We start from the raw sequence: 57,671 nt of genomic DNA on the forward strand, positions 1-57,671 counted from the left end.
GCTGCCTTCAGCTGCTCCGCCGCTTTCGCTTCAAGCTGCTGGCGTTCCGAAGCTGCGCGAGCTTCCGCTTCTTTCAGGCGTGCTTCCGCCTGCGCCTGCTGCTCCTTCGCTGCCTTCAGCTGCTCCGCCGCTTTCGCTTCAAGCTGCTGGCGTTCCGAAGCTGCGCGAGCTTCCGCTTCTTTCAGACGCGTTTCCGCCTGCGCCTGCTGCTCCTTCGCTGCCTTCAGCTGCTCCGCCGCCTTCGCTTGAGCCTGTTGAAGTTCTGCGGCAGCACGGCTCTGCATTTCCTTTTGCTGCGCCGCTGCTTGAGCTTGCGCTTCTTTTAGCTGATTGGCTGCTTTCGCTTCTGCTTCCCTCAACCTTGCCCGCTGCTTCTCGGCCTCTTGCTTAAGTTGGGCAGCATGCTGGGCCTGCATCGATTTCTCGCGTTCAGCAAACCGGGTCCTTTCCTGCTCCAACATCGCATTCAATCGTGCAATCTCCGCCTTGTTGTCCGCCGCCATTTTGGCTTGGGCCTGCTCGGCTTCCTGCTTTTGTTTGATGGCTTCCGCAATGGCCTGATCACGCTGTTCCAGTTCCTTGCGGTGTTCACTCTGAATCGCGTTCAAGCGATTAAGCTCGTTTCTCAATTCCGTCCGTTCGCCGGTCAACATCTTCAGCTCATTCCGGATCTCCTGAGCCTGGAGCGACTGCTCGGCCATATGTACAGCCGCGAGGACCGCGATGCGCGGCGTGTCCAAGCGGGAGTGGTTTTTGGAGATGGTATTCATTCGTTCATCCACCAAGCTGGCCACTTGTTTCATGTATTCGGCACTGCTGCCGACCAATTTATAAGAAGTCCCGTATATCTCTACGGTGACGCGAGTACGATCAGGTGTAGTCACAGTTGTGCCCTCCTTCAAGTCTGTATGTTGATTCTTGGCTGTCAGCAAAAAAAAGTCACATCAATCCTCTAATGCTAAGGATTCGATGTGACTTTAAGCAATTCCTGCTAATTCTTTTTCATAATATCAGAAAGTAAAAGCGCCAAGGAATCGGCTTCCTGATATTTCAAGAGGGACTTCATTTAAAGCACGTTCCGTCTTCCTTGCAAATCCATCTTATTTTAGCGGCCACAATCAGCTTATTTGCAATCCATTCAGCCGAAGGTGAGAGGCGAGGCTGAACCGAAAGCCCCCTCTGTCCGGTCTTCATGGCGCTTGGGCAGCACGGCTTCGTTTGTTAACTCAGTGAGAAGATGCTTCGTCCCTATTTGCGCAGCTCCGCGCCGAACTGTTCTTCCAGGCGCGAAACGACGCGGGAATGAACCTCGGTAATTTCCTCATCGGTCAGCGTGCGCTCGCGATGACGGTACACGAGAGCCATTGCTACGCTCTTCTTGTCGTCTCCCAATTTGCTTCCGGTGAACACGTCGAATACCTGTACGGTTTGCATCAATTCCCCAGCTGCTTCACGAATGGCATGGAGCATGGCTCCCGCTTCGACGTCTTTGCCGACAACGACCGCAATATCCCGTTCAACCGCAGGGAAACGCGGAAGCTCGCGGTAACGGATATCCGCATCCGCATCGCTGTAAATCGCTTCAAGACCGATCTCTGCCAAATACACATCATTAAGATCATACTGCAATTGCAGTTCCGGATGCAATTGGCCCATCGTTCCGATCAGCTTATCCTCGCCGCCATGCAGATCGCTCAAATATACGGATGCGGAACGTCCCGGATGGTATCCTTCCGGCTGGTTGGCCACGAAACGAATACGGCTCTCCAGACCCAGATAAGCAAACAGTTCCTCCAAAGCCCCCTTCAAATCGAAGAAATCGACTTTTTCCGCACCGGCATTCCATTGTTGAGGAGCACGATGGCCCGTAAGCAGCATGCTCAAAACCGGAATTTCATGCGGTTGTTTGGTCAACTGCTCCTCTTCCGTGAAGAACACGCTGCCCACTTCGAATACCGCCAGGGAGTCCTGTTTCCGATTCATGTTATACACCGCGGCATCCAGCATTTGCGGAAGTACGCTTGTACGGAGCACGCTGCGGTCTTCGCTCATCGGCATGGCCAATTTTACCGTTTTGCTGCCTGCCGTCAGGGACGGGAACAAGGATGCCTTATCCGGATGTACGAAGGAGTAGCTGATCATTTCCTGCCAGCCGCTGTTTGCAAGCAAACCGCGGATCGTGCGGCGCATTGCTTGAGCGCGCGTGTATGCCCCAGGCGTCGTAGGCCCTTCGATCGGCGTAGTCGGAATGTTGTCGTACCCGTACAGGCGTGCTACTTCTTCGAACAAGTCCACATCCAGTGTGATATCCCCTCTGCGCGTCGGAACTTCCACGTCCAGGATGCCTTGTTCGGCATCGCCGCAGGCGAAGTGCAGACGGGCGAAGATCGTTTTAACCTCAAGCAGCGACAGATCTGTTCCAAGATAACGGTTGAGTTTGTCCAGCGACAATTTCACGACGCGTTTCTCTGCGGATTCCGTTCCTGCCTGAACGATCCCCTGATGAACTTCGCCGCCCGCATAACGTTGGATCAATTCCGCAGCCCGATTCAATGCAGCAATGACTGCTCCAGGATCCACTTCCTTCTCAAAACGCAGGCTCGCTTCGGAACGCAGCCCCAGTTGGCGCGACGTTTTCCGTACAGTTCCGCCATCGAACTTGGCAGATTCAAGCAACAGATTGACAGTGCCTTCCGCAACCTCGGAATTCTCGCCGCCCATGACCCCGGCGATCGCCACAGGTTTCACGCCATCCGTAATCAAGAGCATATGCGGCTCCAGTTTGCGCTCTTGGCCATCCAGCGTCACGATGGTTTCGCCTTCCTGCGCCATACGCACGTCAATGTGCCCTTTTTCCAATTTATCCGCATCAAATGCGTGCAGCGGCTGACCGTATTCCAGCATGACATAGTTGGTTACGTCGACGACGTTGTTGATCGGGCGAATGCCCGCTGCCATCAGGCGATTTTGCATCCAGAGGGGGGACGCTCCCAATTTGATGCCCGTAACATAGCGAGCTGCATAGTGAGCACACTGCTCCGCAGCCGAAATTTGCACCGAAATGTGGTTTGCCGCCGCATCCGAAATCTCCACCAGATGCTGCTGCGGATCAGGCAGCTTCACGTCGCGTCCCAGGATGGCACCGACTTCGTAAGCCGCACCCAGCATGCTGAGGCAATCCGAACGGTTCGGCGTCAGGTCCAGTTCCAGGACATGATCGTCCAGACCGAGAACCTGGGCAATCGGCGTTCCGATTTCGGTATTTTCAGGCAGCACCAGAATGCCTTCCTGTTGTTCCTTCGGCAGCAATTTGTCGTTCATACCCAATTCTTTCGCCGAACAGATCATGCCCATCGATACAACGCCGCGCAGCTTGGCTTTTTTGATGTCCAGCCCGCCAGGCAATTTGGCACCCACAAGGGCAACCGCGATTTTTTGGCCTGCATCCACGTTTTTCGCGCCGCAGACGATCTGCAAATCCTCTTCCTGCCCAGCATCCACGATGCAAACGTTCAGTTTGTCGGCATCCGGATGTTTTTCCTTGCTTTTCACATAACCTACAACAACCTTGTTCACGCCTTGGTTGCGGTTCTCCACCACGTCAATCTCGATGCCGGAACGGGTGATTTTCTCCGCCAGCTCCTGTGGCGCCACGCCTTCCAGGGAAATATAATCAGACAGCCAATCCGTCGATACTCGCATGCACGTTCACTTCCTTAATCTATATTTGATGTTTCGATCCTGGGCGCGATCATGCCAAATCATGCTGACACGCGCAGAAGAATGTATGGTTCTATCGCTTACAACCGCCCGAACTGCTTAAGGAATGCCAGGTCGCTGTTGTAGAAATGACGAATATCGTCGATGCCGTACTTCAGAATGGCAATACGCTCAACGCCCATGCCGAAGGCAAAGCCGCTGTATTTTTCCGGGTCGTAACCGCCCATTTCAAGCACTTTAGGATGAACCATGCCGCAACCGAGAATTTCAAGCCAGCCTGTTTGTTTACACATCCGGCAGCCGCTGCCTCCGCATTGCACGCAAGTGACATCCACTTCAGCGCTTGGCTCGGTGAACGGGAAGAAGCTTGGACGAAGGCGAATCTCCGTATGAGGCCCGAACATTTCGCGTACGAATTGCAGCAATGTGCCTTTCAGGTCGCTCATGCGAATGTTTTCGCCGATCACGATGCCTTCAATCTGGTTGAACTGGAACGAGTGCGTTGCATCGTCATCATCGCGACGGTACACTTTGCCTGGGCAGATGACCTTCAGCGGCACTTCACCCTGCATCGCTTGCATGGAGCGAACCTGAACCGGAGAAGTATGGGTACGCATCAGCAGTTCTTCAGTGACATAGAACGAATCCTGCATGTCGCGGGCCGGGTGGTTTTTAGGCAGATTCAATGCCTCGAAGTTGAAATAATCGGTTTCGACTTCCGGACCTTCCGCTACGCGGTAACCCATACCGATGAAAATATCTTCGATTTCCTGCACCACTTTGGTTAGCGGGTGCAATCCGCCTTGGCGCCCACGGCGGCCAGGCAATGTAACGTCGATCGTTTCGGATTGGAGACGTTTTGCGGTCTCTTCTTTCGTGAACTGCTCCTGTTTGCTCTCGATCACGGCTTCGATGGCGCCGCGAACGTCGTTGGCCACTTGGCCGATGACCGGGCGCTCCTCCGCGCTCAGCGCGCCCATACCGCGCAAAATCTCGGTCAACGCGCCCTTTTTACCCAAATACTTTACGCGCAGATCACCAAGCGTCTGCGGATCGTTAACACTGGACAATTGATCCAGCGCTTCGATCTTTAATGCCTCCAAACGTTCTTTCATGTGAACAGCCCCCTCATGTGGTTTTATTGCAACAAAAAAGGCCTTTTCTCCCCATAAAGGGACGAAAAGACCGTGGTACCACCCTTGTTAGACATCCGGTTCTGCCACGCCGCTTACCGCGCAGCCCGTATGTCTCACTCTAAACGGAATAACGACCGTTAGCCGTTTGCCCCTACTGATGGCAGCAATGAACGCAGCCATGTTCAAGGAACCGCTCCGGAGTGAATTTCGACAGCCCTTTTCTACAGAAACGCTCTCAATCCGCGGCGCTTCCTCCCTGTCCAGAGGCACTGCTTACTTATCTCCATCATCACGTTTGCATAAGTTGGTTTAGGTTAACTCAAGCGTTGAATGTTCATAATTATAAGCAAAAGTTAGCCCTTTTGCAACTGTTTGAGCCGGAATTGAATTTCCCGAATCTCGGCTGTCTCCGCCGCACGCCCGGCCTCCTGTTCCGGATCGGCAACCGTTCCCTTTCCAGGCTGAAGGGACGGCGACAGCAGCTCGGATAACCGCAGTTCAAGTCGCAGTCTTTCGTCGTCGGCATCCCGGATGGTCAACGCGCTATCCCGCAGCTTCAACGATTCCTCCAATTCCTCCACGCTTCCTTCAAATCGGCGTACCTTGCCTCCCGGCTCCAGATCAAGCAGCCGATTGGCAAGCGCCTTCGTCAACATTCGGTCATGGGAGACAAGAACCAACGCGCCGGAAGCCCGTTTCAGCACATCCTCCATGACTTCCTGCGTATCGATGTCCAAATAATTGGTCGGTTCATCCAGAACGAGCAGATTGGCCCCGCCAAAGTACAACCGCAGGAACGCCGCCCGGCATTTCTCTCCCATACTCAGATCTCCGATTCGCTTGAACACATCATCCCGCGAGAACAGGAAACATCCCAGAAGCGTGCGCGCTGCGCTTTGCGTCATGGACGGCAGGGTCAGCAGACTGTCCAGCAGCGTAACATCCTCGGGCAATCCTTCCAGCTCCTGCGAAAAATAACCGATCTTCAATTGCGGATGGCGCGCTACATGGCCCTGCACCGGATCCAGTTCGCCGATCAGCAGTTTGAGCAGTGTTGTTTTACCCGTACCATTCGGCCCGCGCACGGCCAACCGGTCGCCGCGTTCCACGGCAAACCGTAAATCGCTGAACAGCGGCGGCCCGCCCGGATAGGCAAAATCGACCCCTTCCATCGCAAGCAATTGCCGGGCGTGAAGCGTATTCACTTGCAATTCCATGTTCAGCTTGGGCGCCTCGCGCGGCTTTTCCACCCGATCTCGTTCCAAACGATCCAACTGTTTCTGCTTGGCATGGTAACGGGATATGTTTTTGTTGGCTTTCGCTTTGTAAAAGCTTTGGGTAATCTTCACCTCAACATCGGTTGCCGAGTTGTGCGCCTTATGGAACCACTGCTGATAATTGCGGATCGCCTCCTGCAATGCCTTTCGCTCCAGTTCCTGGTTGCGATAAAGCGTTTCTTGCTTGCGCAGCTCCTGCTCCTTGTACGTTTTGTAATCCAAATATCCGCCTTTATATTTCGTAAGTTCTTTATTCGTAAACTCAACGACACTCGTGGCGACCTGATCGATGAACGTCCGGTCATGCGATACAAACAGCAGCGTCCCTTCATAGGAAACCAGCCATTCTTCCAGCCAGCGCATGCTCTCCTCATCCAGATGGTTCGTCGGTTCGTCCAGGATGAGGAACCGGGGACGGCTGACCAGCAGGCCGGCTAGACGCGCTTTAGTTTTTTGCCCGCCGCTCAGGGAATCATATGTCCGATTCCAGTGTTCCTGAGTCAACCCCAACTTGCCCAATGTTTTTTCCACGTCGGTCTCCCACATGTACCCGTTCAACCGCTCGTAATGCTCCAACGCCGCAGCATAGTCGGCAAGCAGCTGCTCATTATCTCCTTCCCCGCTGCTCATGCGTTTTTCCAAACGTTCCAGCTTACATTTCACTTCATGAAGCGCCCCGCTTTCCTGCCGCACCGCATCCAGTACAAGCGTCCCGGGAGCAATGCTGGAGCGCTGCCTCATATAACTCCATTCCCGCTGGGGAAGGTGCCGTTCAATACGCCCCCCGCCGTCTTCTTCACCAAGAATCATCCGCAGCAGCGTCGTTTTGCCGCATCCATTTCGGCCTAGAATCGCCAGCCGTTCTCCTTCATTGATTTCCAGGCTCAACCCTGAAAACAACTCCATCCCGTTCCAATCCTTCGATACTTCATGCAGGCGTACCAATGTCGTCATGAGCTCTCATCCTTCCTGAATTCGAATTAAAAAGCAAAAAAACCACCGGCAGCAGCCGGCGGTCTGGCAATTCGAAAATACATGAAATCTCAAACGGACATATGGATACGCCAAGACATGAACAGAGCAACCCTAAAAACAGGGTGCTGCGTACAAACATGCATATGCACACTGTACTCCCATATCTGATCCCAAATGCCGAATTGGACACACGAATCCCTCATTGCTCAGCCGCTGCGACTGACTGCGTCAATAACACTGTGCAGTTCATAAGGTTCGATTTCATGTGTCTTACTTCATGGGACGTATGGTTACCTCTCATTCATGCGTAGTATCGTTACTCCGCCATTGTATCAGAAACTCCTCCAAAAGCAAAGCCCATTCCCGCGAAGCTTCTTAAGCCCCTTCCCCTCCATCTCGTGAAACCACGAAAAAACCCTTGCTGTCGCAAGGGCTGGAGTGCTGCCTCATCATAAAGCGGGTGATGGGAATCGAACCCACGCTACCAGCTTGGAAGGCTGGAGTTCTACCATTGAACTACACCCGCATGAAAAAGATCGGGACGACACGATTTGAACATGCGACCCCCTGGTCCCAAACCAGGTGCTCTACCAAGCTGAGCTACGTCCCGACAACGCGCTTAACATCGTTTTTACATAATTCAATATATCATGTCCACCTTTCCCGTGCAACGGTTTTTAGCTCGATGAATGGTCGATCATGCCAAAATGGGCAGAAGCGTCATCACGCCGCTGCCCCATGCTTATCCTGCCGCATCGCGCAAAAACAAATGTTCGAAATCGGCAGCCTCGATCGGCTTGCTGAAAAAATAACCCTGTGCTTCATGGCAATGCTGGTCACGCAAAAAGGACAGCTGCTCCTCATTTTCCACGCCCTCCGCCGTCACTTTCAACTGCAGGTGATGGGCCATGGAAGTAATGGTCGAAACAATTGCCGCATTGTTGCGATCCACCATCACCTCGTTGACGAAAGAACGGTCGATTTTGAGCCGGTCAATTGGCAGATCCTTTAGATAGTGCAAGGAGCTATAGCCCGTTCCGAAGTCATCGATGCTGATGTGAACACCGATCTCTTTAATATTGCGCAGTTGTTCAAAAGCACGGTCTTTATCAAACGTCATGCTTTCCGTGATCTCCAATTCCAGCCATGCCGGATCAAGTCCCGTTTCCTCCAAAATGCTGCGGATATTGTCCAACAGATGTGAGTGCCTGAATTGCCTCATGGACAAATTCACCGATACGCATAACTTGCGATAACCGGCCTCCTGCCAGAGCTTGTTCTGTTTGCACGCCTCCCTGAGCACCCATTCTCCAAGGGGAACGATCAACCCGCTCTCTTCGGCCAATGGAATAAAATCCGCTGGCGATACCGAGCCTCTCTCCGGATGCTGCCATCGTACCAATGCCTCCATGCCTACGATCAGGCCGCTCGCCAAATTAACCTGAGGTTGATACACCAGATAAAATTGCCCCCGATCAAGCGCCTTGCGCAGATCATTCTCGAGCTGCATCCGTTCCAGCGCTTTCATCTGCATCGAATGGGCATAGCGGTTCAGCTCTATGCCCTGCTCCTTCGCATAATGCAGCGCGGTATCCGCATTTTGAATGATCTCTTCGGGCGAATCGCCGTCATGAGGGTACAGGGCGAGTCCTGCGCCAAGCGTCAAATGGTATTCGTTTCCGTCCACTTGAACAGGTTTCTCGAACAATTGCATGACCGTTCTCGCCCGCCTTAATGCCGTTTCGGCTTCCGGAAATCCGGTTATGGTCACGACAAACTCATCCCGCCCCAACCCGAATACTTCTTCGTCGGGGAGAGCCGAGTTTTTCAGCAATTGCCCTACTTGGCGCAAAACGTCATTGGCCGCCTTCTGCCCAAGCGAATCGTTAATGTTTTTGAAACGATTAATATTCAAGACCAAAACCCCGACAAGCTGCTCTTTCTCCACCGCTTCGTCCATCATGCTTCTCAGACGCTGCGTCAGGCGACGCCTGTTCGGCAGCCCGGTTACATCGTCATGATGAGCGATATAATTCATCTTGGCTTCGGCGACCTGCTGTTTGAGAAATGGCGTATCCACAACGGACACATAAAGTCCTTTTTGAATCAGAAAGTAACCGAGGCAATTGCTGACCAGACCAAACCACAAGTTCAGATCATCAAAACGTACTGCAGCAACGTAATAACATTCCGCATAGAAAAAAAACATGACCCCGCACAAAAGGGAGGCTAGTTCAGCTTCTTTATTTTGTTTCCACTTAACGAACAAAATAATGGCCGCAACGCCGTACAGCAATCCAATCGCAAAATGGATTTGCATAAACGTTGGGCTAAGGACGCTGCCTTGCATCAGCTTAGGGAACCCGTTCCACTCCTGAATGCCCAACGTATACAAAACGACAAAAGTCACCAACGTTCCGCCAAAAAGCAAAATTTTGCGCGGAGACGCAACTTCCTTGTCTCCCATCGCATAAATCAGTAACAAACCCAATGCGCATAACAGCGATCCCCATGTCATCATTCTGAGCGAAAATTCCGATTCCAGCATCGCTCCGTTCGGAATTCCCTCTGCAAACGACACAATGTGAACAAGTTCAAACAGTCCGATCAGCAAAAACAATGTCGTTAACGAAATTCGGCGTAAGGTCAGCTTCTGGGTCTGGAACAGCCAGCTCTGATTATATATGCCGATACACGCCGCAGCTGCTGCAAACCCTCCCAATAACATAAGAACCGGATATGCCGATACGATCAGATCAGAGCTTTCGGAGGAACGAAACCATTGAGCTGCGATGAAACATATCAGACCGCCAATGGCGACCCAGCCTACCATTCTCTGATCCTGTAGATTAGCCTTCATGCCTTGTTTTGTCCTTCCCTGGATTACCTATCCTGAAATAAGCTGAACCCTAACATACGTCGGAATCTCCGTTAGTGAGATCATCGCGGAAAGAATGACCGTAATTTTCTACATCATTCGACAATTTCTCTTCTACTAACGTTCAATTCCCATGTTTAACATGCTATCTGGTACATAATAACATTTTATTTTGCGGACGTGAACTAAAAAAAATGAGCCTATAGGAACAATTATTCATATAAATATTAAAAACCAAGGAAATAAGAACTAAAAAAAACACGAACCCCCTGAGGAAGTTCGTGTTTTCAAATTCTACAACAGCAAATGGACCTATTTTATTTGTCAAAATTCACTTCTGGCGTTGTAAGCTTGTCATAGAAATCGACAACCTTATCCTTGTTCTCGGACGAACGAAGCGCCATGGCCGAACGAGGGTGCTCATCCAACGTTCCAGTGATCATATAAGGCAAGATGTAACCCCACTCTTCTTTTTCACGGAGCGGAACCATCAATTCCTCCAGTACGCCAAGCACCGGACGCAAGTTGTACTTGGTCCCTTTCAGATGCGCAACGAGCAATTCGGTCGGGCAATTGCCCGCTGCACGCCCCATGCCGTAGACGGAGGCGTCGAGCAGTTCTACGCCGAGCTCGGCAGCCACCAGCGTGTTGGAGAAGGCAAGCTGCATGTTGTTGTGCGTATGCACGCCCAGACGTTTGTTCGGCAGATGCGTTTTGAATTTCTCCACCAGGTATTTCATGTCATTGTGATCCAAGCTGCCGTAGGAATCCACGATGTAGACTACATCCACCGAGCTTTCTTTGATCAGTTCAAACGATTCCAACAATTCATTTTCCATCACGTTGGACAATGCCATGATGTTCAGCGTTGTCTCATATCCGCGATCATGGAACGTTTGTACCAGATCAAGCGCCTTGTCCACATCTTTGCTGTAGCATGCCACGCGAATCAAATCCAGCATGCTTTCACTGCGGGGCAAAATGTCGCTCTCGTCCACGCGGCCGACATCAACCAGAGCAGACAGCTTTGTGTTGCCTTTGTTCGGGATGACTTTGCGCAGGAAATCATCGTTCAGGAAACGCCATGGACCCGCGTTTTCTGCGCCTTTGAGCAGTTTGGGAGAATTTTTGTAGCCAATTTCCATATAATCAACGCCGGCTTCGTTCAATCCGGCATACAACCGCTGAACGAAATCCACGCTAAAGTCCCAGTTATTGACCAATCCGCCGTCACGGATCGTACAATCCACAATTTTGCTATGATTTGTCTTCATTTATTTGCTCCTTTTCTCACCATCTTGTGTATTCCTCTCATGATACTTGAACGACACAAGAAAAGTAAAGGGATTACGGGTTTATTTTGCTCTTTCGGACTTCCAGATCCGGTCGATTTCCTTCAGCGCCTCATGGTCCGGAACTTTATTTCCATATCGCACTTCATTATAAGCATGCGGCAAAACCTCGGTCAGCCTGCTTTCCTCCCGTTTATGGGTGCCCCGCTCACGACCGATGACCTCAGCCGCCTCCAAAGGGGTTGAGGAATCCGGTAAGCGCACACCCAACCGCTTGGCATTTCTGATCCAGCGCCCGTAATAATAACGCACACGTTCAGCATCTTCCGACGGCAGCGAATCCTTTTTCCGAAACCATGGTTTTCGTTTCTTCGCAGGCACTTGCAGCGATTCGCTGACATCCATATAAGCGGTAATCGGCTCTTTCTTGGATTCGGCAGGTTCCAGCCAACGTTTAAAACGCTCAACCCATTTGATGAACACTCTTTTGCCCAAGCGCACAACCAGCCAGACGATAACCACTGCGACGAGTCCCAAGACTGCCCAACCGAGAATATTCCACAGCATGGACGGCTCTCCCGGCGAACCCTCGGCTTCACCAGGAAACATCAACGGCTCATTGGCAGCGGAAGGAGGCGGAGGCGGTTCAGAGGAAGAAGACGAACCCAATAGCGATCGGATCCAAGACAGCAAACGGTCTCGCAGCGGAACCAGCCAGGCGGCCAAGCTTGGAAAAGCTCCAATGGCGCCAATCACGACCAACAGGACAAGCAAACGAACATGATTGGCCCTGACAAATTCCTTCAGCACCATTCTCCGATTGCCGTCGTTCAGCATGGCCCGGTCCAGTTGGGCGAAATAAATGCCAAGCAACCAGGCAACAAAGCTGATCCCCCCCGATACATAGAGCGTGTTGTTATACGGCTGCAAAACACGGAAAGGTTCCAGACTGGAGACGGCACTTGCCACAATTGCTCCAGCGACGCCAAACATTTGCAGCCTCCAGCTCAACGTGGATCTCAGTTCAGGCACGGGAGTCAATCCCATATATGCGGCGAATGCTCCCCATACCGCCACTGAAACCAGATCCAACAAGGGTAATGAGAATGGCAAGGCAACAACCATGGCCAACATGCCCATGACGAATGACGCGCCCAAGCGCAACCATGCCTTTCTCCGTGTCCCCCTATATCTTCTCCCTACGATTACGCCCAGCAGTCCTGCCCCGCCATGAACCATCAAGAGAATGAAAGGCAGACGCGTGCCTGAGTATAGCCCGGTGACAACAAGCAGCGGGTACATATAAATGCCTTGCAGCCATACTGCCCACAATGAACGCCAGAACCAACGATCGTCGGAAAAAAATTCAACCTTTGTCACGCACTCACCGCCCTGCTGTCAGTCTGTACCTCGACGACAGGAAGAATAGTCACCTTGTGTCCCTGTTCCTGCAAACGTGCAATCTCCCGCTCCATCGCTTCGGAAACATAAGATGTGATCAGGAGATAGCTGTACGCCTGCTCGGCAAGTTCACCATATTCTGCTTCGGTCCGCAGAAACTGTTCCATTGGGGTAATGCATTTGAGCTCTACCTCAGCCATGGCCTCCAGCAGCAGTTCCAGGTGCGGCGTTCCATAGTCCGGTTCAATGCGCAGCGGATCCTGTCCCCCTTTGGCCCGATAGCCGTTGTGCGCGAAACCGACAGGAAGCCCCCTGCGGACAGCATCTCCTGCAACCGTGGCTGCATAACTTAGCGCGCGTTCGATTACGTCCGGGCGGGTCACCACGCTCCACATTTCTGCCGATTCCTGAACGTTCACGATAATCCATGACTGCGGATCAGCCGACCATCCCTGTTTATACACTTGCAGCTCGCCGGTTCGCGCGCTTGCCTTCCAATGAATCCGATTCATCGGATCCGTCGGGCCATATGGCCTCACCCCTAAAATAAGGAACGGGTCCTCCACGATCCAGCGCGAGACCTCCACCTCGCCTTGCCATATCTGATATATGGCCGGCATATCCTCTTCAGCGACCAAAGCAGGATATACCACCATAGAGAGTTCCACGGGCAGCGGTTTGGAGAAACTCCATAACCCAAACAAGTCTCCTCCCGTCATCGTGACCGTATTCATGGTGTAAATCCCGCGACGGGCGCATGTAAAAGGATGCCTCCGGGTAATGCGGGTAAATGGTTTTAACGTAAATATGCTTTTATGGTTCTGATAGATGTCTCCCTGGCTAATATCCACACCCGAGCCGCTTCGAAATATAAACGAGCCTGGCATCATGGCCTCCAATCTGAGCCAAGGAACCGAGAAACGCTTCTCGTTAGCGATCGTTTCAATCATTTCAACCTGTTCCCCGGCATAACAACGCCTTTTGCTGAATTCCCTGGCATATGCCATCCTTCGCAGAGCCGGGCGCCCAAACACCAGACCATGCAGTCCGATGACAACCCCTCCAACAACGATTAGCCATAGCAGTGCCATCTTATCGCCCACTGCCTAGAGCGGCATTTTCAGTAGGTACGTCGATTCGTCCAAGCAGATCGTCAATGATGCGTTCCGCCATGCCTTCCTGTTGGCGCACTCTGTTCCGCAGCACCAATCTGTGGGCCAGCACGGGCTTGGCCAGCAGCTTGATATCATCAGGAAGCACATAATCCCTGCCATGCAGCGCTGCCCAAGCCTGGCTAGCTTTTAGCAGCGCCTGTGCTCCACGGGGGCTGACTCCGAGAGACAGTTCGGGATGGCTGCGGGTCTCTTCCGCCAAACGGGTAATGTATCGCAGCAGATCTTCCTCGATTCGCACGGAACGATATGCTTCTTGAGCCTGCAGTAACCGCTCCCTCGTGACGATTGCGGTTAAGGCAGCTGCAGATCTCCCCGCCACGGTACGTCTCAAAATCTCGACGCTTTCATCCAAACTGGGATATCCCATACGGATTTTCATCATGAAACGGTCCATCTGCGCCTCAGGCAACGGGAACGTTCCTTGATTGTCGACTGGATTTTGGGTCGCGATCACGACAAACGGCTTTTCAAGCCGTTTGGTTATGCCGTCAATGCTGATTTGGCCCTCCTCCATGCATTCCAGCAGACTGGACTGGGTACGCGGTGTGGCTCGGTTGATTTCATCGGCAAGGACGAAATTCGCGAACAAAGGGCCTTTCCGGAATTCGAAATCCCCTTGCTTTTGATTGAAAAAGTGAATGCCCGTCAGATCGGATGGCAACAAATCCGGCGTAAACTGAATGCGCTGAAAGGAGCAATCCACCGAAGCAGCGATCGATTTGGCCAGCATCGTTTTCCCCGTGCCGGGCACATCCTCAAGCAGCACATGCCCTGACGCAACCATCGCCGTCAACACCAGCTCCACCGTAAAATCTTTGCCTACAATCACTTGCCCGACATGCTCCAACACATGATTTTTCAACTGTTCCATTTCCCGAATATCCAAGACGCACCTACCTTCCTTTCTCCAAAAACGCTATTTATGTAAACGTATTCCTTATAACGATAACTCATTTCATCCAATAAAAAAACAACAGGCATCCGCCAAATTCGCCGGACTCCTGTTGTTTGGCATGGGTTACACCAGTGGCAGCTTGATGATAAAAAGGGTCCCCTCGCCCTTTTGGCTTTCAACTGCAATCGTGCCTCCATGGTTTTTGATGATTCGGTAACTGACCGACAGTCCAAGTCCGGTTCCGCTTTCTTTAGTCGTAAAGAACGGATCAAACAAGCGAACAAGCGTGTTATGGTCCATGCCCTGTCCGTTATCGGCGATGGAGATTTTAACGTATCGGTTTTCTATGGCCGTGGAAATGCGAATGAGCCCCGCATGTTCCTCCCCTACATCTTCGATGGCATCCATCGCGTTTTTTACCATATTCAGAATAACCTGCTTAATTTGCTTGACATCAATGGACACATTCATCGACGCATCGGTCGCCACATCCAGCGTGATCTCGCATCCCTTCATTAAACCTTCGCTCTCTGTGAGCAATACCACTTCTTTCAGTAGGGAATCCACGGACATAATGGTCTTCTGAGGTGCCGAAGGCTTCGAAGAGTTCAGAAATTCATAAATGATATCATTCGCCCTATCGATCTCGGTCAGTATGATTCGGGCATATTCATCCTTGCCGAGCTGCAGCAGATGGGGACGGAGCAGCTGGATGAAGCCGCGGATGGCCGTTAGCGGATTGCGGATCTCATGGGCGATCGAAGCCGAAATACGTCCCAGCATCGCAAGCTTGTCATTTTGATAAGCGGTTTGTTCGATTTGTTTATAGTCGGACACGTCCTTAACGCTGAATAAAAAATCTCCATCCATCTGGTCGCCATAGGTTACGGTAACCAGCCAATGCCTTCCATACTCATCAATAAGCTCATGATAGCGCTTACGGTGAAAGATAGTCTCCCGATAAATACGCAGGATCTTCTTTTTTTTGTATCGGCTCATTTGCGGATGATGCAGCATTTCCATCAGGGTGCAGCCACTCAACAAACTTCTGGGCAGCTCCAACAGTTTCGCCATCTGAACATTAATGAATGTCAGAACACCGTTGCTGTCAAACAACATGATCCCGCTATCCAGATGCTCCAGCACATTCTCATACTTATTATTATCCAGATGCACGTTAGGAAGCCCGTTTGTTGGTTGAATCACTGTTTCCTGAAATTCACTAATCATGTCAGGTTCCTCCTTTTCACGTAAATGATAAACTTGCCATTCGGACATCATATCATCACAGAAACAGGAAGGGCCGATTTTTGTTGTTCATTACCGGTGCCCTTTCATTAAGGGAGCTTAGCCGAAATATGGATTGCATGTCCGGAACTCAGGCTGCTCTGCATTCCCGGTAACCAGTAAACGATCCCGAAAAATAAGATGAAGGTTCCATTCTAAGCTTATCCTATTCCAAAAAACAAACCAATTTTTGCTCCGCCACTTTCGCAAGTCTGTTTTTATCATAGACAAGTTTATGGAAGAGAGTCAATCGGAGAAAGTGTCGAATGGAAATTATTTTAAGAAAAAACTCGAATCGGCGGACGGCTGTATTCAAAATGAATGCATGAAAGCGAAGCCAATCCGCAAACTGCGAATCCGCTTCGCTTCAGAAAAAAACATCTATTCAGCGGATAAAGGCATCACCTAGAGTCCACTTTTGTTATGCTGAATCTTCAATCTGCGCTGACTCATAACGGCAAGGCGTCGTTTCAGCTCGCTTTCCCACTTCTCATCCTTCATTTCCTTGGCAAGCCGCAGCAAATCAAGCGACATGTCGATCTGGCGCTGTACAATGACAAGCGCATCCTCGCTTTCCCTGCTGATGCAGTTTTCGAAGATGGCGTCTTCGTCCTCGGTGACGTAGTCTTGAAAGTCGATTTCGGAAGCACCGTCTCCATGCGCGTATTCAGCCAAAATCTCATATTCGTTTTCCACTTTGTAATGCACCTCGACCCGGTGGCATACCGGGCAAAACAGCAGGGGAACATTATGAACCTGGGTTCGGTAGTGCTTCAGTGTGCCCTTTGTTCCCACCATACTAGCCCCACAGCAGTAACTCATTCTTGTTCATCCTCCTTCTAACGTGCCGAAAATTAACCGATATTGACTTTCTGGGTATCTCTGGCTCTTCCGTCCGGGGATGGTTTCATCCGTATTCAACATTTATAAAATAGTATGTTCAGCAATGGTTCAACATGATTCTGGTTTTCATACCCTATTCGACTCTACATGGAGCGATTCCTCTTTTGAAGCCCCAAATACCTAACATTTATATTTTACATTAATAACACGTATTTATCTTCTATTAAACAACAATCATGGGCAATTTTCACAAAAAGGGTGCAAAAAGCCCTCATCCCTTACGGGGTGAGGGCTTGAACTTGTATTGTTCAAGTTGATTCGGCTTACAGGTTTTTGTCGCCTGGTTTCCAGTTCATTGCACACAATCCGCCGGATTGCAATGCTTGCAGTACGCGCAACGTTTCTTCAACGCTGCGGCCTACGTCATTGTGGTTCACCACTTGGTATTTCAATTCGCCTTCTGGATCGATGATGAACAGCCCGCGCAATGCAACGCCTTCTTCTTCGATCAGAACGCCGTAATCTTTAGCAACTTGTTTCGTGATATCGGAAGCCAGCGGGAAGTTCAGTTGGCCCAAACCGTTGCTGTCTTTAGGCGTGTTGATCCATGCTTTGTGGCTGTGCACGGAGTCAACGCTCACGCCGAGAATTTCGGTATCCAAAGCTTTGAATTGCTCGTAAGCATCGCTCAAAGCAGTGATTTCAGTAGGACACACGAATGTGAAATCCAAAGGATAAAAGAAAAATACGAGCCATTTACCGCGGTAATCGGACAGTTTAACGGAACCAAATTCTTGTCCGTCTCCTGTTACTGTCTCCATTGCAAAATCAGGTGCTGGTCTGCCAACCAAACGTTCTGCCATAACTAAAATTCCTCCTTTGGGATTATGTAAGCCTCCTTGCGGAGTGCTTAGATCAGGACACGCTATGTCGCTTGTCCTGCGATGAATGATGTTGTGTACCGCATAACGAGTACATTTAAAATGTTATCATTCGGACTTATCAAAGTCAAGATTATAAACGTTATTTTTTTATAATTATTATAAATAAGAAAATTTATTGACATTCTGTGCAGCAATCGTGAAAACAAGCAGCCCTCTACGATCCTGTCGGAAAGCAAAAGGCTGCTTGAACGGTCAATACATATTAAGCTTGTTTTTTGATCGCTGCAACGATCAGGTCGCCCATCTCGGTGGTGCTGATCGCCGCACTCTTGTCCACGGCGATATCACTCGTGCGGTGTCCGGCATTCAGCACTTCGGATACGGCCGCTTCGATGGCATCGGCGCCTTCCGCATAACCGAACGTTGTACGGAACATCAGGGCGAGCGAAAGAATGGTAGCGATCGGATTCGCCAAGCCTTGGCCGGCGATATCCGGAGCGGAGCCGTGCACCGGCTCATAAAGGCCAAAGCTGCCTTCACCCAGCGACGCGGAGGCGAGCATGCCGATCGAACCGGTCAGCATCGCTGCTTCATCGCTAAGGATGTCGCCGAACATGTTTTCCGTAACGATCACGTCAAAGCTGGCCGGGCGGCGCAGCAATTGCATCGCGCAGTTGTCGACCAATACATGCTCCAGTTCAACGTCCGGATAGTCCGGAGCCACGCGGTTAACGACTTCGCGCCAGAGGCGGGAGGTTTCGAGCACGTTCGCTTTGTCTACGGAAGCCAGCTTTTTGCGGCGTCCTTGCGCGATTTCGAATGCCTGGCGGACGATCCTTTCCACTTCCGTAACATTATAAGCACATGTATCCACGGCCTCTTGACCTTGATCGCTTTCGCGTCTGAACTTCTCCCCGAAGTAAATCCCGCCCGTCAGTTCCCGTACGACCATCAGGTCCGTTCCTTCCAACACTTCAGGTTTAAGCGTGGAAGCATCCTTCAGGCAATCGAACACGACCGCCGGACGCAGGTTCGAGAACAAGCCAAGCTCTTTGCGAATGCCGAGCAAACCGGTTTCCGGGCGAAGCTCCTTGCTGTTATTATCCCATTTCGGACCGCCAACGGCACCAAGCAGAACCGCGTCAGCACTTTTACATACAGCCAGCGTTTCTTCAGGAAGCGGGGTTCCTTTCTCATCGATGGCGATTCCGCCGAACAGAGCATGCTCTGTTTCAAAACGGTAACCAAATACTTCCTCGGTGCGTTTCAATACTTTTTCCGCCTCGGCCACAACTTCGGGTCCGATTCCGTCACCCGCGATAACTGCAATCTTTTTTACATCTGCCATGGTTGTCCTCTCCTTACATCGTTTCATTCATTTCAAACGTATCGTTGAATCAACTCTCTCCTTTTTATCATATTACACGTCCATTTGACCAAGATATACAATCTATGACTTTAATAGATTTTGCCTATAAGAGAGTGAGCGTCGTTGTTCGTCCCCTTCCGTATGGGTTACAATGGAAACGGTAATTCCATTTCAGGTTAGTACAGGAGGGATTGTAATCATGCAGTACACGTACTTGGGAAAATCAGGACTCAAGGTAAGCCGGATCTGTCTCGGCACGATGAACTTTGGACCCGCTACGGATGAAAAGGAAGCTTTCCGCATTATGGATGCGGCATTGGACGCCGGAATCAACTTCTTCGACACGGCCAACATTTACGGGTGGGGAGAAAACTCCGGGCTAACGGAGGAAATCATCGGGCGCTGGTTCAAACAAGGCGGCAACCGCCGGGAAAAAGTCGTGCTTGCCACCAAGGTATACGGCTCCATGCACGACGACACCGATGGTCCCAACAATGAAAGCGGTCTCTCTGCATATAAAATCAGGCGCCATCTGGAAGGCTCCCTCCGCCGTTTGCAAACGGATCATATCGAACTGTACCAGATGCATCATGTGGACCCTGCCGTTACTTGGGACGAGCTGTGGGGAGCGTTCGAGAATGCCGTCCATCAAGGAAAAATCGGTTACGTCGGTTCCAGCAACTTCGCCGCTTGGCAGATTGCCATTGCCCAGAGCGAAGCCAAAAACCGCCATTTTCTCGGCCTGGTGTCCGAACAGCACAAATACAGCCTAAATTGCCGTTTGCCGGAACTGGAAGTGCTGCCTGCCGCCAAAGAGCTCGGGCTTGGCGTCATTCCGTGGAGCCCGCTGGATGGCGGATTGCTCGGACGCAACGCGCTCCAGAAGCTGGAAGGCTCACGCAGCAGCGGCATTGCGGAACGCATCGACCATCAGCAGCAGCAGCTGGAACAATTCGCCGCCCTGTGCCGCGAGCTTGGCGAACCGCAGGATACCGTCGCCCTGGCCTGGGTTGCCGCCAACCCGGCGGTTACCGCACCGATTATCGGTCCACGTACCTTGGAGCAATTCGAAACGGCGCTCAAATGCCTTGAGGTTACGCTCGATGCGGAAGTGCTCAAGCGCCTGGACGAGATTTTCCCAGGGCCTGGTGGACACGCACCAAACGCTTATGCTTGGTAACGTCTGCTGTGCATGAACAGATTTAGGCAATAGCATTTATCATATAACGCAATTAACGTAAGTAAAGTCTGACCCTTATGCAAAAAAGCCGGGTCAGACTTTATTTTTGTGCTGGTCGACAGAGGACGTAATGGCATCTTCTCTCCTTACGGTACCTTTCTCGTATCAGAAATAGCGGCCCACGCATAAGCATGGCCGCTATTTTCCGTTGAAGCTGTAAGATTAAGATCAAATGAAAACAGGACTTACTTTTTGATCCAGTGCATCATTTCACGCAATTGACCGCCAACCACTTCGATTGGGTGCTCGGACTCGTTGCGGCGAGTTGCTGTCAAGAACGCACGACCGGATTGGTTTTCAAGGATAAAGTCGCGAGCGAATTTACCTTGTTGGATATCGGAAAGCACTTCTTTCATTGCTTTTTTCGTATCTTCAGTTACGACGCGAGGACCCGTTACATAGTCACCGTATTCAGCCGTGTTACTGATGGAGTCGCGCATGCTAGCCAGACCGCCTTCGTACATCAGGTCAACGATCAGTTTCAGCTCATGCAGACACTCGAAGTATGCCATTTCAGGAGCATATCCTGCTTCTGTCAGCGTTTCGAATCCTGCTTTTACAAGGGCACTTACGCCACCGCACAGAACAGCTTGCTCACCGAACAGATCTGTTTCTGTTTCTTCACGGAAGGAAGTTTCGATCACGCCTGCACGCGTGCAGCCGATACCTTTTGCATAAGCAAGGCCGATTTCTTTGGCTTTGCCTGTTGCATCCTGCTCGATCGCGATCAAGCCAGGTACGCCAAATCCTTCCACGTACGTACGACGTACCATGTGGCCAGGGGACTTAGGAGCTACCAGCAATACATCGCTGTCTTTTGGAGCAACGATTTGGCCGAAATGAACGTTGAAACCGTGGGAGAAGAGCAAAGCTGCGCCTTTTTTCAGGTTTGGTTCGATTTCGTTTTTGTATACAGCCGCTTGTGTTTCGTCAGGCAGCAAGATTTGAACCACGTCAGCGCGGCTTGTTGCTTCTGCCGGAGACAATACTTCAAAGCCGTCGTTTTTTGCAGCATCGTACGATTTACCTTCGCGAAGTCCGATAACCACATTCAGTCCGCTATCGCGCAAGTTTTGTGCTTGGGCATGGCCTTGGCTACCATAACCGATAACGGCGATCGTTTTTCCTTTCAATACGCTAAGCTCTGCATCCTGTTCATAATAAGTAGTAACTGCCATGTTTTAAGTCCTCCTTTATTTTGTAAAGAACCCTTCAATAATGAGCGGGTGTCTCAAGGGACCGTGGACCATAGCCGACGAAACCGTGATGCATGGGGTTTACATGCTTCGATCCATTCAGACACCCGCCCATTAAAGCGGGGATGTATCTCTCTTTTCAAGCGTTACATCACTAAAATGTTAGCTTGTATCAATCCATTGGTTAACTTATTCGTTTACATTCGCGGGTGAGGAGGAATCCTCATTGCTCGATGCGCTTTATGCATTTCCCCGAACAAGGGCCGTTACGCCGGTTCTGGACAATTCGCGAATGCCATAAGGCTTGAGCAGCTCGATCATCGCATCGATTTTGTCGGTATCCCCAACCACTTGAACCATCAGGCTGTTTGGACCGATATCCACGACCGCTGCGCGGAACGTTTCTACGACGCCCATAATTTCCGGACGTTCCGCCGGTTCGGACTTCACTTTGATCAAAGCGAGCTCGCGGGCAACCATTGGCTTGATGCTAAAGTCTACAACTTTGATGACATCAATAATTTTGTACAGTTGTTTCTCGATTTGCTCGATCGTTTTGTCATCGCCGACCGTCACAATGACCATCCGGGACAATCCCGGCTCTTCCGATTGACCTACTGTAATGCTTTCAATATTGAAACCGCGTCGACCGAACAATCCAGAAACACGCTGCAGGACACCAGGCTGATCGTTGACCAAAATCGATATCGTATGTCTTATCATTCCTCAGCATCTCCCATCAGCATTTGATTGATCGTTGCTCCTTGCGGAACCATCGGATACACATTTTCTTCTTTGCTTACAACAAATTCTACAACGACCGGACCGTCTGTGTCCAAGGCTTCTTGCCAAGCACGCTGCGCTTCTTCTTTGTTGGTTGCACGAAGGCCTTTAACGCCGTAAGCCTCAGCCAATTTTACGAAATCCGGACTTCCTGCCAGATCGATGTGGCTATAGCGGTTGTCGTAAATGAGCTCCTGCCACTGACGAACCATACCGAGCACTTGGTTGTTGATGATGACGATTTTGACCGGTATGTTGTTGATCGCACAAATTGCAAGCTCTTGGGAACACATTTGCATGCCGCCGTCGCCATTGATGGAAATAACCAGCCTGTCAGGGTTTGCCATCTGCGCGCCGATCGCCGACGGGAATCCAAAGCCCATCGTTCCCAAACCACCTGAAGTTACCCATGAACGTGGTTGGTTGAATTTGTAATACTGGGCCGCCCACATTTGATGCTGACCGACGTCCGTTGTTACAATGGCTTCGCCTTTGGTCGTTTCATTCAGCATTTCAATAACCCATTGCGGTTTCAGCACTTCGTTCGAATCGTTGTAACGATAAGGTTTTTCCTGTTTCCACTGCTTGATCTGATCTCTCCAGGCATCCGCACGTTCTGCACGTTGAACTTCCTTGTTGACCAATTCCAAAACCGTTTTGCAATCTCCTACGATCGGAATGTCAGTGGCAACGTTTTTACCGATCTCTGCCGGGTCGATGTCGATATGCACGATTTTTGCAAGCGGTGCGAAGCCGTCAAGCTTGCCCGTTACCCGGTCATCAAAGCGTGCCCCGATGTTGATCAGCAAATCGGCTTGCTGGATGGCTTGGTTGGACGTGTACGTTCCGTGCATGCCCGGCATTCCCGTCCACAGTTCATGACCGCTTGGGAAAGCGCCAAGTCCAAGCAATGTTGTCGTAATCGGAATGCCCGTTTTTTCCACGAATTCCAACAGCGCTTCATGTCCGCCCGAGTAAACGACACCGCCGCCAGCGATGATCATTGGACGTTCCGCTTCCTGAATCGCTTGGGCCAGACGATCGATCTGCAGCTTGTTCGGTACCGTCGTTGGATTGTATCCTCTCAGCGTAACCGGACCTGTCAGTGGTTCGAACAACGTTTTATTGGCCGAAACATCTTTCGGAATGTCGATAAGCACCGGGCCTTTGCGTCCTGTGTTCGCGATGTGGAATGCTTCGTGAATGATACGCGGCAGATCCTCGACATCTTTGACCAGATAGCTGTGTTTCGTGATCGGCATCGTAATGCCGGTAATGTCTGCTTCCTGGAATGCATCCGAGCCAATCAAGCTGGAAACGACATTCCCCGTAATAACGACGAGCGGTACGGAATCCATATAAGCCGTGGCAATGCCTGTAACCAGGTTCGTCGCCCCCGGCCCGGAAGTCGCGATGCACACGCCAACCTTGCCGCTTGCCCGCGCATAACCGTCTGCTGCGTGAATGGCACCTTGTTCATGGCGCGTAAGCACATGTTTGAAATCTTCGAAGCCGTACATCGCATCGTAGATATATAATACGGCACCGCCCGGATATCCAAAGACACACTCGACGCCTTCCAGCAGCAAGCTTCTCAGCAAAATTTCAGAACCGCTAATGACCTCCGGCTTCATCCATTTTTCACGTAATTCATCTGTTGATCGTACTTCTGGAATATGAGCTCCCATCAGTCATCCTCCTCTCGGAATTTACACCATTCTGACATTTGAAGTTACAAAAAAAACCTTCCATCCCTGCAAACATAATGATGCTTGCGAGGGACGAAAGGTTGTTCTTCCGTGGTACCACCCAACTTTGCCCGCTATTTCGCAATAACGGACCTTACCAGGTACTAAAAAGACGATGACGTAAAACGATCAAAGTCGTTCCCGTACCTGTTGCCTGTAACGCAGGCATACGATTCCCCCTAATAGGCAAGGAATGATCTCCATTGCTTTTCAGGAAAACAGCTCCGAGGTGAGCTCGTATATAAGGGGTAATGGTGGTGGTTTCAGCAGATCCAGCCACTCTCTGAGCAAAAGAGCCCTTAAAACTTCGTCCTCTTCATAGCCGATAAAATATTCTCGTTAAATGTTAGGAACATTATATGACCCCGGCAGCAGATAAGTCAATACCTGATTTTAATTAATTTCAGAACGCCCGTTTCATATGCTCGTAACAAACACGGCGCTTTCCCGCAGCGCTTTCCAAAATGAAAATATTTTTCTCCCTGAATCCAATACGCAATATTGGGAACAGGACATAGCTTAAGCATTTCTTTCAACGCTTCCATCGTTTAACATAACCCATTTTCACTCTTTCATTCAGTCACCTTTCAACTTCATCCAGGCATAAAATATACGAGCACCAAGACCTCTTACGAAAGGAGGCCCGGCATGGTCATTCGACAGCGCAAATCCAAACTGGACGATGCCGCCATCATGCGGTTAATCGATACCGAACTTGTTCCGTTGTCCCATATGGGTGAGAACGATATCAACAAAATTCGCAAAGAAATACCCCTGCGGATGAGCAGGGGCATGACCTTCGTGATTTCTCCGAGTCCCGACAAAGAAGCCTTGGCCTTCATCCATCTTCTCATGCATGGCGAGCTGCTGTACATCGACATGATGGCCGTTTCCGCCAAAGAACAGCGCAAACGATACGGGCAAACGCTCCTGCATAAAGCAGAAACATTCGCCACATCACGCGGCTGCAAAATATCCAAAGTCATGGTGGACGAAGGAAATATGAAAGGACTTCAGTTTTATCAAAAACAAGGATATCGCATCATCCGATATATCATGATCAGCCGCTGCTTTGAGCTCGAAAAAAACATCTGAGCTCGAAAAGAGGAGCACTCTTCGCCGTCTCCCCGAAACCAATTTAGGCATTTGCCGTCCTTCGTGGTCCTTGTCGCCGCCTCTGCTCCCCCAAACAACCGTCTATCGGTATAATTCATTCGACCGGAAGGGCGAAATCAATCGTCTTTAGTAAAATCCTGGTGGACGCGGGCCTGGTCCATAAGGACTGAAGCCAGGACCAATCCCAGGGTACCCGGCCCCATAGCCAGGGCCATACCCCGCTCCACATCCCGGTTTCGGACCCGGCCCATAACCTGGTCCAGGTGCTCCATAACCAGGGCCATAAGCATACGGCAAGGTTGCAATAGCCAACAAATCAAATAAAACGAGTGGCAAAATTGCTTTTGTGCGAACCTTTTTGCCGTCTATGCGTTTCAACACAAGCTTGTTTCCGGATATCTTCACCAGTCTTCCAGTAACCCGAGTTCCGTCCTTTTTGACCGCAACGATATTTTGGCCAACAAACTTCATCGCATCAGTACGCGTAATTCGTGATCTCATACTTTCCCCTCCTCCTCGGATCGTTCAAAACAGTGTATTCGTCCAAAGCATGGTTCGCCTGTTTCTTTGTCCATGCCCAAAAATTTGGGGGATTCCCCCTACCCTGTTGAGCGGCTTCCAAACAAATGAATGTAACAGAAAAAGGCCCGCAAGCGCGGGCCCTTTATGGTAAAACCTGATATGGTGATGTTCACCTTTGTCGGTGAAACTACCTTTTCCCGGGATCGTACGGTTCGCCCAATGCGGATGGCGCGGAAGAACGCCCTACCGCAGCAATCAGCACAATCAGTGTGAGCAGGTATGGAAGCATATAAATAATTTCCTGGGGAATACTTTGCGTCCATTCGAACAACTGTACATAGTTCCGGATCGCTTGCGAGAAACCGAAGAATACGGCCGCGCCAAAGGCACCGATCGGGTTCCATTTACCAAAGATCATGGCTGCAATCGCAATATACCCTTGTCCGGATACCGTATTATGGGAGAACGTTCCTGTCGTTGTCAATGTAATGGCCGCCCCGCCAACTGCTGCGAGCGCGCCACTGATCATCACCGCAACATAACGGTAACGGCGAACTTTCACACCGACAGTATCCGCTGCACTCGGGTGCTCGCCCACGGAACGCAACCGAAGACCGAAAGGTGTTTTGAACATGATGTAATACGTCAGGAAAACAAATACGATCGCCAGATAGGTTGTCGGATATACGTTCTTGAACAACGCTTCACCGAGCAAAGGAATATCCTTGAGCAGCGGCACGTCGAATTTGTTGAAACCTTGGACCAACGGGGAGTCCCCGGAACCTTCAAACAACAATTTAACCAAATACAGCGTGCTTCCTGCCGCCAGGAAGTTGATCACGATCCCGCTGATGATTTGATCCGCTTTAAACGTAATGGACGCGACCGCATGAATCAAGGATACCAGTACGCCTAGCAAAACAGCGCACAGTACACCCATCCATGCCGAAGTCGTCCCCCCCATGCCCGCTTCCTGAGCATAGTGTGCACCGATCCCTGCCGCAAACGCGCCAAAGACCATGAAACCTTCAATTCCGAGGTTGGTTACACCGGACTTTTCCGAAAAAATTCCGCCTAGGGATGCAAAAATCAATGCCGTGGCAAAGACAAGCGTCGTATTGATAATTTGCCCAATTGTCAACAAGTCCATCTACAACACCTTCTCTTTCTTGCGCTTGGAATAGAACGGTTTAAGTACCCAGCGCACGATGCCTTGTGCCGCAATGAAGAAGATAATCGAACCGATCACAATCCGAATGATTTCAGGCGGCACATCCGCGGCAAAGCTCATCCCCGCAGAGCCATAAGTAAGCGTACCGAACAACAACGCTCCGAGCAGAACGCCGAACGGATGATTCAAACCAATCAACGCTACCGCGATGCCGTCAAAGCCCGTTCCCGGAGAACCGGACATCACGGTCTGATATTGGAATACGCCCAGAACCTGGAACGCTCCGCCAAGACCTGCAAGCATACCGCTGATGAACATCGCTTTGACAATGTTGCGATTTACGTGCATGCCCGCATATTCGGCCGCATTAGGGTTGAGACCTACGGCACGGATTTCATAACCCTGTTTCGTTTTCCACATGTAAATATAAAAGACCACGGCCAAAACGAGAGCGATCAGCGTACCCAAATGCACGCGGGAATTGCCCATCAACTCAGACAGCCAGTTCAAACTGATCGAAGCCGATTCGCTAATATCGACGGAACGGTTTTCGCCCTGAAGCAGCAGAAATTGGCGCACGATCAAATTAGCCAGATAAAGCCCGATCCAGTTCAGCATGATACTGCTGATCACTTCGTTTACGCCACGCGCAGCCTTCAAATAACCGGCAATCGCCGCCCACAGTCCACCGAAAAGGGCTCCCGCGATCATGGCGAGCGGTGCATGGATATAAATAGGCAGACCTGCAAATTTAACCCCGACAAACGTCGCAGCCGTCATACCTACGAGAAATTGACCTTCTCCCCCGATGTTAAACAAACCTGCGCGCGAAGCGAATGCAAACGCAAGCCCGGTCATGATGAGCGGTGTCATCTCCCGCACGGCTTCGCCGAAGTTGTACATATCGCCAAACACTTTGGTGAACAGCGCGCTATATGCTTCAACCGGGTTGTATCCACCGAACAGCATAACGATTCCGCCCAAAATCAATCCCATGACGATGGCCACAACAGGCAAAATAAAGGAATCTCGGGTAAACCATTTCAATATGTTACTCATGCACAGTACCTCTCTTTTGGGTGCTGCCCGCCATCATCAAGCCGAGCTCCCTGTCATTGGTTTCTTCCGGCAGCACCTCGCCCACAATCCGTCCCTCGTAGATGACGGCAATGCGGTCAGACACGTTGATGATCTCATCCAGTTCGAACGAAATCAGCAAAACGGCCTTCCCTTGATCCCGCTGGGCAATCAATTGCTTTTGCACAAACTCGATCGCACCAACGTCCAAACCGCGGGTTGGCTGAGCAGCGATAAGAAGCTCCGGATTTTTGTCGACTTCGCGCGCAATAATCGCTTTCTGCTGGTTCCCTCCCGACAAAGAACGGGCTTTCGTTTCAATGCTTGGTGTACGCACGTCAAACGCCTCGACCAGCCTTTTGGCTTGTTTTTTGATCGCGTCAAAATTGAGGAACCCTCTGCGGGTATAAGGCGCCTTGTAATAAGACTCCAGAACAATGTTTTCACTAACGGAAAAATCGAGAACAAGTCCATGTTTATGCCGATCTTCGGGAATATGCGCTAACCCGGATTCCGAGATATAACGCGGAGACTGGTTGGCAAGTTCTTTCCCTTGCAAACGAATGGAGCCGCCGTCCACTTTGCGCAGGCCGGTGAGCGCTTCGATCAACTCGCTCTGGCCGTTGCCGTCAACGCCCGCAATGCCGACGATTTCTCCGGCGCGCACATTCAGGTTAAGCTGATTCAGAACGGAGATGCCTTCCTTGTTTTTGGACGACAAATTGCTGACTTCCAGCACGTTCGCACCCGGAGTCGCAGGTTTTTTGTCTACCTTAAACGTTACGTTGCGTCCAACCATCTTTTCGGCCAGCTCGTTCGGGTTGGTTTCCGACGTTTTCACCGAATCGATAACTTTGCCTCGGCGAATGATGGTAACCGTATCGGAAATTTCCATGATTTCTTTCAGCTTGTGCGTGATCAAAATAATGGATTTGCCTTCGGCCACCAACTTCTTCATGATCTGCATCAATTCTTTGATTTCCTGCGGAGTCAATACGGCCGTAGGCTCGTCAAAGATCAGAATGTCCGCACCGCGATACAAGGTCTTCACGATTTCAACGCGCTGCTGCATACCCACCGAGATATCGTGGATTTTGGCATGCGGGTTCACCTGAAGTCCATATTGTTCGGACAGGCGCTGTACTTCTGCTGCTGCTTTTTTATAGTTAATGTTGGGACCTTTGGTAGGCTCAGATCCCAAAATAATGTTCTCTGTTACCGTGAACGGCTGGACAAGCTTAAAGTGCTGATGCACCATGCCGATGCCAAGCTCAATCGCTTTGTTTGGACTATCAATGATCACCGGCTTGCCGTTCACCTCAATGGATCCTTCATCCGGCTGATAGAGGCCAAATACAATATTCATCAATGTTGACTTACCAGCACCGTTTTCGCCCAATAAAGCATGAATCTCGCCTTTTCGAAGCTGAAGGCTGATAGCGTCGTTGGCAACAATGCCTGGGAAACGCTTCGTGATTTGTTTTAACTCAACGACGGGGGTTCCTGCACCCATGTAATCACCCTTATAACTGATATAGTGTGTGGTTCCGCAAAACGAAAGAAAAACGTCCATCGACGTTAATTGTTAGACCGAATGCTTCTTGCGATTGTTCTTCATGCAATATGTCTGAAACGCTCCTTTTGGAGGCTTCGCTGGCCAAGATAAGCTGCGGGCAATCATAAGGCCGGTCAAGACCGGCCCAATGACGTATTTCCTTATTTGCAAACCATATTATTCGGTAGGTACTTTAATTTCGCCGCTGATGATTTTTTGTTTGTACTCTTCCACTTTGTCCAGGATTTCCTTGGATACGTTTTTCGTGGATGTGTCTGCGATGCCTACGCCGTTTTCTTTCAGAGTCAGATTTTCTGCTCCGCCTTTGAACGTACCGTCGATCACTTCTTTATTCACGCGTTTAACCGCTTCGTCAACTTTTTTGATCATGGAAGTCAGGGTCACATCGTCGCCAAATTCAAGGGATTGGTCTTTGTCGACACCGATAACCCATACGTCTTGTCCTTGTTTCTTGCGAGCGATCGCTTCGTTGAACACACCGTTTCCTGTTGCGCCTGAAGCGTGGAAAATGATATCTACGCCTTTGTTGTACAGTGTCGCTGCCGCTGCTTTACCAAGGTCAGGCTTGTCGAACGCGCCTGTGTAGTTGGAAATAAATTCGGCATCCGGATTTACAGCTTTTACGCCTTCTCTGAAGCCAACTTCAAATTTCTTGATCAGCGGGCTGTCCATACCGCCGACAAAACCGATTTTGTTCGTTTTTGTGCTCAGTCCGGCAACAACGCCTACGAGGTAAGACCCTTCTTCTTCAGCAAAGGTTACGGATTTAACGTTTGGCGCATCCACAACGCTGTCGATGATGGCCAGTTTGGCATCCGGGTTTTGGTCAGCAACCGTTTTGATCGCATCAGCCAATTGGAACCCGATTCCCCAAGTCAAGGAGTAGTTGTTTTTAACAAACTCGTTCAAGTTAGGAATATACTCTTCATCAGCTTTGGATTGCAGGTATTTTACTTTCGCTCCGGTTTCAGTCTCTGTTGCTTGCAGAGCTTCCCAAGCGGATTGGTTAAAGGATTTGTCGTTAACGCCGCCGACATCGGTTACCATACCGATCGTCACATCGCTGGCAGTTTCCGTTTTAGGTGCTTCAGTGCTTCCACCTGCATTATTTTCTTCAGCAGGTTTGCTGCCGCAACCTGCAAGCAGTACGGAACCGGCAAGCAGCATCGACAAGGACAAGCTCAAAAACTTCTTCATTTAATCTGTTCCCCCTTAATGATATATACCTAATTCCAATCCGAGCCATATTGGACGAAATGAACAGATATCAGACGCAGATAATCATTGGAATGTATGGTTTATTAAGCAATAAACCTTAATTCCTTGCTGATCCAGCCCGTTGATCTGTCGAAAAACCGAACATTATGACCAAGAAAGAAAAGTTTAGGACTAGCCTACAGAGGTGATTATACATTTAACCAGTGTATAAATCTAGATGTTCCTTAGCAAAGTTCACTTATTTTCGCACTTTTTTTGTTGGAAACGCTTTAAAATTTAGCGATTTAACACACTAACGTCAAAACGATGTTACGTTATGTGACGAAAATGTGACTCTTGTTATATTTCCAACTTGATTTCACTCAAAAAAACTTGCATTATTTCACACAGCCAATGATATGTAAGTGACTAAGCTGATATCCTTTCCGCCACTACATTTCCAGTGTCTCCTCCGTTCAGGCAGAGTATGCAATTAAGGATTGTGGCGTAGAAAAAGCCGCCATATAGGTACGGCGGCTTGGAATTGCGTTTCTTGATTAAGCGTTAAGTTTGCCTTTGGCTACAGTAGCCAAGGAGTTGAACGCGTTGATGTCGTTAACAGCCAGATCAGCCAGCATTTTGCGGTTCATGTCTACGCCAGCCAATTTCAATCCATGGATCAGCTTGTTGTAGGACAGTCCGTTTTGACGAGCTGCTGCGTTGATCCGAACGATCCACAGTCTGCGGAAGTTGCGTTTCGTTTGACGACGGTCACGGTATGCGTATACCAGGGATTTCATGACCTGCTCGTTAGCTGTTTTAAAAATACGGTGTTTGGAACCGAAATAACCTTTAGCCAGTTTCAATACTTTTTTATGACGACGACGTACTACAAAACCGCCTTTTACTCTTGCCATATTAAAGAACCTCCCAAATAAATATTAAATGTATCCTGATATGCGTACAGCCAAAGCCGTCCCCCCATACCACGTACGAATTTTTGAATTAGCCTTTCAGGTTAGCCAGACCTTGTTTCAAACGTCTTACGTCTCCAGCAGCCATAACCGGGTTGCCGTTCAGGACGCGTTTAGCACGTTTGGATTTGTGGGAAAGCAAGTGGTTTTTGTGAGCTTTGTAACGCAGGACTTTACCGGAACCGGTGATTTTGAAGCGTCCTTTCAAACTGCTGTGTGTTTTCATTTTAGGCATGTTGTGTTTCCTCCTTCAATGTTATCAGGCTTTTGGAGCCAGAATCATAATCATGCTGCGGCCTTCCAGTTTCGGTTGGCGCTCAACGGTGCAGAGTTCTGCAACTTCCGTTTTGACGCGTTCCAAAATTTTCTGACCAACCGAAGCGTGTGTAATCTCCCGTCCGCGGAAACGCACGGAACATTTCACTTTGTCGCCTTCTTTCAAAAACTTAACTACATTGCGAAGCTTCGTTTGGAAATCATGCTCCTCGATATTGGAACGGAACCATACTTCTTTGATATCCACAATTTTCTGGTTCTTACGGGCTTCTTTTTCTTTCTTTTGCTGCTCATAGCGGAATTTGCCATAGTCCATGATGCGACATACCGGCGGTTTAGCCTGCGGAGCCACATTGACCAGATCCAGGTTGAGATCAATCGCCATTTGCAGCGCTTCACGAATGGGCTTAATCCCGATTTGCTCTCCCTCAGCTCCGACAAGGCGTACTTCCTTCGCCCGAATCTCATCATTAATCATGTGATCTTTACTAATAACAGTCCACCTCCAGGTCATTTTGAATATCCTGTTACACAAAAATAAAAGGGATGCCGGTCTAGCTACCGACATCCCTGTAATCAACACCATTCCTCATGAACATACTCACATAAATTCATAATGATTGGGATCGTTGACCAGCCAACATATGTTGGTCAGGTGAGAAGTCGGACTTCTGCTTGTGATTCCAGTCTATTCTCTTTCAAAGCACTAGAACAATATATCACTTTGGAAAAGCATTGTCAACCATTTTATGAATCAAGGCACACAGCCGATGGCCGCATGCCTCGTTCAACGTTATCCTTGTTTGCTCTGCACCTCATCCAGGCGTACAACCCGCGTATGCTGCGTATGGCTCCACTGCTTGTTGTTCTGCGTGAAGAACGCATAGAACGTGATGGGATACCAGGAGAGCAGATAGATCGGGAATACGATCAGGTACATGTACACTTTGGCAAATTTAACTTTCTCGAGAGCCATCGACAACAGGAACGTCAAAATGTTCAAACCGATTGCCAGAAATCCGACCCAAAGCGGGAAGTATCCATAAATATTGGCGATGTTCGGACCGTTGAACACGGCTGTATCGACCCACATTATCGCAGTCAGCAAAAACGTCAGCAAGACAACATAAACGTTCGCACCGTAAATGGCAAGGTCGAATTTGACCAGACTGCGTTCCTTGATGCTTTTCCACAACAGAGGGAAGAAATATCTGCGCGCGACGGTAAAGTGACCCTGCATCCAGCGCAGGCGCTGTCTGGCCGAAGCCTTGAACGTCAATGGCTTTTCGTCGAACACTTTGGCATCGTAATTGAATACCGGATATACGTTGCGTTGCACGCTTCGCATGGTAAACTCCAGGTCCTCCACCAAGCTTGTGGCGCCCCATCCGATTTCCTTCAGCAGATTGGTCTCAAAGCACATCCCCGTACCGCCAAGGAAGTTCGCCATATTCAGGTTGTGGCGGGACAGCTGCCACAGACGGTTGATGTACCAGTACGATACGCCGTAAGCCGCAGTGATCCAGGAATCTTCCGGGTTTTTCGTGTCGATATAACCTTGGATAACGCGAGCTCCGTTGCACAAATCATTGTTCATTTCGAGCAGGAAGTTGCGGTCAACCAGATTGTCCGCATCAAACATGACAACCGCATCATACTGGCGCGGCAGGCCCCATAAATATTTAAGCATCCACTCGATGGCATATCCTTTGCCTCGCAGATCCGGGTTGGTGCGCACACAGGCATTCCATCCGTGCTCGCGCACGATTTGCGCCGTGCTGTCCGTACAGTTGTCGCAAATGACGAATACGTCGTACAGATCCTTCGGGTAATCCAGCTGCTTGAGATTTTCCATCAATGCCCCGATAACCTGCTCTTCGTTATGGGCCGCTACCAGCACCGCGAAGGACTTTGTCGCAGGGTAATGCTTCTTTTTCTTTTTCTTATACAGACCGAACAGTGAAAACGTGAATTGGTACACAGCCAGCAGCGCGAGAATGACCTGCAGCGTGACGAATATAGCGTCCAACATCGTTCTCTGTTACCCCCTTTTTTTTCAGACCCTTTTTTGCTTTTCGTTTTTGTCTTTTTTGTTTCTGCATGTTGTTTGTTTTTGTTTGATGCAGAATATGACCCGTTGCTTTGATTACTACGCAGATGTCTCAGGCATGGTTGCCAGCAGTTTGCTGCTTTATCGATTTTGGATGCTTTTCAGCCATTTGTCAAAACCCCGATTCCACGTATTGAAGCAGAAATGTGATCTTAAAACGCTGAATTGGCAATCCGTTGCACCACACCCTTGGATTCATGCCCGTTATATCCTATTTTCAGCCGTTTCCTTTATTTTTATTTCTAAAGTCCCTGTTTGTGTTCACCCTCCTGCCGTTGGTCGGAAAGAGACTTCACTAAAATAACGTTTACGGCCGGCAAAAAGTTCTAAAGAAACTCACATTTTCTTTACCCCATTCCGCCACATTGAATCATTGTAGCCGTTTTGGCTCGTCCAAGTCAAAAAGCAAACTGGTTGGCCACCCATAGTTTAACATTCATTTTACGTTCTTTACATGTCTTCTTCTTGAAAAGGACATCATTTAAAAATATGATAAACATGTACCTGAATAACCCCGACTTCACGAAAAACGGTTATATAACAATCAGGGCGATCCGGAAGCACAATGACAGAAATACCGCCGCCGTCTGGGCGGCCTGACTGGCAGGAGGCCAAAATGAGCCGTTTATTCGTTAAGTTTCAAGAGTATGATCGCAATGTTTTCATGTGGATTAATGGTCGACTTCATAATCGCTTTATGAATTTTTGGCTATACTATTTCACTCATCTCGGCGGAGCGACCGCTTCGATCACCGTATCCTTGTTGATATGGCTGCTGGCTCCGGCACCGTGGAGCACAACCGGGCTGCAGGCCTGCATCGCTTTGGCAGTCAGCCACATTCCTGTTGCCATCGCCAAAAAGCTGTACCCTCGCATCAGGCCGTATCTCGCACTGCCGGATGCGATCACGTTCCGCAACCCGCTTACGGATCATTCTTTTCCATCCGGGCATACTACAGCCATCTTTTCGGTGACCGTCCCTTTTATGGCCATGGACTTCATTCTGTTATGCGCTTTATTGCCGGTTGCACTTATTGTCGGATTTTCTCGCATTTATCTCGGGCTGCACTATCCCTCAGACGTACTAGCAGGGGCAACAATCGGTACTTTAGTCGCACTGGCAACAGTTGCATTATGGGCATAAAGCAGATATGTTAGACTAAGGAAAACCTAGCAGGAACAGGTGAAGCAAGCGTGGAAAAGAAACGAATACTCCTATTATCCGAAGGCTTTGGTGCAGGTCATACCCAGGCAGCTTATGCACTTTCCAGCAGTTTGCGCAAGCTATCGCCTGGCGTGCAGACGAAGGTGCTTGAACTGGGAAGCTTTTTGAATCCCAGGGTTGCGCCGCTGATCATTACAGCTTACAAAAAAACGGTAACCAAACAGCCGAAGCTGGTGGGTTACGTATACAAACACCAGTATAAAAAATCGCTGAACCGGTTCACGACGCTTGCCTTGCACAAGTTGTTCTATACGCATACGCGCAGCATCGTGCGCCAGCTTCGGCCCAATGTCATCGTATGCACCCACCCGATACCAAGCGCGGTCATCTCCCGCTTGAAACGTTTGGGCATCATGGTGCCGCTGTGCACGGTCATTACCGATTACGATGCGCACGGAACGTGGATCAGCCCCGAAGTCGACCTGTATCTCGTCTCTACCGAAGAGGTACGATCCAAACTGCTGCTGCGCGGAGTGTCCTCAGACCGCATTCGGGTTACAGGCATTCCCGTGCACCCGAGTTTTTGGGAGCATCCAGGCAAAGATGAAATCCGCAGCAAGTTCGGCTTAAAAGACATGCCTACCGTACTTGTTATGGGTGGCGGCTGGGGCATGCTCAGCGATGAGGTCATCAACCAGTTTTTGACGCGCTGGCACGAGGATATACAGATTATTTTCTGCTTGGGCCGCAATGACAAAGCAAGAACGGACATGGAGCAGAACCCTACTTATCAGAAAGAAAACATTCATATCATGGGCTATACCAAAGAAATCGACAAATTAATGGAAGTTTCGGACCTGCTCATCACAAAACCAGGTGGCATGACATGCTCGGAAGGGCTTGCCAAAGGCATTCCCATGCTGTTCCACAATCCCATTCCGGGCCAGGAAGAAGAGAATGTGCAGTATTTTACTTCCAGAGGACTCGGGGAGTCTATCTCTTCCTTCGACGTGATCGTCAAATGGATGAACAGACTGCTCCACAAATACCCGGATATCGTTCGCAGGCGGAAGCGTCATTTGGCGCAGATCGCGAAGTACCACCCGCTGCAAAGCGCTCAGAGCATTCTCGATCTGCTTGACTTTCGCACGCAGCCTGACCAGAACGCGAACCCTGCCCCGTAATGATCCCGGTTTTATCGTGCAATTTCAATCATTCTACACAAAGGCGCCTTCATGCTTGAAGGCGCCTTTGTGTGCGCACCAGCGTTGCCTAAACCTAGGACGGAACCGACCACCAACGAAACCCCGATGACCAAAGTTCAATGCAGGCGCAAAAAGCAAAATTTCGAATCAGAATGCTCCGTTCGCGACCTGCCAACGCAAAAAGAACGGCACACAGGTTGCAGCCAACCCGGTGCCGTTTTTCTACTTTTCACTCGTTTCCTTGTTGTCTTTCGCTTCACGTACTTTGTATTTGTCCAGACGGATTTGCTGATATTCACGCAAAGCCTCTTCCCCAACGATCACTTCAACGCGGTGGATGTTCATGCCTTTGCCCATGAATTTCTGCTCGTACTCGGTCATGACATGCTCTTCGTTCAATCCATCCCGATGCAAGTTGAGCGATAGATTCGTCATTTGCAAGCCAAAGTCCGCAAATGCGTTAAGGGAAAATTCAAACAACGTCTCCGAATCGGTCTTGAAATGGATTTGTCCTTTGGCATTCAGCAATTCGACGTATTTCTTCAAAAAACGGGGATGCGTCAAACGGCGGCGTGCATGCTTTGCCTTCGGCCACGGATCGCTGAAATTCAAATAAATGCGTTCGAGCTCGCCAGGTTCAAATATTTCTTCGATGCTCTCGATGTTAGCCAAAGCCAGCTTGAGGTTCGGCGGCGTGTCGACCGCGTTCTCATTCCATGCCTTTCTCGCCTTCTCACTGGCTCTTCGCACCAGTTCATCGAACATATCAAAACCGATAAAATTGTACTGTTGGTGTTTATGGCTCATCTGGCTAATGAACTGGCCTTTGCCCATGCCGAATTCCACAAAGATCGGACGATCATTGCCAAACAGTTTGGACCATTGTCCCTTGTATTGTTTGGGATCCAAAATCACGAGGTCTTCCTGCTGCTCCAGGCTTTCCCGGATCCCTTTTCTTCCACGTAAACGCATCTTATTCCTCCGTTTGCTGATACTTGTCTCAGAATCATTGTGCCGAAGAAGCGGCGAATTGTAAAGGGCAAAGAAAAAGGAATCTTTGAATTGCCGATGAGGCAAATAACAAAGATTCCTTTTCCGATATATTTGGAATTGGGGTCCAACTACTTTAACAGTTCATAGTCTACCTTATCTTGGTGTGAAAAATCAAATGTCTTTTCGAAAGCATCGCGAACTTTTTGCCTTGCAGCCGCTTTCACTTTCGGATTGCCATTAAAACGAACACCTGTCAGGGCCAGCGCCTCTTCTGCCGTCAACTCAACGGAAACGCGATGAACATCATTATTATTTTTGACTTGGGAATTCATTCATATCACCTCACGGTATAATATGGTCCATGACGTCAAAATTCATTCAATTGCCGTGATGAATAAGTACCCTTTGGATGTGTCTGACGTTGGTTTAAATATAACACATCATGTGAACTATTTCAAGTGAAATCGTTGAATTTCCGGCCTATTTTTGAGAGTTGAAAGCGATTTAAAATGGAGCATTACAGCTTGGATGAAGGCCTCGATATCGCGTCCGAACGACGGATGCACACTGCCCCCATTTTTTGATACAATAATAGCAGTCCATACAGATGCGGATTTCCGAAATCCGTTCCTGATCGTGAACAGATAAGAGCCTTTCCTTTTTTCGCGTATGGAGGATGGCCGTTAAAGGAGCACCCGAAACAATATGAACGCACCTGCAATCGATACTCCCCTCCTATGGGGGGATAAACGGTTTCATACCTGGAACCATGAAATGAAAAACGAATTCAACAACAAAGTGTTCAAAGTCATGCTGGACGCCGGCTTTACTTGTCCCAATCGCGACGGCTCCATTGCCAAAGGCGGCTGCACTTTCTGCAGTGCCCGCGGATCAGGGGATTTCGCCGGCAGCAGACGCGACGATCTGGTAACGCAGTTTAATACTATTCGGGACAAGCAGCATCTAAAGTGGCCGAACGCCCAATATATCGGTTACTTTCAGGCTTATACGAATACGTATGCCCCTGTCGAAGTCCTCCGTGAATACTTCGAAGTCATCCTGCGGCAGCCCGGCGTGGTCGGCCTCTCGATTGCGACGCGTCCCGACTGTCTGCCCGATGACGTGGTTGAATATTTGGCTGAATTGAACGAGCGAACCTATCTATGGGTCGAAATGGGATTGCAAACAATCCACGAGTCCACCTCCACCCTGATCAACCGGGCACATGATACCCGATGTTACGAGGAAGCCGTCGTCAAACTGCGCAGGCACAACATCCGCGTATGTACGCACATCATCTACGGATTGCCGCAGGAAACGCATGAAATGATGCTCGATACCGGGCGCGCGGTAGCCAATATGGATGTGCAGGGCATCAAAATCCATCTGCTTCACCTCATGCGCAAAACGCCGATGGTCAAACAGTATGAAGCCGGGCTGCTGCGTTTCCTGGAGCAGGACGAGTATATCAAGTTGATCGTGGATACGTTGGAAATGCTGCCTCCGGAAATGATCGTGCACCGCCTGACCGGCGACGCGCCACGCAATCTGCTGATCGGACCGATGTGGTCGCTCAAGAAATGGGAAGTGCTCAATTCCATTGACCGGGAGCTTCGTGAACGGGATTCCTGGCAGGGCAAGTATTGGAGGAGATGCTGATATGGGATTTTTATCGGTGCTCAGTTGTGCCCATCAATGGATTTCCGCTCGTTTGCAGCCCGGGGATCTCGCCATTGACGCGACCGTTGGCACTGGAGCGGATACATTGTTTCTTGCGCAAAGGGTAGGCCCGCGCGGACAGGTGATCGGTTTCGATATTCAAAACGAAGCCCTCGCGCTCGCTCAAGCGCGCATTCGCAAACAAGAGGATGCAGCCAAGCTGGGCTCCATCTCCCTGCTGCAGCTTGGCCATGAACGCATGGCCGAGGCCGTTCCCGAAGATTGGCATGGGTCGGTCGGCGCGGTGATGTTCAACCTTGGCTATCTGCCATCGGAAGGGGCAGATTCGTCTATCATTACCCAGACGGATAGTACCATTGGTGCTCTGGAAGCCGCCCTGCAGCTCCTGCGGCCCCGTGGCATCATAACCACCGTGCTCTATCCGGGCCATGACGGAGGGGCCCAGGAAGCCGATGCCGTTTGGCAGTGGGCGTCTGCCTTGCCGGTGGAGCAAGCCCAGACGGTCGTTTACCGTCAATTGCAGCGGGATACCTCACCTTTTTTGATCGGCATCGAAAAAAAGTAATTTGCACGGTCACGGTCTAAAGGGCTAAGTGCAGCATTTAGCCCTTGCCCACTGTCATCCTGTCGTTTTATACTGCATGCCGCTGTCTGCCAACAGAAGCCATCCCGGCTCTGAGGCCCGGTTTGACGCCGTTGGCGCAATGGCCTGCTATACATATCATCATGCAACCGTATACATGTTGTTCAGCAACATGTGCTGATTAAAGTGATTCGCCATTTTATATAATAGAGGAGAGAACTATACGATGACTAAACCATATCCTTTGCAATTTCAACCTGAATTTAAAGAGCGCGTCTGGGGAGGGCGTGCGCTGGAGCAATTCGGCCTGACCCCGCCCGAAGGACATATCGGCGAAGGCTGGATGATTGCGGACCATCCGAACGGAACAACGAAAGTGATCAACGGCGAGTTGGCGGGAAAAGGCTTGGATGAAGTGCGCGAACTGCTCGGCACGGAATGGCTCGGAACCAAAGGCGTTTCCAAAAAAGGCGGACGCTTCCCGCTTCTAATCAAACTGCTGGACTGCAATGACGATTTATCCGTTCAAGTCCATCCGACCGACGACTACGCAGAACTTCCTCCAGGCGAGCTCGGCAAAACAGAAATGTGGTACGTACTCGACGCCAAACCGGGCGCGCACATCATTTATGGCCTGAACGACGGCGTGGATCGGGAAACGTTGAAATCCGCGCTGGAAAACGGAACGGTGATGGATACGCTGCGCCAAGTTCCCGTTGAAGCAGGCGACACGTTCTTCATCCCTGCGGGAACGGTTCACGCCCTTTGCGCTGGCGTGGTCGTCGCCGAAATTCAGCAAAACTCGGATACCACTTATCGTCTCTACGACTACAACCGCCCTGGTCTTGACGGAAAGCCGCGCGAACTGCACATTGAGGATTCCCTTAACGTAACAGCTTACGAAGGCGCAGGTGCCACAACGATGAAAACAGGCAACGCCGTTCCGGGAGAATGGCTGAAACTTGCGGAATGCCCTTATTTCGTCGTCGAAAAAGGCGTCGTGCGCAATCAGTGGGAGCTCACCACGGATGCGGAAAGCTTCACCATACTCGTCGTTTGCGACGGCAGCGGTTTGCTGAGATGGGGCAACAGCGACGCGGAGCGCGTCGAACTGAAGGCAGGGCAATGTTACCTGCTTCCGGCCAATCTCGGCGCTTATACGATGGATGGGAACGCCACTGTGCTCCGTTCATACCTTCCTTAATTGGCACCGGACGGGAATAGGAACGAGGTTTGTATCATGAAGAAGGGAGCTATGCTCATGCAGGAATCGACCTTTGACCTCATCGCCAATGACGGGAGCCGAATCCACGTGTATCGTTGGCTGCCCTCTTCGGATACTTCCGTTAAAGGCGTGCTCCAGATTGGACACGGCATGGCTGAAACCGCGGCCAGATATGCAGAGTTTGCCCAATCGCTCACGCAAAGCGGATACGCCGTATATGCCAATGACCACCGCGGGCATGGAAAAACGGCTGGAAGCCCGGAAATGCTGGGCGATGCAGGCTCAGATGCATTTCGCTGGATGGCAAGCGACATGATGAACCTGGGGGAAGTAGCCGCCAAGGAGCATCCGGGGGTACCCATCATTTTGATGGGACATAGCATGGGGTCTTTTTTGGTTCAGCATCTCATGTATGCGGGTCATGAACGTTATTCGGCCTTTATTTTGTCAGGTACCAACGGTAAACGCAGCCTGCTGCAATTGGGTGAAAAACTGGCCTGGCTGCAATGCAGCCTCCAAGGGGCCGCACATCATAGCTTGCTGCTTAACGCCATCGTATTTGGCGGCTTTAATCGCGCGTTCCGCCCCGCGGCAACGCCTTTTGACTGGCTCTCCAGGGATCAGGCCGAAGTCAAAAAATTTATTGATGACCCCATGTGCGGCAGCATCTGCACTGCAGGATTTTTCCGGGATTTTTTCCGGCTGCTGCTGGAAATCCATCTTCCCCATAACATGGCGGGCATCCCCAAAGATAAACCCGTTTTCCTGTTTTCCGGCGAACAGGACCCGGTTGGCTTGCATGGCAAAGGCGTTCAGAACCTGGTTGCCCAATATCGCAAGCTGCAGCTGCAAGATATCGAGGTTCGTCTGTACCCGGGTGGACGCCATGAAATGCTGCACGAAACGAACCGAGCGGAGGTGACCCAGGACATCCTGGAGTGGCTGGAACGGCATTTACCGCTGCTCAGCGGCGCTGCTGCAGACACAGGCACAGAAACAAACGCCATCGCCGACAATTTTCCGGCCGACTCCTTGTGAGGGACAGGTTAACTCTATCAAAGACAGAAGCCCCTGATCGGACACAGCACAGGCTGTGTCCCCGATCAAGGGCTTCTTCGTTCATTCTTTTGAAATGTCAATAAGTGCTTAGGAAAGCATCATCGCTTACCTGCTTGTACGCTTGAATTATCCTTCAATCAGCAGCGATTCCGGATCTTCCAGCAGTTCTTTGATCGTCACCAGGAAGCGTACGGCATCCGCACCATCAATGATGCGATGGTCATAAGACAACGCAATATACATCATTGGACGGTTTTCCATGCGCTCGGCATCGATCGCCACCGGACGAAGCTGGATGTTATGCATGCCGAGAATACCTACTTGAGGTGTATTCAGAATCGGCGTGGACAACAGCGAGCCAAACGTACCGCCATTAGTAATGGTGAACGTTCCTCCTTGAAGATCAGACAAGGCCAGCGTGTTCGTACGTGCTTTGGATGCCAGATCTGCAATGCTGCGTTCGATCTCGGCAAAGCTCAAGCGATCCGCATCACGGACGACAGGCACAACCAAACCTTCCTTCGCCGAAACGGCAATGCCGATGTCATAGTATTTTTTGAGAATGATGTCTTCGCCATCGATTTCAGCGTTGATCATCGGGAATTTTTTCAGCGCCCCAACGACCGCTTTGGTAAAGAAGGACATGAAGCCAAGGCCGATGTCATGCTTCTCCTTGAACTTGTCTTTGCGGCGTTTGCGCACGTCCATGATCGCCGTCATGTCGACCTCGTTAAACGTGGTCAGCATCGCTGCCGTTTGCTGTGCTTCCACCAGACGTTTTGCAATCGTTGCCCGGCGGCGCGTCATGCGCTGGCGCTCAACGGGTTTCGCATATGTAGCTGCGCTAGGAGCGGGCGCACTCGGCGCAGACGGCTTGCTGGGTGCCTGTGCGGCCGGAGTAGCCGGAGCAGCCGGTTGACTGCCGTGATTTTTGACGTCCTCTTGGTAAACACGTCCGATCGGGTCTTTGCTTTGCACTTGATCCAGCTCAATGCCGCGCTCGCGGGCAAGCTTTCGCGCAGCAGGAGAAGCTGCCTTCACGCCCGCTTCGGAAACTTCCGGAGCCGCCGGTACGGGAGCAACAGCCTGTGGAGCCGGAGCTTGCTTCTTCGGTTCAGGCGCAGGGTCGGAAGCAGCTGGGGAGGCAGGAGCACTTGCGGCTCCCGCTCCAACAGCGATGATACCGATCGCTTCGCCGATCTCGACGGTATCTCCCTCCTGCCGAAGGATTTTTTCCAAAACCCCGCTCTCTTCCGCACTGATCTCGATGTTTACCTTATCCGTCTCAAGCTCCAGAAGAACATCGCCCTGATTGACGGCATCTCCTTCTTTGACAAGCCATCTGGATACGGTTCCTTCCGTAATCGATTCGCCCATGGCGGGAACTTTAATTTCACTCACAGCTGTTACCTCCCCAGTGGAATATTGTTCTTTGTCATTTGCTTCAAGGTTGCCGTAATGATCTGCTGCTGTTCCAGGCTGTGTACGCGCTGATACCCGCTGGATGGGCTTGCATGCTCAGGACGGCCTTCATAGCGCACTGTTGTCCCTTCCGGAGCAATCTCGCGGAGGCGAGGTTCCATGTACGTCCATGCGCCCATGTTTTTATTTTCTTCCTGCACCCACACCAGTTCCTTCGCATTGCTGAAACGGGCCAGCACACGCTTGATTTCTTCGGCAGGGAACGGGTAGAGCTGCTCAACACGGATAATGTGGAGCCATGACCAATCGTTCTTGTCTTTTTCGATCGCATCTTCCAGATCGATGGCGATTTTGCCGCTGCACAGTACGATGCGTTCAACGCGATCCGGTTTCGTCCCCAGACCTGCTTGTTCCAGAATCGGTTCGAAGCGGCCTTCGCTGAATTCCGATGCCGGAGCAGCCACACGCGGATTGCGGATCAGGCTTTTCGGCGACATCATGACAAGCGGTTTGGCGTCTTCGGTGTCGGTCAGCGAAGCCTGGCGGCGCAGCAAATGGAAATATTGCGACGATCTGCTCAGGTTTACGATCATCATGTTATCCTCGGCCGCGAGCTGCAGGAAACGCTCCAACCGGGCACTGGTATGTTCCGGACCTTGACCTTCATTGCCGTGCGGAAGCAGCATGACCAGGCTTGATTTTTGCGACCATTTGGCGCGGCCTGCAGATACGAACTGGTCGAAAATAACTTGCGCACAGTTGGCAAAATCGCCGAATTGCGCTTCCCAGATCACTAGCGTCTCGGGGGAGTACACGTTATAGCCGTATTCGAAGCCTAACACCGATTCTTCGGAAAGCGGGCTGTTGTAGATGGCAAACGAAGCTTTCGCCTGCGGCAGATGGTGAAGCGGGCAATATTTCGACCCGTTGACCGCATCGTGAAGCACAAGATTCCGGTGAGCGAACGTGGCGCGCTCCGCGTCCTGCCCGCTGATCCGAATCGGTTTGCCGTCGGCGATAATGGTCGCGAAGGCCAGCGTTTCCGCAAGGCTCCAATCGACCTTTTCCCCTTCGTTCAGCGCCGTTTTGCGACGCTGCAAAATACGCTGCAGCTTCGGATACACGTTGAAGTTTTCCGGCCATTTGAGCAAATCGGCATTGATGCCGCGCAATCGGTCCAGCGGAACCGCCGTTGGCATGAGAGATACGGCTTCCGGCTGCGCAGCTTGCAGCTGCCCTTTCTCACGTACTTCATTGTTTTTCATCTGCTCATAAGCTTCTTTCAAACGATTGCCTACATCCTCGCGAATGCTCCCGATCAGAGCATCGTCGACAATGGCATCCTTTTTCAGCTGATCCTGATACAGATGGCTGACGGTTGGATGGTTTTTCACTTTTTCGTATACGGTCGGCTGCGTCGTTTCCGGATCATCCGTTTCGTTATGGCCGTAACGGCGGTACCCGATCAGGTCGATCAGGAAATCCTTTTTGAAACGATTGCGATACTCAGCCGCCATGCGAATGGCCGCGATACACGCTTCCGGGTTGTCGGCATTGACGTGCACGATCGGGATTTCATACCCTTTCGCAAGGTCACTGGCGTAATATGTGGACCGCGAATCGGAACTATCGGTCGTAAACCCGAGGCGGTTGTTAACGATAATGTGAATGGTCCCGCCATTTTGATACCCTGGCAATGCTTTGAAATTGAGCGTTTCCGCCACGATTCCCTCACCCGGGAATGCTGCGTCGCCGTGCATCAGAATGGTTGCCGCTTTGCTTACGTCCTGTTTCGGATAGCCTGGGTCTCTGCGATCGTCCTGTGCGGCACGGGCAAACCCTTGCACTACCGGATTGACGTATTCCAAGTGGCTCGGATTGTTGGCAAGCGTCAAGCGAGCCTGCACCGTTTCGCCTTCTTTGACGTAGCGATTGGCCCCTAAGTGATATTTGACATCCCCCGTCCAGCCGTAATTGATGCCGGTCGAACCTTCCGACGGAACGAGATCCTTGTTCGGGGAATGATGAAATTCAGCGAAAATTTTGCTATAAGGTTTCCCCAGCACGTGGGCAAGGACGTTCAGACGACCGCGGTGAGCCATCCCCATCAGGATGTGGCTTGAGCCCGAATGCGCCATGATTCGCACAGCTTCATCCAGCATCGGTACGAGCACGTCGTTACCTTCGATGGAGAAACGCTTCTGACCCACAAATGTTTTATGAAGGAAATCCTCGAACTGCTCGGCTTCCACGAGACGTTTCAGCAATGCCTTGCGTTCCTCATGGGTAAGCGGAGCCGGAGACGTCCGGGATTCCGCCCGCCGGTTCAACCATTCGCGTTCACGGACGTCATGGACATGGCTGAATTCATAAGCAATCGGCCCCGTGTAAATCTGGCGCAAACGTTGAATGGCATCCCATCCGTTTAACGTCTGGCCGTCAGCGCCTTCCCAGATCAGGGAAGCCGGCAACGCCTTGAGGTCCTCTTCGTTCAATTCGAAATGCTCTGGTTCCAACAGCGATGTATCCGCCGACTCACTGATGCCAAGCGGATCGATATCCGCAGCAAGGTGACCGTAAGTCCGGATATTCCATACCAGTTTACCCGCTGTAACCGCTTTCTGTAATAATTGGATATCCACGCTTCCGGTCGCGTTTTGGGCAGAACCAGATTGCGTGGCTATATGTGCATCTCTGCCGGGCATCGGCGGAGCACCCCATTGTTCAAACAATTCCTGATAGGCCGGGGTTACCGATCCTGGATCTTGAGAAAATAATTCGTATTGCTCCTGTACGTATCCCAGGTTAGGTCCATAGTAACTCTCCCAGGGTTTCTTGTTGCCTTCCTCGATCGTCATCGACGTTCCCTCCGTCTTGATTTAGTCGTTGTTTTGACGGAAATCATTGACCGCCTAAATTCGCGTTCGATCAACATTTTAAGCGAAATTTTTCATGAAGTCCAATCATCGTGCTGACTGTGGCAATTACGTTGTTCCGACGCTTCCGTCAACGTTTGTCTGCGTTTTCAAAAATGCTCAAAACAAGTTTTTTCGGTATGCCATCGCACAGATATCGAGTATTGTCCTGATCCGTTCGAGGGCCACACTTTCTTCGATCATGCTGTGATGAAGTTCATGTTTCTAATACCATTCTATAAACTTTCTCGCTCAGGAGCATTTCCTATTTTTAGTCCGATTGATGCATAAATTAGATGAATCGGAGCATTACGGCATAAAACACTTTAAAAAAAGGACTCCTGATATAATTTTGGACCATTATGTCCTTGAACAAACAGCAGCTCGCAAAAAAATAGGTTTACATGCAATTCATTGCCCATCATCGGATTTTAGCATCGTGAAGGATTTCGACCTGTCATGGAACCCTTCACCCGTCCGTGCCGCAATTATGTAAAATAAGCCGGGCACGGGCCGTTTATCCACGTTTTGGTGAAATCGTGATTCTTCAAGTTCGCTGTCAAGAAGCTTTTTGATGTTCCATCGTATGCTTAAAACCAAAGTTTGCCTCGTAATTTATGCCTAAATAGTATAATAACATATAACTAATTGTTATATAAAGTTTTATAGGTCAGCCTCGGGCCTCACCCGCATGTGTAGGGACAACAAAAATACTTCTCACATCGGAATGATCCAACATGAGAAGTATTGTATGCTCTCCATTTAATGTATCGCGCGTTATAGATCAATTGCTCATCGATTTTCCAAAGTGAACTCCCTTACAATAGGCCAAAGAAAATGACAATCGGAGTAGCGGGATTTGAACCCACGACCTCACCCACCCCAAGGGTGCGCGCTACCAGGCTGCGCTATACCCCGATATTGGCCAGTTTCCAGCCCCATGCGCTGTTTCCCTATGCGGCAGTTCTGTTCGTCTCACCCAAACCGACTGCCACGTATGACCCTATTATAGCGCATACATTAGCATTCTTGCAATATTTAACAGAAGCAAAATAGAAAGAAGGCTTCAGAAACCGTGCCTACGTTACCGATACTTCTCTCCAGTTTCATTCGTTTCGAGAACTCGCCTGAACATGCTTACGTATCATGTGCTCCGCAAAAGGGGTTAAAGCTACCTCTTGAACTTGATCCCGCGTAAACCAACCGGCACCGAACGAATCGTGTCCGTCCGGTTCTTTTCTGATCTTCGTCGCATCTGTCGCAAACTTCAATCTCACATCGTACAGAATGCCTACATGATACAGTTCTTCGGGTTGCCCCTGATACAACCAGTGAACGACGTTGGATTGGGCACCGTAGATAGCGACTTCAACATCCGTGAGCCCTGTTTCCTCTTCAATCTCGCGATGCAAGGCAGATTCCGGAGATTCGCCGAATTCGGGCCTGCCGCCCGGCAAATCCCATTTCCCTTGATAAGCGCCTCGCGCTTTGCGAATCAGCAAAAATTTCCCTTCGCATTCGATCAAACCATAAACACCCAAGTGTGTATGTCGATTCATGGATCGGCTCCTTTACTCGTTCCTGTTCAGGTTTGCGCCATACACTAACTTTACGCTCGTCCCCTTTTATTGCTTCCGCAAAGCCAGGCGCATGGCCAAATTCTCTCCTTCAATCAACAACGCGGTAAGGCCCTGATCGGAACCGGATTGATGGTTCTCTCCGTTTCTCCAATAAGCAGCCTCGCCTGCACGGATCTTTTCATGTTGTCCATCGGCGCCTTCTACCCATCCCTCACCTTCCAGCACCAGAAACACCTGCTCCGATACTGCAGGATGCAAACCAAGATGACCTCCGGCAGCAAGTCTCAGGCAGGCTACATGACAATCCGCCATGCTTCTCAATACCGGGGTTATTTGAGCTCCCTCGCTTCCAAATGCCGTAATGATACGACCGTCCTCTACATTCAAGCTATAAATTTCTATACCTCATGCTCCTCTCCAACCTGCTCCAGATCCATCGATAAACGAATCATGTCCACGCAGCGAATGCCGTCCTCAATAATCTCTTCATCATAATGCCTTATAAAGAAATCGCGATCGACCCCCACAATGCGGAAGCCGCAGCGTTGATAGAGCTTCAATTGATGCAGACTTGAATTCCCCGTACCAATCTCAACGGTTTTCCCGCCCATTTTGCGTGCGGCCTTAATCGCTTCCTTGATCATGTGCCGGCCGACACCCTGTCCTTGCAATTCCTCCTGAACGGCAATGTTGACGATCTCCACCGTCTCCGGACGGGTTTTGAGCAGCACGAATTCCCCCACCATCTCTCCTTCATATTCCGCGATAAAACAAACGCCTCGATTCAGATACTCGTCAACTATCGCTTTGGAAGGGTCCGCCATCAATAATAGATCGTACGGTTTTTCTTCTTCCCAATTCAAGATCCGGAACGACAGCCTCATTTCGACTCTCCACCTTTTCCCCATTCAATATTCTTTTCGCCTTGCTTGCGAAATCCAGCATTCATTCTTAATAACGTATGTACTTAACGATCTGTTTGAAATGCAAAATAAATTTCATGCCTCGCCTTTCCCTGCTTGATTGGCATAATGTCGGATCATCATGCCCGAAGCCTTGCGCATTCCTTTTCGTTCATAAAATAGCCTTCCGCAACTTGATCATGCTTGATTCCCTCTACATCGGATTGATATGTAATCCCCATAGATTTCCTCCTTCTTTCAGCAAAGCCAATCTTCATTATATCACAATATATGGATATGAATATACAGAAAGGATAATATGGGTCTATAGCAAACCGAGCATCCTTTATTTCATGACGGCGTCGTTAAATGTCATAAACGTTTCCTTTAACGTACGCTGCGTCGATTTTTCCCAAATGACACTCCGCTCGAACGTGCCTTCTTCAAAAAATCGCGGAAACCGTTCGGCGAACCAATCCTGCATCGGCAGTTCAAGCGCCTGTTCTTTCGCTACCCACAACAGCTCGCCTTCAGGCGGGTCCGGCAGAAGTTCCCCTTCGAACGATGTCGCTACATAATTAAATACCATATAGCGAAGTTCCTGCAGAGGATCGCAAAATTCGTCCAACCCTTTATACGTGATCTCCTTCACCTGAAGCCCTGTCTCCTCCCTGACCTCCCGCACGGCACCGTCCACAATGCTCTCCGGAAAGTCCACCTTTCCCCCTGGCGCAATGTACCCCGGAAAACCTTTCCGGTCCGGCCGGTTCATTAACAGTACCCTTCCGGCTGCTTTATCCCATACCATGCACATCGTATAAATTTCCACTCTCATGCTAGTCCTCCTACCTGATGCCTTGATCCTCAAACGATCGATGACTGAATATTCAAAAATTACAAAAGCGGACCGCACCTGACAGCTCGCAGTCCGCCGACTTAGCTCAGGCCGTCACGTCATTGACGTAATCCGCACCCTGCGTTCCTTCCACTCCGCACGCCCATACGCCTGCAGCAGGCCGAATTTGCGAATGCTCGCCTTCGGCACGGATTTGTAAGGCAAAGTAACGATAAAATCCTCCGCAAACGGAAAATAAGACAATCCCACCTTTTCACCGGACAACCATTCCGCCTGAATCACTTGCCCTGCGCAAGCATCGAACGAACATGTCAGCCCCTTCGAGAAAAATTCGTAACGCGCCGCGGGCGTTCCCGGCTCTTCCATGCACAGAAACAGGCTTAGCTGGTCGCAGAACAGCATAATCCCCACATCCCGTTCGACCCTCCGCTGCATCTCTTCTCCCCCGCCCAACCGCATTTCCAACGCAAGCTGGTACTCTCGCTCCGTTTCAAGATAATTCCGGATGTTTTCATCGTCTTGCGGACTGGCCCCCAACGTTTTCTGGAACAGATCCGTGTACATCTTGCTGCAGAGCAGGCCGGCATACGGGCTCTTTTGGCAGACTTCTTCGACTCCCTTTCGATAAAAGACAAATCGCGGGCGCAGCGGAAAATCCCGAAATGAATACGGCGACTGGCTGTAATCGTTCCAGAAAGGAGCGGCATCAAGCTCAATCCACCCTCGATCATGCTCCTTAGTCGCCAGAAGGAGTTCATCCCGCTGGGTTCCCTCCGGCAGCAGTTCCGTTTTCCAATGTGCCGCGAGCTCACCTGCTGCCAGTCCATGTTCATGCTGCGTGGTCAAAACAAAATCATGCTCTCTCTCGTATACGATCATTTGCCGTCACCCTTCCGCATGGTATATATATTTTTGCGTGTTGAATCAAGGGAACTGCCTTCATGGACAAGCTGCTAACCAGCGACTTTCGTCACCCTGCAACAAAATGGTACATGTCAAGATGTTGTCAGTTCCCTGAAATTTGGTACACTAAAGACTGTGTCACAGACTATATTACATATAGAAAGCGGGATCTCATGAATCCATATTCACCGTACATCGAGTTTGACCGCAAGGAATGGGCCGGACTGAAAGAGCAGCAGGCCACGCTTACATTGACGGAGGCTGAACTCAAGCAGCTGAAAAGTCTTAACGAGGAAGTATCCATTCAGGAAGTGGAAGACATCTATCTACCTCTTACCCACTTTATTGACCTATACGCCAGAGTTTCGCGCGAGCTCAATCGATTGACGGCCTCTTTCATGAAAAAGGAAGCGGTACCCGTACCTTATATTATCGGAATCGGAGGCAGCGTTGCCGTGGGCAAAAGCACAACCGCGCGCCTGCTTCAGACCTTGCTGGCCAGAGGCAAAAGCAAACCGCGGGTTGACCTGGTCACCACCGACGGGTTCCTTTACCCTAATGCCGTGCTCGAAGAGAAAGGCATCATGAATCGCAAAGGCTTTCCTGAAAGCTATGATATCAAAGCGCTGATTCAATTCATGGGAGACGTGAAATCAGGCAAGCCCGAGATCAAAGCTCCTGTTTACTCCCATTTGGCCTATGACGTCATTCCGGGTGAAGAAAAGGTCATCTCCCAACCGGACATCCTTATTCTGGAAGGCATTAACGTACTTCAGGTGAAAAAGGAGACGCCTTTGCTGGTCAGCGATTTTTTCGATTTCTCCATCTATATCGATGCAGAAGAAGAACACATTCGGCACTGGTACATCGAACGGTTCAAGCTGCTGCGCGCTACGGCTTTTCAGGACAAAGGGTCCTTTTTCCACAACCGATTTGCCAACATCGACGAAGAGGAAACCGTGCGCACCGCCAGCCAAATCTGGCAGGACATCAATGCCAAAAACCTGCATGAGAACATTTTGCCAACCAAAGGGCGGGCTCGCCTGATCCTGAAAAAGGAAGCCGACCATTCCATTCAGCGCATCCGCCTGCGCAAGCTGTAAGCAACAGGATATTATTGCACTTGCTGAAATTCGAGAAAATTCTAAAGGAGACGAGTCGCATGCAAACATTGATCGCGCTAGGAAGCATCATGATGTTTTTGGCCGTTGCCCTGGGAGCTTTCGGGGCACATGCTCTTAAACGCAGATTGTCCGTCGATATGATCAAAATTTACGAGACGGGTGTATTGTATCATTTGGTTCACGGTCTTGGCCTGATCCTGATCGGATTACTAGCCGATCGGTTGGAACAAAGCCATCTTGTTTCCGTCGCCGGTTGGTTGTTGTTTGCGGGCATTATCCTGTTTTCGGGCAGCCTGTACGCGCTAAGCATCACCGGCGTTCGCAAACTCGGCGCGATTACGCCGCTTGGCGGCGTTGCTTTTCTCGCGGGATGGGGCATCCTGCTGATTGCCGTCCTGTAGTTCCGTTTAAGAGTCTGTTTATAGAACAAAAAGAGTGTTCCAGTCGATATCCTTATCGCTTGAGCACTCTTTTGCTGCTTTTAGCCGTCCCAGCATCGGCGGAGCATGGGAACGTCCCCATTCCCTTGTCTCTCCAGCACGAATACATCCGGATTCGAAAGCATCTTCCATTGCTCAAAACCAAAGCTCGGATCGTACGTCCGGATCAACAAGGACAGCAGGTTTCCATGGGTGATCACTGCTGCGCGTTGTTCGGATCTGCCCCACAACTCCTTCAGCACTTCCATTCCCCTGCTCGTTGCGATTCGGGATGACTCCCCGCCTTCTTCTGCCCAATCCTCATCCAAATATGTATGCGCAAGGACGTCCATCCAGTTGTCCAGATGCCGAGTACTCAACACCCGCTCTTGAAGACGTTCGTCGGTATGTATATGCCGCATCACCGTCCGAGCAAGCGGGACAGCGGTATGAATCGTCCGTTTCCATGGACTGGAAACGATATATTCGATCGCGGAGTCGGCCAGCAACTCCGCCAAACGTTCAGCCTGGACCAAACCAAGATCCGTAAGCTCGGCATCCGGCTCCTGGCCCGAAGCCTGGGCATGTCGAATGAGATAAATGGACTGCACGGCCAACCCTCCTGCATTCTGTAGCTCTAATGCGCCTTTAGCAGCTTTCCAAATAGGCGAGCGCACGTTTCATTTTTTCACGATCCTCTTCCCGACCCGACGAGCTCAGGAAAGAAATTTGACTTTCATCCCATTTGCCTGACTGGTCGGAAACGCCCAACAGCTGCTTCAGCCGTTTGACGGTGCCCTGGCTTCCGTCAATGACTTGCACATGGTCCGGCAAAACGGATTCGAGAATGTTCGTGTAGTACGGATAGTGAGTACAACCAAGCACCACCGTTCCGTATTGCTTCATGTCAAGGCCCTCCAGCTTTTGACGGAAATAGCCGGCGATTTTGTCGGGATCAAAATCGAGCTGTTCGCACCACTCGACAAGTTCGGGCAGCGGAACCGAGTCCACGCTGTAGTGATCGTCCACCCGGGACACCAGCGCATTGTATTTGCTTTGGCTCAAGGTTAGCGGAGTAGCAAACACCAGTACACGTTTGCCGTTCTTGCGATTCATTTCCACAGCAGGTTTGACCGCCGGCTCCATGCCGATTACCGGTATGTCCAGTCGGCTCCGCAGATCTCTGACCGCAAGGCTTGTCGCCGTATTGCAGGCAATGACAAGCGCCTTGACCTGCTCCTGCATAATGGCTTCCACACAATCAAAAATATGTCCGCGCACCGCGTCGGCCGGCTTCGTACCATAAGGAACATGAAGCGTATCCGCATAATACAGAAACTGTTCCTGCGGAAGTCGTTTGAGAGCCTCGTGCAGCACCGTCAGGCCGCCGATGCCGGAATCAAAAAATGCAATTTTACTGTTCAAGGGTTTCACCTCATTACGTATGGTTTCGACTTTCAGGAATGTCGTGATTCCTGTTCATGATGACTGGAGGTGAGGAATGTTTACTCTGCCTTCATTTTATACTGTCTGAGCCAGTCTTTGCCACTCTCCCATGTTTCTACCGGGTTAGCTTCTCCCAGCAGGCTAGAGCCGGCTTCCGCCATGATCCACTCCCGCAGGCCATTGTCCGGACTCGTTTCCAACCGCTGCAGCAGAACCCGCAATCCGGTCGTATCCAAATCCAACAACTGGTTATAAGCATCCGCGCTGGAGGCAATATACGCGTGAGGGTTGCTATGCACCATGCCGGCCGAGGAGCTGGTGATTTGCTGCAAGCTCTGCTCGATTCGCAATACGGCAATCCCTTCGTTTACCTGAACGGAGACATCCCACAACATGGCCAGGAGCAAACCTCCGCCCGCTGCCGCAAAAATCGCCTTCTTCCACATCTGATGGTTAGTCACAATGCTCCCTCCCGCTGCCGATCCAAACGTAAAGCCCATCTCTCTTCATTTACGTTTTGGCCGGACAAATGCTGCGTCTGTCGCTCTACGATCTCAAAACCGAAGGAACTGTACAACCGGCGAGCGTCGGCTAACGCTTCGTTGGTCCATAACACGATTCGGCCATAACTCCGCTCCTCTGCGAAACGAATGGCCTGCTCCAGCAGTTTGCGCCCCCAGCCTTGTCCCCGTGCCCCCGGTTCGAGCAGGAACCAGCGAAGCTGCGCCGTATGCTCGTCCGCTCTGACCAGCCCGATTGATCCTGCATGCCGGCCATCCAATTCCACGACCCACATCATTTCATGCTCATGATCGTGCCCGAACTGCTGCACTGCATTCTTCACAAAGGCGGCGAACCCTTCATCATAATTATACTCCTCGCGATAAATACGAATATGTGCTGCAATGACATGTTGCAGGTCCTTTTGTTCATACATGCGGATCATCGTATGTCCGTCCTCCATTCGCGGGTCTTTCCCTGAACGTCATCCGTTCAACAAACGCTGCAAGAGTCTTTCGCCGTCACTTCGTTTTCTGGATGCATGCTCTTCCAAAAAAGCCGGCAGCTCCCGGGGTTCTGCAGGACGGTATCCCGCCCCACAACCACAGTTATGATACGTGAAGCCGTGCTCATACAAAGTGATCACCTTTGCCCATTGCTTCACGTCCTTTTGTTTGGGCGCCCTGAAATCCTGACCCATGCTGTGCATCGGCATGCCGCACTGGGGACAAACAGGTTCCAACGTCTCATAAACCCCGGGTTCCAGATCATATTTGGAAGTTTGTTTGAACGATTTGCGGCACGCGAAACAGGCAAATACTTCCTTGTAAGGTCCATTCATCGCATATCTGCACATGCAACTGCCCCCTCCTGTTTCTCGTTAAGAACTTTTAACGTAGAAGTACGTCATATGGGCTTCATCATATCCATGGCCCTGAACGACAAGCGCGTTTTTTTCAATGCCGTATACCTCGAACCCATGCTGTTCATACAATCGTTTGGCGGATTCATTCGAGTCAACCACGCTCAGGTTGATCTGCTGCAGCCCGTCCAGCCTTCTGCCGCGCTCCAATACCTCTTTCAGCAAACCCGAAGCTATGCCTTGGCCGCGAAACGGCGGCGACACATAAACTCCCCAAATGAATGCTTTGTGTTTCAACTTGAGTCCTTGCTCCCTTTTGAAGCCCATCATGCCTGCAAGCTGGCCTTCTTCCGTGTAGGCTCCCAAAATATAATCGTCGGGATCGGTATGAATGCGTTCCCGAACCTCTTCCAACGGAATCGGTACAGACATTTCATAGGAAGCGCCGAACGACTCGGGATGGTTTTTCAGCGCTTCCAGCCGCAACGGCCAATATGCTTCTGCCTCATCCGGCAGAATGCCGCGAAAAATGATTTTCGATGAGTCCACTCGTTCATTCATGCTCCGCCACTCCATTCACCTCGTAAGGATAATCGATCTGTCTCTTCACGTCTGCCAAACCCGTAAAAAACACAAAAGCATTTTCGTGAACGCGCACCTCCGACATGTATTGAAACGTAACTGTAACCTGAACGGCCATCCCATTACTTTCGTTTCGCCGACTGTTCCAATCCACGGGCGATGATCCATTCCAGCCATTTCCAAGGCAAGAATGATTTTGCGAAAATAAGCATGCCCGAATCTTTGCCCAACGCATAACGGAGGCGCGGAGAACGCATACGCACGATACGGGCGATCTGATCCGCGACATCCTGCGGGTTTGGGGCGGTCTGCGAAGCCCGGCGGGAATAATTCAGCACCGCGTCCAACTGCTCCTTGTATGGCGAATCCTCGCGGTTTCTGATATTACCCAGCCCTTTGCCCCAGATGGGCGTACGATAAGCACCAGGTTCTACGAGCACCACTTTGACGCCCCAGGGCCGCATCTCATGACGCAGGCTCTCCGTGAAACCTTCCACGGCAAATTTGGAAGCCGCATATGGCCCATACCCCGGAAAACCGGACAATCCGCTGACGCTGGAAAGGTTGATGATCAGTCCATCTTTGCGGACCCGCATGCCCGGGAGCACCTCGCGAGTCACCCCGATCAGACCGAACAAATTCGTCTCCATCTGGCCTCTCCAATCCTCCATCGTCAGCTCCTCAATGAAACCGCCCACGGCAAAACCCGCATTGTTCACCAGCACATCAATCCGCCCGCGAATCCGCAACGCTTCAGCAACCGCCTCCCGGATGGATTCGGTATCCGTGACGTCCAATCGCATAAAATGCAGCCGATCCAGGACGCCCGCTTCTTCGGCGCGTTTTGCCAGTTCCTCCTTGCGCCCGAGATCACGCATCGTTGCTGCGACCCGGTATCCCTGTTTGGCCAGCGTCACTGCAGTAAGCATGCCGAAACCGCTCGACGTGCCCGTAATCAACGCAACAGGTTCATCTTGCCCCCTCTTTCGTTCCGTCACCCCGATCATCCTTCCCGTTTCAACGAATTTCCTTCCACTTGGCGGATCGTCATGCCCGCTCTCTCTCCACCCTGCGCAACTTGGTGACGCCAGGTTCGAATGTATACGGAACATGCCTGATGTCGGGCAAGTCGCATTCCAAACGTTCAGCCAATGCACAAAGCTCTGCCGATACCTTGGTCTCGATCTGTTCCGTTGTTTCCGCCCCGACGTGCCGTATGGAGACTTCCAGTTCCCCACCGACGCGCTGCACCACCCGGTAATGCAAAATGGCGGGAGAAGCGGCGATGACCGCCCGAGCAACAAAATCAGGAAATACGGGCACAGGCTCTCCGGTCACGCGATGCAAAAAAGAAAGCATATCATCGCAGCGTCCTTCGATCCGCTCGATGGCGGTAAACGGTGAACCGCAGGCGCAGCGCCCTTCCGCCTCCGTCAGAATGTCGTTCAGCCTGTAACGCACAATGGGCTGAGAAGTGCGGGAAAAATCCGTAACGATCGGCACGAAGCGCCGCGTGGACGGATCGATGTATTCCTTTTCGATATGCACGACGTCCTCATTGAGATGCAGCATGCCCATGCGGCAGGACGCCCCCAGGAAACCTTCGGTGCACTGATACGCCTGATGGATCGTCTGGCCGAACGTCTGCTCCAGCACGCTGCGGTCCAGCGGGTCAAGCACCTCGGCTACCGAGATGATTTTGTCCGGTCTGACGGTCAAGGTACCTTTCGCATAGGCCTCGCCCAACATGCGCAGCATGGATGGAGGCGCAACCCACACCGTGGCCCGATACGCTTCCAACCGCCCAATCAGTTCATGAACGGGCTCCAACAGGTCGAAATATTGAAACTGAAGCCGACCGCGCTGGACCGATTCGTATAAATTGCTGCTCGCCCGCAGAAAAAACGCGATCCGCGCCTTCCGCCACAGCCCGCCCGGCAGCAGCTTGGCCAGCACCGTACCCGTCCAGGCATCCTGCTCGCGCTCGCTCACCAGAAACAATCCGCGGTTGCCGGACGTTCCCGAAGACAGACCTACCGTCATGCCCTGCAGCGATGGTTTGAAATTGCGCGTTTCCTCCCCCTCTCCGGCGAGGGCCATCGCTTCGTCTTTCGATATGCCGACCGTGTTG

The 57,671-nt window shown here is 50.7% G+C and carries 53 protein-coding genes and 3 tRNA genes (1 of these 56 running past the window's edge); 10 read left to right on the forward strand and 46 right to left on the reverse strand.

All coding sequences use genetic code 11. The features are described 5' to 3' along the window. The 15 genes from zapA to leuB form a co-directional block, all read right to left on the reverse strand. Positions 1-884, reverse strand: an 884-nt coding sequence (zapA, locus tag RSX24_RS04480) for a cell division protein ZapA (RefSeq protein ID WP_343259775.1), incomplete at its 3' end; no start/stop codon positions are given. Positions 885-1,248: 364 nt separating this feature from the next. Further along, complete coding sequence (gene pheT, locus RSX24_RS04485; protein WP_236415961.1) at positions 1,249-3,702, reverse strand: phenylalanine--tRNA ligase subunit beta; 2,454 nt, start codon at positions 3,700-3,702, stop codon at positions 1,249-1,251. 98 nt (positions 3,703-3,800) lie between these two features. After that, positions 3,801-4,835 (reverse strand): phenylalanine--tRNA ligase subunit alpha, encoded by a 1,035-nt coding sequence (gene pheS, locus RSX24_RS04490; RefSeq protein ID WP_236415963.1) that lies wholly within the window; start codon positions 4,833-4,835, stop codon positions 3,801-3,803. Positions 4,836-5,209: 374 nt separating this feature from the next. Further along, entirely contained in the window at positions 5,210-7,087 is a 1,878-nt protein-coding gene (gene abc-f, locus RSX24_RS04495) for a ribosomal protection-like ABC-F family protein (protein WP_343259776.1), read from the reverse strand. A 476-nt stretch (positions 7,088-7,563) separates the two neighbouring features. Further along, a tRNA-Gly gene (locus RSX24_RS04500) sits at positions 7,564-7,634 on the reverse strand. A gap of 10 nt (positions 7,635-7,644) precedes the next feature. Beyond that, a tRNA-Pro gene (locus RSX24_RS04505) sits at positions 7,645-7,718 on the reverse strand. 132 nt (positions 7,719-7,850) lie between these two features. After that, on the reverse strand, positions 7,851-9,968 hold the full coding sequence (locus RSX24_RS04510) for a bifunctional diguanylate cyclase/phosphodiesterase (RefSeq protein WP_236415967.1): 2,118 nt from the start codon (positions 9,966-9,968) through the stop codon (positions 7,851-7,853). A 335-nt stretch (positions 9,969-10,303) separates the two neighbouring features. Further along, complete coding sequence (locus RSX24_RS04515; protein ID WP_236415969.1) at positions 10,304-11,260, reverse strand: aldolase catalytic domain-containing protein; 957 nt, start codon at positions 11,258-11,260, stop codon at positions 10,304-10,306. 81 nt (positions 11,261-11,341) lie between these two features. Then, the gene (locus RSX24_RS04520) at positions 11,342-12,658 is read right to left on the reverse strand and encodes a hypothetical protein (protein WP_343259777.1); all 1,317 of its coding nucleotides are present in this window, start codon (positions 12,656-12,658) and stop codon (positions 11,342-11,344) included. Further along, entirely contained in the window at positions 12,655-13,770 is a 1,116-nt protein-coding gene (locus RSX24_RS04525; protein WP_343259778.1) for a DUF58 domain-containing protein, read from the reverse strand. The genes RSX24_RS04520 and RSX24_RS04525 overlap by 4 nt, the downstream gene beginning before the upstream one ends. 1 nt (position 13,771) lies before the next feature. Beyond that, complete coding sequence (locus RSX24_RS04530; RefSeq protein WP_343259779.1) at positions 13,772-14,740, reverse strand: AAA family ATPase; 969 nt, start codon at positions 14,738-14,740, stop codon at positions 13,772-13,774. Positions 14,741-14,872: 132 nt separating this feature from the next. After that, positions 14,873-15,979 (reverse strand): ATP-binding protein, encoded by a 1,107-nt coding sequence (locus RSX24_RS04535; protein ID WP_236415977.1) that lies wholly within the window; start codon positions 15,977-15,979, stop codon positions 14,873-14,875. A 462-nt stretch (positions 15,980-16,441) separates the two neighbouring features. Further along, entirely contained in the window at positions 16,442-16,858 is a 417-nt protein-coding gene (locus RSX24_RS04540) for a hypothetical protein (RefSeq protein WP_236415979.1), read from the reverse strand. Positions 16,859-17,202: 344 nt separating this feature from the next. Next, positions 17,203-17,742: a peroxiredoxin gene (locus tag RSX24_RS04545; protein WP_236415981.1), complete on the reverse strand. Its 540-nt coding sequence runs from the start codon at positions 17,740-17,742 to the stop codon at positions 17,203-17,205. 283 nt (positions 17,743-18,025) lie between these two features. Beyond that, positions 18,026-19,111, reverse strand: a complete 1,086-nt coding sequence (gene leuB, locus RSX24_RS04550) for a 3-isopropylmalate dehydrogenase (protein ID WP_343259780.1) — start codon at positions 19,109-19,111, stop codon at positions 18,026-18,028. A gap of 220 nt (positions 19,112-19,331) precedes the next feature. Between leuB and RSX24_RS04555 the strand changes: the two genes are divergently transcribed. Then, positions 19,332-20,312, forward strand: coding sequence for an aldo/keto reductase (locus tag RSX24_RS04555; RefSeq protein ID WP_343259781.1), 981 nt, complete (start codon positions 19,332-19,334; stop codon positions 20,310-20,312). 245 nt (positions 20,313-20,557) lie between these two features. Here the strand turns inward: RSX24_RS04555 and ilvC are convergent, their stop codons facing one another. From ilvC to ilvB, 3 genes are all read right to left on the reverse strand, one after another. Beyond that, positions 20,558-21,550: a ketol-acid reductoisomerase gene (ilvC, locus tag RSX24_RS04560; protein WP_236415988.1), complete on the reverse strand. Its 993-nt coding sequence runs from the start codon at positions 21,548-21,550 to the stop codon at positions 20,558-20,560. A gap of 258 nt (positions 21,551-21,808) precedes the next feature. Further along, a complete protein-coding gene (gene ilvN / locus RSX24_RS04565) occupies positions 21,809-22,291 on the reverse strand; it encodes an acetolactate synthase small subunit (RefSeq protein ID WP_236415990.1) in 483 nt (160 codons plus the stop codon). Next, positions 22,288-24,039: a biosynthetic-type acetolactate synthase large subunit gene (gene ilvB, locus RSX24_RS04570; RefSeq protein ID WP_236415991.1), complete on the reverse strand. Its 1,752-nt coding sequence runs from the start codon at positions 24,037-24,039 to the stop codon at positions 22,288-22,290. The genes ilvN and ilvB overlap by 4 nt, the downstream gene beginning before the upstream one ends. Before the next feature lie 708 nt (positions 24,040-24,747). Between ilvB and RSX24_RS04575 the strand changes: the two genes are divergently transcribed. Next, positions 24,748-25,194 (forward strand): GNAT family N-acetyltransferase, encoded by a 447-nt coding sequence (locus RSX24_RS04575; RefSeq protein WP_339277067.1) that lies wholly within the window; start codon positions 24,748-24,750, stop codon positions 25,192-25,194. A gap of 147 nt (positions 25,195-25,341) precedes the next feature. Here RSX24_RS04575 and RSX24_RS04580 read toward each other — a convergent pair whose 3' ends face one another. The 9 genes from RSX24_RS04580 to RSX24_RS04620 all read right to left on the reverse strand — a co-directional run bounded on the left by RSX24_RS04580 (position 25,342) and on the right by RSX24_RS04620 (position 34,040). Then, positions 25,342-25,716 carry a hypothetical protein gene (locus RSX24_RS04580; protein ID WP_236415994.1) on the reverse strand — a complete coding sequence of 125 codons (375 nt, stop codon included), beginning with the start codon at positions 25,714-25,716 and terminating at the stop codon, positions 25,342-25,344. Between the two features lie 208 nt (positions 25,717-25,924). Continuing rightward, positions 25,925-26,887: an ABC transporter permease gene (locus RSX24_RS04585; protein ID WP_236415995.1), complete on the reverse strand. Its 963-nt coding sequence runs from the start codon at positions 26,885-26,887 to the stop codon at positions 25,925-25,927. Beyond that, entirely contained in the window at positions 26,888-27,967 is a 1,080-nt protein-coding gene (locus tag RSX24_RS04590) for an ABC transporter permease (protein ID WP_236415996.1), read from the reverse strand. Next, complete coding sequence (locus RSX24_RS04595; RefSeq protein ID WP_236415997.1) at positions 27,960-29,498, reverse strand: ABC transporter ATP-binding protein; 1,539 nt, start codon at positions 29,496-29,498, stop codon at positions 27,960-27,962. Before RSX24_RS04595 ends, RSX24_RS04590 begins: the two co-directional genes overlap by 8 nt. Positions 29,499-29,717: 219 nt before the next feature. Further along, positions 29,718-30,758: a BMP family lipoprotein gene (locus tag RSX24_RS04600; protein ID WP_236415998.1), complete on the reverse strand. Its 1,041-nt coding sequence runs from the start codon at positions 30,756-30,758 to the stop codon at positions 29,718-29,720. A gap of 557 nt (positions 30,759-31,315) precedes the next feature. Beyond that, positions 31,316-31,675: a 50S ribosomal protein L20 gene (gene rplT / locus RSX24_RS04605; protein WP_236415999.1), complete on the reverse strand. Its 360-nt coding sequence runs from the start codon at positions 31,673-31,675 to the stop codon at positions 31,316-31,318. Positions 31,676-31,763: 88 nt separating this feature from the next. Beyond that, positions 31,764-31,967 (reverse strand): 50S ribosomal protein L35, encoded by a 204-nt coding sequence (gene rpmI / locus RSX24_RS04610; protein ID WP_017689665.1) that lies wholly within the window; start codon positions 31,965-31,967, stop codon positions 31,764-31,766. A gap of 24 nt (positions 31,968-31,991) precedes the next feature. Beyond that, complete coding sequence (infC, locus tag RSX24_RS04615; RefSeq protein ID WP_236416326.1) at positions 31,992-32,486, reverse strand: translation initiation factor IF-3; 495 nt, start codon at positions 32,484-32,486, stop codon at positions 31,992-31,994. Positions 32,487-32,801: 315 nt separating this feature from the next. After that, positions 32,802-34,040 (reverse strand): glycosyltransferase family 2 protein, encoded by a 1,239-nt coding sequence (locus RSX24_RS04620; RefSeq protein ID WP_236416000.1) that lies wholly within the window; start codon positions 34,038-34,040, stop codon positions 32,802-32,804. Positions 34,041-34,734: 694 nt separating this feature from the next. Here RSX24_RS04620 and RSX24_RS04625 point away from each other — a divergent pair. Then, positions 34,735-35,262 (forward strand): phosphatase PAP2 family protein, encoded by a 528-nt coding sequence (locus RSX24_RS04625; protein WP_236416001.1) that lies wholly within the window; start codon positions 34,735-34,737, stop codon positions 35,260-35,262. Between the two features lie 50 nt (positions 35,263-35,312). Next, the gene (locus RSX24_RS04630) at positions 35,313-36,467 is read left to right on the forward strand and encodes an MGDG synthase family glycosyltransferase (RefSeq protein WP_236416002.1); all 1,155 of its coding nucleotides are present in this window, start codon (positions 35,313-35,315) and stop codon (positions 36,465-36,467) included. A 243-nt stretch (positions 36,468-36,710) separates the two neighbouring features. On the opposite strand, the gene trmB is transcribed toward RSX24_RS04630, so the two are convergent. Further along, complete coding sequence (trmB, locus tag RSX24_RS04635; protein ID WP_343259782.1) at positions 36,711-37,460, reverse strand: tRNA (guanosine(46)-N7)-methyltransferase TrmB; 750 nt, start codon at positions 37,458-37,460, stop codon at positions 36,711-36,713. Between the two features lie 149 nt (positions 37,461-37,609). After that, entirely contained in the window at positions 37,610-37,813 is a 204-nt protein-coding gene (locus RSX24_RS04640; protein WP_236416004.1) for a hypothetical protein, read from the reverse strand. A gap of 373 nt (positions 37,814-38,186) precedes the next feature. Here RSX24_RS04640 and mnmL point away from each other — a divergent pair, with 373 nt between their 5' ends. The 4 genes from mnmL (at position 38,187) to RSX24_RS04660 (ending at position 42,007) form a co-directional block, all read left to right on the forward strand. Continuing rightward, the gene (gene mnmL / locus RSX24_RS04645; protein WP_343259783.1) at positions 38,187-39,140 is read left to right on the forward strand and encodes a tRNA modification radical SAM protein MnmL/YtqA; all 954 of its coding nucleotides are present in this window, start codon (positions 38,187-38,189) and stop codon (positions 39,138-39,140) included. A 1-nt stretch (position 39,141) separates the two neighbouring features. After that, the gene (mnmM, locus tag RSX24_RS04650; RefSeq protein ID WP_343259784.1) at positions 39,142-39,726 is read left to right on the forward strand and encodes a tRNA 5-(aminomethyl)-2-thiouridylate-methyltransferase MnmM; all 585 of its coding nucleotides are present in this window, start codon (positions 39,142-39,144) and stop codon (positions 39,724-39,726) included. A gap of 244 nt (positions 39,727-39,970) precedes the next feature. Beyond that, the gene (locus RSX24_RS04655; protein WP_236416007.1) at positions 39,971-40,948 is read left to right on the forward strand and encodes a type I phosphomannose isomerase catalytic subunit; all 978 of its coding nucleotides are present in this window, start codon (positions 39,971-39,973) and stop codon (positions 40,946-40,948) included. 57 nt (positions 40,949-41,005) lie between these two features. Then, complete coding sequence (locus RSX24_RS04660) at positions 41,006-42,007, forward strand: alpha/beta fold hydrolase (protein WP_236416329.1); 1,002 nt, start codon at positions 41,006-41,008, stop codon at positions 42,005-42,007. A 147-nt stretch (positions 42,008-42,154) separates the two neighbouring features. Here RSX24_RS04660 and odhB read toward each other — a convergent pair whose 3' ends face one another. The 8 genes from odhB to RSX24_RS04700 form a co-directional block, all read right to left on the reverse strand. Then, entirely contained in the window at positions 42,155-43,429 is a 1,275-nt protein-coding gene (gene odhB, locus RSX24_RS04665) for a 2-oxoglutarate dehydrogenase complex dihydrolipoyllysine-residue succinyltransferase (protein WP_343259785.1), read from the reverse strand. A gap of 5 nt (positions 43,430-43,434) precedes the next feature. Then, the gene (locus RSX24_RS04670; RefSeq protein WP_236416009.1) at positions 43,435-46,308 is read right to left on the reverse strand and encodes a 2-oxoglutarate dehydrogenase E1 component; all 2,874 of its coding nucleotides are present in this window, start codon (positions 46,306-46,308) and stop codon (positions 43,435-43,437) included. A 901-nt stretch (positions 46,309-47,209) separates the two neighbouring features. After that, positions 47,210-47,283: transfer RNA gene (locus RSX24_RS04675), tRNA-Pro, on the reverse strand. A gap of 188 nt (positions 47,284-47,471) precedes the next feature. After that, the gene (locus RSX24_RS04680) at positions 47,472-47,924 is read right to left on the reverse strand and encodes an NUDIX domain-containing protein (RefSeq protein WP_343259786.1); all 453 of its coding nucleotides are present in this window, start codon (positions 47,922-47,924) and stop codon (positions 47,472-47,474) included. A 66-nt stretch (positions 47,925-47,990) separates the two neighbouring features. Continuing rightward, on the reverse strand, positions 47,991-48,257 hold the full coding sequence (locus RSX24_RS04685; RefSeq protein WP_290371450.1) for a cupin domain-containing protein: 267 nt from the start codon (positions 48,255-48,257) through the stop codon (positions 47,991-47,993). Between the two features lie 86 nt (positions 48,258-48,343). Beyond that, on the reverse strand, positions 48,344-48,829 hold the full coding sequence (locus RSX24_RS04690) for a GNAT family N-acetyltransferase (RefSeq protein WP_236416012.1): 486 nt from the start codon (positions 48,827-48,829) through the stop codon (positions 48,344-48,346). A gap of 364 nt (positions 48,830-49,193) precedes the next feature. After that, positions 49,194-49,682 carry an 8-oxo-dGTP diphosphatase gene (locus RSX24_RS04695; RefSeq protein ID WP_236416016.1) on the reverse strand — a complete coding sequence of 163 codons (489 nt, stop codon included), beginning with the start codon at positions 49,680-49,682 and terminating at the stop codon, positions 49,194-49,196. A gap of 114 nt (positions 49,683-49,796) precedes the next feature. After that, entirely contained in the window at positions 49,797-50,582 is a 786-nt protein-coding gene (locus tag RSX24_RS04700) for a DUF3891 family protein (RefSeq protein ID WP_236416018.1), read from the reverse strand. A gap of 197 nt (positions 50,583-50,779) precedes the next feature. Here RSX24_RS04700 and coaA point away from each other — a divergent pair, with 197 nt between their 5' ends. Further along, a complete protein-coding gene (gene coaA, locus RSX24_RS04705) occupies positions 50,780-51,709 on the forward strand; it encodes a type I pantothenate kinase (protein ID WP_236416020.1) in 930 nt (309 codons plus the stop codon). A gap of 59 nt (positions 51,710-51,768) precedes the next feature. Next, on the forward strand, positions 51,769-52,131 hold the full coding sequence (locus RSX24_RS04710) for a DUF423 domain-containing protein (protein ID WP_343259787.1): 363 nt from the start codon (positions 51,769-51,771) through the stop codon (positions 52,129-52,131). An 80-nt stretch (positions 52,132-52,211) separates the two neighbouring features. Here the strand turns inward: RSX24_RS04710 and RSX24_RS04715 are convergent, their stop codons facing one another. From RSX24_RS04715 to RSX24_RS04755, 9 genes are all read right to left on the reverse strand, one after another. Then, positions 52,212-52,760, reverse strand: a complete 549-nt coding sequence (locus RSX24_RS04715; RefSeq protein ID WP_343259788.1) for a histidine phosphatase family protein — start codon at positions 52,758-52,760, stop codon at positions 52,212-52,214. 37 nt (positions 52,761-52,797) lie between these two features. After that, positions 52,798-53,574 (reverse strand): glutamate racemase, encoded by a 777-nt coding sequence (murI, locus tag RSX24_RS04720; RefSeq protein WP_339277051.1) that lies wholly within the window; start codon positions 53,572-53,574, stop codon positions 52,798-52,800. An 80-nt stretch (positions 53,575-53,654) separates the two neighbouring features. After that, positions 53,655-54,056 (reverse strand): hypothetical protein, encoded by a 402-nt coding sequence (locus tag RSX24_RS04725; protein WP_343259789.1) that lies wholly within the window; start codon positions 54,054-54,056, stop codon positions 53,655-53,657. Beyond that, positions 54,053-54,541: a GNAT family N-acetyltransferase gene (locus tag RSX24_RS04730; RefSeq protein WP_343259790.1), complete on the reverse strand. Its 489-nt coding sequence runs from the start codon at positions 54,539-54,541 to the stop codon at positions 54,053-54,055. Before RSX24_RS04730 ends, RSX24_RS04725 begins: the two co-directional genes overlap by 4 nt. A gap of 39 nt (positions 54,542-54,580) precedes the next feature. Next, a complete protein-coding gene (locus RSX24_RS04735) occupies positions 54,581-54,952 on the reverse strand; it encodes a hypothetical protein (protein WP_236416032.1) in 372 nt (123 codons plus the stop codon). A 24-nt stretch (positions 54,953-54,976) separates the two neighbouring features. Then, positions 54,977-55,519 carry a GNAT family N-acetyltransferase gene (locus RSX24_RS04740; RefSeq protein ID WP_343259791.1) on the reverse strand — a complete coding sequence of 181 codons (543 nt, stop codon included), beginning with the start codon at positions 55,517-55,519 and terminating at the stop codon, positions 54,977-54,979. Continuing rightward, on the reverse strand, positions 55,512-55,658 hold the full coding sequence (locus RSX24_RS04745) for a hypothetical protein (protein WP_236416036.1): 147 nt from the start codon (positions 55,656-55,658) through the stop codon (positions 55,512-55,514). The genes RSX24_RS04740 and RSX24_RS04745 overlap by 8 nt, the downstream gene beginning before the upstream one ends. Before the next feature lie 4 nt (positions 55,659-55,662). Next, on the reverse strand, positions 55,663-56,538 hold the full coding sequence (locus RSX24_RS04750; RefSeq protein ID WP_438286756.1) for an SDR family oxidoreductase: 876 nt from the start codon (positions 56,536-56,538) through the stop codon (positions 55,663-55,665). Positions 56,539-56,587: 49 nt separating this feature from the next. Next, on the reverse strand, positions 56,588-57,671 hold the 3' portion of the coding sequence (locus tag RSX24_RS04755) for a F390 synthetase-related protein (protein WP_339277043.1). Its footprint extends 230 nt past the window's final position; the window shows 1,084 of its 1,314 coding nt (coding positions 231-1,314); the start codon falls outside the window, past its right edge; its stop codon occupies positions 56,588-56,590.

The sequence above is a fragment of the Paenibacillus hubeiensis genome, assembly GCF_032334105.1.
In the GTDB taxonomy this organism is placed as follows: Bacteria; Bacillota; Bacilli; order Paenibacillales; family Paenibacillaceae; genus Paenibacillus; species Paenibacillus hubeiensis.

Excerpts from the sequence above, each read along its gene's own strand:
- RSX24_RS04595 (WP_236415997.1), bottom strand. The coding sequence starts at position 29,498 with ATGGGTGCAGGAACCCCCGTCGTTGAGTTAAAACAAATCACGAAGCGT.
- RSX24_RS04660 (WP_236416329.1), top strand. The coding sequence starts at position 41,006 with ATGCAGGAATCGACCTTTGACCTCATCGCCAATGACGGGAGCCGAATC.
- trmB (WP_343259782.1), bottom strand. The coding sequence starts at position 37,460 with ATGCGTTTACGTGGAAGAAAAGGGATCCGGGAAAGCCTGGAGCAGCAG.
- RSX24_RS04540 (WP_236415979.1), bottom strand. The coding sequence starts at position 16,858 with ATGAGTTACTGCTGTGGGGCTAGTATGGTGGGAACAAAGGGCACACTG.
- abc-f (WP_343259776.1), bottom strand. The coding sequence starts at position 7,087 with ATGACGACATTGGTACGCCTGCATGAAGTATCGAAGGATTGGAACGGG.
- coaA (WP_236416020.1), top strand. The coding sequence starts at position 50,780 with ATGAATCCATATTCACCGTACATCGAGTTTGACCGCAAGGAATGGGCC.
- rplT (WP_236415999.1), bottom strand. The coding sequence starts at position 31,675 with ATGGCAAGAGTAAAAGGCGGTTTTGTAGTACGTCGTCGTCATAAAAAA.
- RSX24_RS04730 (WP_343259790.1), bottom strand. The coding sequence starts at position 54,541 with ATGATCCGCATGTATGAACAAAAGGACCTGCAACATGTCATTGCAGCA.
- RSX24_RS04690 (WP_236416012.1), bottom strand. The coding sequence starts at position 48,829 with ATGAGGCTGTCGTTCCGGATCTTGAATTGGGAAGAAGAAAAACCGTAC.
- pheS (WP_236415963.1), bottom strand. The coding sequence starts at position 4,835 with ATGAAAGAACGTTTGGAGGCATTAAAGATCGAAGCGCTGGATCAATTG.
- RSX24_RS04695 (WP_236416016.1), bottom strand. The coding sequence starts at position 49,682 with ATGAGAGTGGAAATTTATACGATGTGCATGGTATGGGATAAAGCAGCC.
- mnmM (WP_343259784.1), top strand. The coding sequence starts at position 39,142 with ATGGGATTTTTATCGGTGCTCAGTTGTGCCCATCAATGGATTTCCGCT.
- RSX24_RS04710 (WP_343259787.1), top strand. The coding sequence starts at position 51,769 with ATGCAAACATTGATCGCGCTAGGAAGCATCATGATGTTTTTGGCCGTT.
- RSX24_RS04515 (WP_236415969.1), bottom strand. The coding sequence starts at position 11,260 with ATGAAGACAAATCATAGCAAAATTGTGGATTGTACGATCCGTGACGGC.
- RSX24_RS04620 (WP_236416000.1), bottom strand. The coding sequence starts at position 34,040 with ATGTTGGACGCTATATTCGTCACGCTGCAGGTCATTCTCGCGCTGCTG.
- RSX24_RS04510 (WP_236415967.1), bottom strand. The coding sequence starts at position 9,968 with ATGAAGGCTAATCTACAGGATCAGAGAATGGTAGGCTGGGTCGCCATT.
- RSX24_RS04555 (WP_343259781.1), top strand. The coding sequence starts at position 19,332 with ATGCAGTACACGTACTTGGGAAAATCAGGACTCAAGGTAAGCCGGATC.
- ilvN (WP_236415990.1), bottom strand. The coding sequence starts at position 22,291 with ATGATAAGACATACGATATCGATTTTGGTCAACGATCAGCCTGGTGTC.
- infC (WP_236416326.1), bottom strand. The coding sequence starts at position 32,486 with ATGATTAATGATGAGATTCGGGCGAAGGAAGTACGCCTTGTCGGAGCT.
- pheT (WP_236415961.1), bottom strand. The coding sequence starts at position 3,702 with ATGCGAGTATCGACGGATTGGCTGTCTGATTATATTTCCCTGGAAGGC.
- RSX24_RS04580 (WP_236415994.1), bottom strand. The coding sequence starts at position 25,716 with ATGAGATCACGAATTACGCGTACTGATGCGATGAAGTTTGTTGGCCAA.
- leuB (WP_343259780.1), bottom strand. The coding sequence starts at position 19,111 with ATGGCAGATGTAAAAAAGATTGCAGTTATCGCGGGTGACGGAATCGGA.
- RSX24_RS04535 (WP_236415977.1), bottom strand. The coding sequence starts at position 15,979 with ATGATTAGTGAATTTCAGGAAACAGTGATTCAACCAACAAACGGGCTT.
- RSX24_RS04670 (WP_236416009.1), bottom strand. The coding sequence starts at position 46,308 with ATGACGATCGAGGAAGGCAACAAGAAACCCTGGGAGAGTTACTATGGA.
- RSX24_RS04655 (WP_236416007.1), top strand. The coding sequence starts at position 39,971 with ATGACTAAACCATATCCTTTGCAATTTCAACCTGAATTTAAAGAGCGC.
- ilvB (WP_236415991.1), bottom strand. The coding sequence starts at position 24,039 with ATGGGAGCTCATATTCCAGAAGTACGATCAACAGATGAATTACGTGAA.
- RSX24_RS04685 (WP_290371450.1), bottom strand. The coding sequence starts at position 48,257 with ATGGCGGATTGTCATGTAGCCTGCCTGAGACTTGCTGCCGGAGGTCAT.
- RSX24_RS04740 (WP_343259791.1), bottom strand. The coding sequence starts at position 55,519 with ATGAATGAACGAGTGGACTCATCGAAAATCATTTTTCGCGGCATTCTG.
- RSX24_RS04575 (WP_339277067.1), top strand. The coding sequence starts at position 24,748 with ATGGTCATTCGACAGCGCAAATCCAAACTGGACGATGCCGCCATCATG.
- RSX24_RS04735 (WP_236416032.1), bottom strand. The coding sequence starts at position 54,952 with ATGTGCAGATATGCGATGAATGGACCTTACAAGGAAGTATTTGCCTGT.
- RSX24_RS04545 (WP_236415981.1), bottom strand. The coding sequence starts at position 17,742 with ATGGCAGAACGTTTGGTTGGCAGACCAGCACCTGATTTTGCAATGGAG.
- RSX24_RS04590 (WP_236415996.1), bottom strand. The coding sequence starts at position 27,967 with ATGAGTAACATATTGAAATGGTTTACCCGAGATTCCTTTATTTTGCCT.
- RSX24_RS04600 (WP_236415998.1), bottom strand. The coding sequence starts at position 30,758 with ATGAAGAAGTTTTTGAGCTTGTCCTTGTCGATGCTGCTTGCCGGTTCC.
- rpmI (WP_017689665.1), bottom strand. The coding sequence starts at position 31,967 with ATGCCTAAAATGAAAACACACAGCAGTTTGAAAGGACGCTTCAAAATC.
- ilvC (WP_236415988.1), bottom strand. The coding sequence starts at position 21,550 with ATGGCAGTTACTACTTATTATGAACAGGATGCAGAGCTTAGCGTATTG.
- RSX24_RS04680 (WP_343259786.1), bottom strand. The coding sequence starts at position 47,924 with ATGAATCGACATACACACTTGGGTGTTTATGGTTTGATCGAATGCGAA.
- RSX24_RS04700 (WP_236416018.1), bottom strand. The coding sequence starts at position 50,582 with ATGATCGTATACGAGAGAGAGCATGATTTTGTTTTGACCACGCAGCAT.
- RSX24_RS04585 (WP_236415995.1), bottom strand. The coding sequence starts at position 26,887 with ATGGACTTGTTGACAATTGGGCAAATTATCAATACGACGCTTGTCTTT.
- RSX24_RS04525 (WP_343259778.1), bottom strand. The coding sequence starts at position 13,770 with ATGGCACTGCTATGGCTAATCGTTGTTGGAGGGGTTGTCATCGGACTG.
- RSX24_RS04745 (WP_236416036.1), bottom strand. The coding sequence starts at position 55,658 with ATGGCCGTTCAGGTTACAGTTACGTTTCAATACATGTCGGAGGTGCGC.
- mnmL (WP_343259783.1), top strand. The coding sequence starts at position 38,187 with ATGAACGCACCTGCAATCGATACTCCCCTCCTATGGGGGGATAAACGG.
- RSX24_RS04640 (WP_236416004.1), bottom strand. The coding sequence starts at position 37,813 with ATGAATTCCCAAGTCAAAAATAATAATGATGTTCATCGCGTTTCCGTT.
- RSX24_RS04625 (WP_236416001.1), top strand. The coding sequence starts at position 34,735 with ATGAGCCGTTTATTCGTTAAGTTTCAAGAGTATGATCGCAATGTTTTC.